At 70.0% G+C, this 53,534-nt stretch carries 63 protein-coding genes and 1 pseudogene (2 of these 64 running past the window's edge); 29 read left to right on the top strand and 35 right to left on the bottom strand.

Going from position 1 to position 53,534, the window contains the following annotated elements; all coding sequences use genetic code 11:
• Window positions 1-37, bottom strand: the 5' portion of a protein-coding gene (locus tag RF647_RS06915) for a cation:proton antiporter (protein WP_368811128.1). It extends 1,190 nt beyond the left edge of the window; only the first 37 of its 1,227 coding nucleotides appear in the window; its start codon is at window positions 35-37; its stop codon lies off the left edge, out of view.
• Here RF647_RS06915 and RF647_RS06910 point away from each other — a divergent pair.
• Window positions 12-137 (top strand): hypothetical protein, encoded by a 126-nt coding sequence (locus tag RF647_RS06910; RefSeq protein WP_368811131.1) that lies wholly within the window; start codon window positions 12-14, stop codon window positions 135-137. The genes RF647_RS06915 and RF647_RS06910 overlap by 26 nt on opposite strands.
• Before the next feature lie 318 nt (window positions 138-455).
• On the opposite strand, the gene RF647_RS06905 is transcribed toward RF647_RS06910, so the two are convergent.
• On the bottom strand, window positions 456-689 hold the full coding sequence (locus tag RF647_RS06905; RefSeq protein WP_368811093.1) for a hypothetical protein: 234 nt from the start codon (window positions 687-689) through the stop codon (window positions 456-458).
• A 304-nt stretch (window positions 690-993) separates the two neighbouring features.
• On the opposite strand from RF647_RS06905, the gene ppk2 reads away from it, so the two are divergent.
• From ppk2 to RF647_RS06890, 3 genes are all read left to right on the top strand, one after another.
• On the top strand, window positions 994-1,905 hold the full coding sequence (gene ppk2, locus RF647_RS06900; RefSeq protein WP_368811092.1) for a polyphosphate kinase 2: 912 nt from the start codon (window positions 994-996) through the stop codon (window positions 1,903-1,905).
• Window positions 1,906-2,058: 153 nt separating this feature from the next.
• Entirely contained in the window at window positions 2,059-2,634 is a 576-nt protein-coding gene (locus tag RF647_RS06895; protein ID WP_368811091.1) for a hypothetical protein, read from the top strand.
• Between the two features lie 161 nt (window positions 2,635-2,795).
• Complete coding sequence (locus tag RF647_RS06890; RefSeq protein WP_368811090.1) at window positions 2,796-3,716, top strand: glycosyltransferase family 2 protein; 921 nt, start codon at window positions 2,796-2,798, stop codon at window positions 3,714-3,716.
• 22 nt (window positions 3,717-3,738) lie between these two features.
• On the opposite strand, the gene RF647_RS06885 is transcribed toward RF647_RS06890, so the two are convergent.
• Both RF647_RS06885 and RF647_RS06880 read right to left on the bottom strand, forming a co-directional pair.
• Window positions 3,739-4,899 carry a fatty acid desaturase gene (locus RF647_RS06885; RefSeq protein WP_368811089.1) on the bottom strand — a complete coding sequence of 387 codons (1,161 nt, stop codon included), beginning with the start codon at window positions 4,897-4,899 and terminating at the stop codon, window positions 3,739-3,741.
• 21 nt (window positions 4,900-4,920) lie between these two features.
• Complete coding sequence (locus RF647_RS06880) at window positions 4,921-5,973, bottom strand: ferredoxin reductase (RefSeq protein ID WP_368811088.1); 1,053 nt, start codon at window positions 5,971-5,973, stop codon at window positions 4,921-4,923.
• A 162-nt stretch (window positions 5,974-6,135) separates the two neighbouring features.
• On the opposite strand from RF647_RS06880, the gene RF647_RS06875 reads away from it, so the two are divergent.
• Window positions 6,136-6,414, top strand: coding sequence for a hypothetical protein (locus RF647_RS06875; protein ID WP_368811087.1), 279 nt, complete (start codon window positions 6,136-6,138; stop codon window positions 6,412-6,414).
• A gap of 300 nt (window positions 6,415-6,714) precedes the next feature.
• Here RF647_RS06875 and RF647_RS06870 read toward each other — a convergent pair whose 3' ends face one another.
• On the bottom strand, window positions 6,715-7,206 hold the full coding sequence (locus RF647_RS06870; RefSeq protein WP_368811086.1) for an excalibur calcium-binding domain-containing protein: 492 nt from the start codon (window positions 7,204-7,206) through the stop codon (window positions 6,715-6,717).
• A gap of 389 nt (window positions 7,207-7,595) precedes the next feature.
• A complete protein-coding gene (locus tag RF647_RS06865; protein WP_368811085.1) occupies window positions 7,596-7,997 on the bottom strand; it encodes a hypothetical protein in 402 nt (133 codons plus the stop codon).
• Between the two features lie 576 nt (window positions 7,998-8,573).
• On the opposite strand from RF647_RS06865, the gene RF647_RS06860 reads away from it, so the two are divergent.
• A complete protein-coding gene (locus tag RF647_RS06860) occupies window positions 8,574-8,924 on the top strand; it encodes a hypothetical protein (RefSeq protein ID WP_368811084.1) in 351 nt (116 codons plus the stop codon).
• 66 nt (window positions 8,925-8,990) lie between these two features.
• Here the strand turns inward: RF647_RS06860 and RF647_RS06855 are convergent, their stop codons facing one another.
• Together RF647_RS06855 and RF647_RS06850 are read right to left on the bottom strand one after the other, a co-directional pair.
• Window positions 8,991-9,956, bottom strand: coding sequence for a hypothetical protein (locus tag RF647_RS06855; protein ID WP_368811083.1), 966 nt, complete (start codon window positions 9,954-9,956; stop codon window positions 8,991-8,993).
• Between the two features lie 539 nt (window positions 9,957-10,495).
• The gene (locus RF647_RS06850; RefSeq protein WP_368811082.1) at window positions 10,496-11,071 is read right to left on the bottom strand and encodes a hypothetical protein; all 576 of its coding nucleotides are present in this window, start codon (window positions 11,069-11,071) and stop codon (window positions 10,496-10,498) included.
• 341 nt (window positions 11,072-11,412) lie between these two features.
• On the opposite strand from RF647_RS06850, the gene RF647_RS06845 reads away from it, so the two are divergent.
• Entirely contained in the window at window positions 11,413-11,970 is a 558-nt protein-coding gene (locus tag RF647_RS06845; RefSeq protein WP_368811081.1) for a hypothetical protein, read from the top strand.
• Between the two features lie 55 nt (window positions 11,971-12,025).
• Here RF647_RS06845 and RF647_RS06840 read toward each other — a convergent pair whose 3' ends face one another.
• From RF647_RS06840 to RF647_RS06825, 4 genes are all read right to left on the bottom strand, one after another.
• Window positions 12,026-12,634, bottom strand: a complete 609-nt coding sequence (locus RF647_RS06840) for a hypothetical protein (RefSeq protein ID WP_368811080.1) — start codon at window positions 12,632-12,634, stop codon at window positions 12,026-12,028.
• 397 nt (window positions 12,635-13,031) lie between these two features.
• Window positions 13,032-13,343, bottom strand: a complete 312-nt coding sequence (locus RF647_RS06835; RefSeq protein ID WP_368811079.1) for a putative quinol monooxygenase — start codon at window positions 13,341-13,343, stop codon at window positions 13,032-13,034.
• Between the two features lie 165 nt (window positions 13,344-13,508).
• Complete coding sequence (locus RF647_RS06830; RefSeq protein ID WP_368811078.1) at window positions 13,509-14,027, bottom strand: hypothetical protein; 519 nt, start codon at window positions 14,025-14,027, stop codon at window positions 13,509-13,511.
• Window positions 14,028-14,201: 174 nt separating this feature from the next.
• Window positions 14,202-15,011: a hypothetical protein gene (locus RF647_RS06825; RefSeq protein WP_368811077.1), complete on the bottom strand. Its 810-nt coding sequence runs from the start codon at window positions 15,009-15,011 to the stop codon at window positions 14,202-14,204.
• A 389-nt stretch (window positions 15,012-15,400) separates the two neighbouring features.
• On the opposite strand from RF647_RS06825, the gene RF647_RS06820 reads away from it, so the two are divergent.
• On the top strand, window positions 15,401-16,252 hold the full coding sequence (locus RF647_RS06820; protein ID WP_368811076.1) for a methyltransferase domain-containing protein: 852 nt from the start codon (window positions 15,401-15,403) through the stop codon (window positions 16,250-16,252).
• On the top strand, window positions 16,249-17,487 hold the full coding sequence (locus tag RF647_RS06815) for a PLP-dependent aminotransferase family protein (protein ID WP_368811075.1): 1,239 nt from the start codon (window positions 16,249-16,251) through the stop codon (window positions 17,485-17,487). The genes RF647_RS06820 and RF647_RS06815 overlap by 4 nt, the downstream gene beginning before the upstream one ends.
• A 58-nt stretch (window positions 17,488-17,545) precedes the next feature.
• Here RF647_RS06815 and RF647_RS06810 read toward each other — a convergent pair whose 3' ends face one another.
• The 3 genes from RF647_RS06810 to RF647_RS06800 form a co-directional block, all read right to left on the bottom strand.
• Window positions 17,546-18,247 (bottom strand): class I SAM-dependent methyltransferase, encoded by a 702-nt coding sequence (locus tag RF647_RS06810; RefSeq protein ID WP_368811074.1) that lies wholly within the window; start codon window positions 18,245-18,247, stop codon window positions 17,546-17,548.
• A 513-nt stretch (window positions 18,248-18,760) separates the two neighbouring features.
• Entirely contained in the window at window positions 18,761-19,594 is an 834-nt protein-coding gene (locus RF647_RS06805) for a hypothetical protein (RefSeq protein WP_368811073.1), read from the bottom strand.
• Window positions 19,595-19,650: 56 nt separating this feature from the next.
• Window positions 19,651-20,481, bottom strand: a complete 831-nt coding sequence (locus RF647_RS06800; protein WP_368811072.1) for a hypothetical protein — start codon at window positions 20,479-20,481, stop codon at window positions 19,651-19,653.
• Between the two features lie 648 nt (window positions 20,482-21,129).
• Here RF647_RS06800 and RF647_RS06795 point away from each other — a divergent pair.
• Both RF647_RS06795 and RF647_RS06790 read left to right on the top strand, forming a co-directional pair.
• A complete protein-coding gene (locus RF647_RS06795; protein ID WP_368811071.1) occupies window positions 21,130-22,008 on the top strand; it encodes a BTAD domain-containing putative transcriptional regulator in 879 nt (292 codons plus the stop codon).
• Window positions 22,008-22,190: a twin-arginine translocase TatA/TatE family subunit gene (locus RF647_RS06790; RefSeq protein WP_368811069.1), complete on the top strand. Its 183-nt coding sequence runs from the start codon at window positions 22,008-22,010 to the stop codon at window positions 22,188-22,190. The genes RF647_RS06795 and RF647_RS06790 overlap by 1 nt, the downstream gene beginning before the upstream one ends.
• A 316-nt stretch (window positions 22,191-22,506) precedes the next feature.
• On the opposite strand, the gene RF647_RS06785 is transcribed toward RF647_RS06790, so the two are convergent.
• Entirely contained in the window at window positions 22,507-22,842 is a 336-nt protein-coding gene (locus RF647_RS06785; RefSeq protein ID WP_368811068.1) for a hypothetical protein, read from the bottom strand.
• 578 nt (window positions 22,843-23,420) lie between these two features.
• On the opposite strand from RF647_RS06785, the gene RF647_RS06780 reads away from it, so the two are divergent.
• Complete coding sequence (locus tag RF647_RS06780; RefSeq protein WP_368811066.1) at window positions 23,421-23,798, top strand: TIR domain-containing protein; 378 nt, start codon at window positions 23,421-23,423, stop codon at window positions 23,796-23,798.
• Window positions 23,799-24,280: 482 nt separating this feature from the next.
• On the opposite strand, the gene RF647_RS06775 is transcribed toward RF647_RS06780, so the two are convergent.
• Window positions 24,281-25,285: a hypothetical protein gene (locus RF647_RS06775; protein ID WP_368811065.1), complete on the bottom strand. Its 1,005-nt coding sequence runs from the start codon at window positions 25,283-25,285 to the stop codon at window positions 24,281-24,283.
• 401 nt (window positions 25,286-25,686) lie between these two features.
• Here RF647_RS06775 and RF647_RS06770 point away from each other — a divergent pair, with 401 nt between their 5' ends.
• Window positions 25,687-25,998 (top strand): hypothetical protein, encoded by a 312-nt coding sequence (locus RF647_RS06770; protein ID WP_368811064.1) that lies wholly within the window; start codon window positions 25,687-25,689, stop codon window positions 25,996-25,998.
• Window positions 25,999-26,314: 316 nt separating this feature from the next.
• Here the strand turns inward: RF647_RS06770 and RF647_RS06765 are convergent, their stop codons facing one another.
• From RF647_RS06765 to RF647_RS06755, 3 genes are all read right to left on the bottom strand, one after another.
• Window positions 26,315-26,545, bottom strand: a complete 231-nt coding sequence (locus RF647_RS06765; RefSeq protein WP_368811063.1) for a hypothetical protein — start codon at window positions 26,543-26,545, stop codon at window positions 26,315-26,317.
• Window positions 26,546-26,859: 314 nt separating this feature from the next.
• The gene (locus tag RF647_RS06760) at window positions 26,860-27,126 is read right to left on the bottom strand and encodes a hypothetical protein (RefSeq protein WP_368811062.1); all 267 of its coding nucleotides are present in this window, start codon (window positions 27,124-27,126) and stop codon (window positions 26,860-26,862) included.
• An 83-nt stretch (window positions 27,127-27,209) separates the two neighbouring features.
• Window positions 27,210-27,560 carry a hypothetical protein gene (locus tag RF647_RS06755; RefSeq protein ID WP_368811061.1) on the bottom strand — a complete coding sequence of 117 codons (351 nt, stop codon included), beginning with the start codon at window positions 27,558-27,560 and terminating at the stop codon, window positions 27,210-27,212.
• A 986-nt stretch (window positions 27,561-28,546) separates the two neighbouring features.
• Here RF647_RS06755 and RF647_RS06750 point away from each other — a divergent pair.
• Window positions 28,547-29,593 (top strand): serine hydrolase domain-containing protein, encoded by a 1,047-nt coding sequence (locus RF647_RS06750; RefSeq protein ID WP_368811060.1) that lies wholly within the window; start codon window positions 28,547-28,549, stop codon window positions 29,591-29,593.
• Between the two features lie 103 nt (window positions 29,594-29,696).
• On the opposite strand, the gene RF647_RS06745 is transcribed toward RF647_RS06750, so the two are convergent.
• The 4 genes from RF647_RS06745 to RF647_RS06730 all read right to left on the bottom strand — a co-directional run bounded on the left by RF647_RS06745 (window position 29,697) and on the right by RF647_RS06730 (window position 31,717).
• Window positions 29,697-30,101, bottom strand: coding sequence for a hypothetical protein (locus tag RF647_RS06745; RefSeq protein ID WP_368811059.1), 405 nt, complete (start codon window positions 30,099-30,101; stop codon window positions 29,697-29,699).
• Window positions 30,102-30,205: 104 nt separating this feature from the next.
• Window positions 30,206-30,979 (bottom strand): hypothetical protein, encoded by a 774-nt coding sequence (locus tag RF647_RS06740; RefSeq protein ID WP_368811058.1) that lies wholly within the window; start codon window positions 30,977-30,979, stop codon window positions 30,206-30,208.
• A 17-nt stretch (window positions 30,980-30,996) separates the two neighbouring features.
• Entirely contained in the window at window positions 30,997-31,149 is a 153-nt protein-coding gene (locus RF647_RS06735) for a hypothetical protein (protein WP_368811057.1), read from the bottom strand.
• A 100-nt stretch (window positions 31,150-31,249) separates the two neighbouring features.
• Window positions 31,250-31,717 carry a hypothetical protein gene (locus RF647_RS06730; protein ID WP_368811056.1) on the bottom strand — a complete coding sequence of 156 codons (468 nt, stop codon included), beginning with the start codon at window positions 31,715-31,717 and terminating at the stop codon, window positions 31,250-31,252.
• 90 nt (window positions 31,718-31,807) lie between these two features.
• Here RF647_RS06730 and RF647_RS06725 point away from each other — a divergent pair, with 90 nt between their 5' ends.
• Window positions 31,808-32,332, top strand: a complete 525-nt coding sequence (locus RF647_RS06725; protein WP_368811055.1) for a flavodoxin domain-containing protein — start codon at window positions 31,808-31,810, stop codon at window positions 32,330-32,332.
• Between the two features lie 195 nt (window positions 32,333-32,527).
• A complete protein-coding gene (locus tag RF647_RS06720; protein WP_368811054.1) occupies window positions 32,528-32,917 on the top strand; it encodes a hypothetical protein in 390 nt (129 codons plus the stop codon).
• Between the two features lie 114 nt (window positions 32,918-33,031).
• Here the strand turns inward: RF647_RS06720 and RF647_RS06715 are convergent.
• Window positions 33,032-33,844, bottom strand: a pseudogene (locus RF647_RS06715) (calcium/sodium antiporter); the annotation flags it as partial.
• A 201-nt stretch (window positions 33,845-34,045) separates the two neighbouring features.
• Here RF647_RS06715 and RF647_RS06710 point away from each other — a divergent pair.
• On the top strand, window positions 34,046-34,609 hold the full coding sequence (locus tag RF647_RS06710) for a DinB family protein (RefSeq protein ID WP_368811053.1): 564 nt from the start codon (window positions 34,046-34,048) through the stop codon (window positions 34,607-34,609).
• Window positions 34,610-34,668: 59 nt separating this feature from the next.
• Window positions 34,669-35,241 carry a DUF664 domain-containing protein gene (locus RF647_RS06705; protein ID WP_368811052.1) on the top strand — a complete coding sequence of 191 codons (573 nt, stop codon included), beginning with the start codon at window positions 34,669-34,671 and terminating at the stop codon, window positions 35,239-35,241.
• A 14-nt stretch (window positions 35,242-35,255) separates the two neighbouring features.
• Here the strand turns inward: RF647_RS06705 and RF647_RS06700 are convergent, their stop codons facing one another.
• On the bottom strand, window positions 35,256-35,465 hold the full coding sequence (locus tag RF647_RS06700) for a hypothetical protein (protein ID WP_368811051.1): 210 nt from the start codon (window positions 35,463-35,465) through the stop codon (window positions 35,256-35,258).
• A 94-nt stretch (window positions 35,466-35,559) separates the two neighbouring features.
• On the bottom strand, window positions 35,560-36,291 hold the full coding sequence (locus RF647_RS06695; protein ID WP_368811050.1) for a DUF72 domain-containing protein: 732 nt from the start codon (window positions 36,289-36,291) through the stop codon (window positions 35,560-35,562).
• A gap of 176 nt (window positions 36,292-36,467) precedes the next feature.
• Between RF647_RS06695 and RF647_RS06690 the strand changes: the two genes are divergently transcribed.
• Complete coding sequence (locus RF647_RS06690) at window positions 36,468-37,058, top strand: thymidine kinase (protein ID WP_368811049.1); 591 nt, start codon at window positions 36,468-36,470, stop codon at window positions 37,056-37,058.
• A 34-nt stretch (window positions 37,059-37,092) separates the two neighbouring features.
• Here the strand turns inward: RF647_RS06690 and RF647_RS06685 are convergent, their stop codons facing one another.
• The 3 genes from RF647_RS06685 to RF647_RS06675 form a co-directional block, all read right to left on the bottom strand.
• The gene (locus RF647_RS06685) at window positions 37,093-37,590 is read right to left on the bottom strand and encodes a hypothetical protein (RefSeq protein ID WP_368811047.1); all 498 of its coding nucleotides are present in this window, start codon (window positions 37,588-37,590) and stop codon (window positions 37,093-37,095) included.
• 405 nt (window positions 37,591-37,995) lie between these two features.
• A complete protein-coding gene (locus RF647_RS06680; protein ID WP_368811046.1) occupies window positions 37,996-39,690 on the bottom strand; it encodes an MDR family MFS transporter in 1,695 nt (564 codons plus the stop codon).
• On the bottom strand, window positions 39,687-40,388 hold the full coding sequence (locus tag RF647_RS06675) for a TetR/AcrR family transcriptional regulator (protein WP_368811045.1): 702 nt from the start codon (window positions 40,386-40,388) through the stop codon (window positions 39,687-39,689). Before RF647_RS06675 ends, RF647_RS06680 begins: the two co-directional genes overlap by 4 nt.
• A gap of 172 nt (window positions 40,389-40,560) precedes the next feature.
• Between RF647_RS06675 and RF647_RS06670 the strand changes: the two genes are divergently transcribed.
• Entirely contained in the window at window positions 40,561-41,172 is a 612-nt protein-coding gene (locus tag RF647_RS06670; protein WP_368811044.1) for a hypothetical protein, read from the top strand.
• Here RF647_RS06670 and RF647_RS06665 read toward each other — a convergent pair.
• The gene (locus RF647_RS06665) at window positions 41,147-42,040 is read right to left on the bottom strand and encodes an SDR family NAD(P)-dependent oxidoreductase (protein WP_368811043.1); all 894 of its coding nucleotides are present in this window, start codon (window positions 42,038-42,040) and stop codon (window positions 41,147-41,149) included. The two genes, RF647_RS06670 and RF647_RS06665, sit on opposite strands and share 26 nt — an antisense overlap.
• A gap of 146 nt (window positions 42,041-42,186) precedes the next feature.
• Here RF647_RS06665 and RF647_RS06660 point away from each other — a divergent pair, with 146 nt between their 5' ends.
• Window positions 42,187-42,885: a type 1 glutamine amidotransferase domain-containing protein gene (locus RF647_RS06660; RefSeq protein ID WP_368811042.1), complete on the top strand. Its 699-nt coding sequence runs from the start codon at window positions 42,187-42,189 to the stop codon at window positions 42,883-42,885.
• 43 nt (window positions 42,886-42,928) lie between these two features.
• Here the strand turns inward: RF647_RS06660 and RF647_RS06655 are convergent, their stop codons facing one another.
• Entirely contained in the window at window positions 42,929-43,132 is a 204-nt protein-coding gene (locus RF647_RS06655; protein ID WP_035923924.1) for a hypothetical protein, read from the bottom strand.
• Between the two features lie 189 nt (window positions 43,133-43,321).
• Here RF647_RS06655 and RF647_RS06650 point away from each other — a divergent pair, with 189 nt between their 5' ends.
• On the top strand, window positions 43,322-44,065 hold the full coding sequence (locus RF647_RS06650) for an MBL fold metallo-hydrolase (protein WP_368811041.1): 744 nt from the start codon (window positions 43,322-43,324) through the stop codon (window positions 44,063-44,065).
• A 159-nt stretch (window positions 44,066-44,224) separates the two neighbouring features.
• Complete coding sequence (locus tag RF647_RS06645; RefSeq protein WP_368811040.1) at window positions 44,225-45,232, top strand: NAD(P)-dependent alcohol dehydrogenase; 1,008 nt, start codon at window positions 44,225-44,227, stop codon at window positions 45,230-45,232.
• Between the two features lie 42 nt (window positions 45,233-45,274).
• Here RF647_RS06645 and RF647_RS06640 read toward each other — a convergent pair whose 3' ends face one another.
• Window positions 45,275-46,408: a CAP domain-containing protein gene (locus RF647_RS06640; RefSeq protein WP_368811039.1), complete on the bottom strand. Its 1,134-nt coding sequence runs from the start codon at window positions 46,406-46,408 to the stop codon at window positions 45,275-45,277.
• Window positions 46,409-46,771: 363 nt separating this feature from the next.
• On the opposite strand from RF647_RS06640, the gene RF647_RS06635 reads away from it, so the two are divergent.
• The 3 genes from RF647_RS06635 (at window position 46,772) to RF647_RS06625 (ending at window position 49,918) form a co-directional block, all read left to right on the top strand.
• On the top strand, window positions 46,772-47,206 hold the full coding sequence (locus RF647_RS06635; protein ID WP_368811038.1) for a hypothetical protein: 435 nt from the start codon (window positions 46,772-46,774) through the stop codon (window positions 47,204-47,206).
• 38 nt (window positions 47,207-47,244) lie between these two features.
• The gene (locus RF647_RS06630) at window positions 47,245-48,582 is read left to right on the top strand and encodes a M20/M25/M40 family metallo-hydrolase (RefSeq protein WP_368811037.1); all 1,338 of its coding nucleotides are present in this window, start codon (window positions 47,245-47,247) and stop codon (window positions 48,580-48,582) included.
• Between the two features lie 79 nt (window positions 48,583-48,661).
• Window positions 48,662-49,918 carry an acyl-CoA dehydrogenase family protein gene (locus RF647_RS06625; RefSeq protein WP_368811036.1) on the top strand — a complete coding sequence of 419 codons (1,257 nt, stop codon included), beginning with the start codon at window positions 48,662-48,664 and terminating at the stop codon, window positions 49,916-49,918.
• A 28-nt stretch (window positions 49,919-49,946) separates the two neighbouring features.
• Here RF647_RS06625 and RF647_RS06620 read toward each other — a convergent pair whose 3' ends face one another.
• Complete coding sequence (locus tag RF647_RS06620; protein WP_035923920.1) at window positions 49,947-50,180, bottom strand: DUF5703 family protein; 234 nt, start codon at window positions 50,178-50,180, stop codon at window positions 49,947-49,949.
• A gap of 40 nt (window positions 50,181-50,220) precedes the next feature.
• Here RF647_RS06620 and RF647_RS06615 point away from each other — a divergent pair, with 40 nt between their 5' ends.
• The 3 genes from RF647_RS06615 to mshC all read left to right on the top strand — a co-directional run bounded on the left by RF647_RS06615 (window position 50,221) and on the right by mshC (window position 52,906).
• Complete coding sequence (locus RF647_RS06615) at window positions 50,221-50,583, top strand: primosomal protein (protein WP_154676751.1); 363 nt, start codon at window positions 50,221-50,223, stop codon at window positions 50,581-50,583.
• Between the two features lie 111 nt (window positions 50,584-50,694).
• On the top strand, window positions 50,695-51,525 hold the full coding sequence (locus RF647_RS06610; RefSeq protein WP_368811035.1) for an undecaprenyl-diphosphate phosphatase: 831 nt from the start codon (window positions 50,695-50,697) through the stop codon (window positions 51,523-51,525).
• A gap of 97 nt (window positions 51,526-51,622) precedes the next feature.
• Window positions 51,623-52,906, top strand: coding sequence for a cysteine--1-D-myo-inosityl 2-amino-2-deoxy-alpha-D-glucopyranoside ligase (gene mshC / locus RF647_RS06605; RefSeq protein ID WP_368811034.1), 1,284 nt, complete (start codon window positions 51,623-51,625; stop codon window positions 52,904-52,906).
• A gap of 113 nt (window positions 52,907-53,019) precedes the next feature.
• Here the strand turns inward: mshC and RF647_RS06600 are convergent, their stop codons facing one another.
• Window positions 53,020-53,534, bottom strand: the 3' portion of a protein-coding gene (locus RF647_RS06600) for a PAC2 family protein (protein WP_368811033.1). The gene runs 394 nt beyond the window's last position; 515 of the gene's 909 nt are visible here — the last part of the coding sequence; the start codon falls outside the window, past its right edge; the stop codon is at window positions 53,020-53,022.

The raw sequence follows: 53,534 nt of genomic DNA, 5'->3' as shown, positions 1-53,534 counted from the left end.
CCAGGAACACCATGGGCATCGACACCGGTGCTCGCATCAGCAGCCGCGGCAGCAGTGCGGCGGCGAACACGGCCAAACCCGCGGCCGCAAAAATCAGACTCGGTGCTTCGAACACCTCAACCTCGTTCCCGCAGTGACTCGGCACTGCGCCTGGGGCGACTCCTGCGACGGCAACCGTGCTCGCCGGGCGCTGAGAACTCATCTTTCGCACGCGTACCCCAGAAGGACACCATCCAGACGAACGGCATCCTGACGGGAAACACCGTGAATCCGCTGCGGACCTGCGCCTTCTCGCGGTGAGCGCTTCGGGAGCACGGGAACCTATTAAGCAAGCTGATGATTCGACCAGTCAACTATCGGCCCCTGTCGACGTTCTCCCCGCGGGGGTGCGCACGGCCCGCCGGCAGCGAGCATTCACCGAGGATCCCGCTCGGAGCCCCCGATGGTCCGAGGGCTTACTGCGGCACTACTGCACCGCCGCGAGGCAGGTGGTGTCGTAGGTCGGCGTCCTGGGCATGCACCAGCCGGCGATATCCACCGAGGATCTCGTGGATCCACGCGACCTCCAGCGCCGGAGCGACTTGCTCCACTGTGCCCACCCAGTGCAGGTATCCCTCGTGCCAGACCTCGATCTGATCACCAGGGCGCAGCGCGGGCAGGTCCTGGATCCGGCCTTCGGTATCAGCCACGGCTGCGCTCCTCAATATCCACATCATCCATCAGGGTGCTTACCAGTATGGTGGTCTGACACGGTCACGGTGCACAGCAATGATGACCAGCCGGTGCCCGGGTTCAGGCCGCCCATTGATGGCCCTTGGCGTTGTTGCCGCCAGTCGCGGCAGGGCCGGAGGCGGCCACACGGGCCGCATCACGTCAGGGGGAGTGAATGACACTCCCATGGAAGGGCCGTGGGCGTGCCCGTCGTTGCCGGCGCTGATCGCGACACCGGTCTGCAGCGCCTAGGGGCCGTTCGGCCCGGGAGGAGATCGACCAATGACCAACGCCATGGAACCGGCGCGAGAGAACCTGCGGGAGTTCATCGACAAGCTCATCGGCCAGGGGTACACGGTGCCGCACGGTAACGAGGAGGACCCGGAGCTGATCGATCCGGGGGGCTCGGCGGTGCAGACCTGGCGGGAGGACTATCCCCATGACGAGCTGATGAGCCGGGAGGAGTACGAGCTGGAGAAGTACCAGCTGCAGATCGAGCTGCTGAAGTTCCAGTACTGGGCCCAGGACCACGACTTGAAGCACGTGATCGTGTTCGAGGGCCGCGACGCGGCCGGCAAGGGCGGGACGATCAAGCGCTTCACCGAGCACCTGAACCCCCGGGCGGCCCGGGTCGTGGCCCTGACGAAGCCCTCGGACCGGGAGGCCGGGCAGTGGTACTTCCAGCGCTACATCCGCCACTTGCCCACGAACGGGGAGATCGTGATGTTCGACCGCTCCTGGTACAACCGGGCCAACGTGGAGCGGGTGATGGGGTTCTGCACGGAGGCCAAGTACGAGCAGTTCATGACCCAGGCCCCGGTGTTCGAGAGGATGCTCGTGGACTCCGGCATCCACCTCACCAAGTTCTGGTTCTCCGTCACCCAACACGAGCAGCGCACCCGCTTCGCGATCCGTCAGATCGATCCGGTGCGACGCTGGAAGCTCTCGCCCATGGATCTGGCGTCCCTGGACCGGTGGGCGGACTACACGCAAGCGAAGGAGGAAATGTTCCTGCGCACGGACACCGACCACGCCCCGTGGATCACGGTGAAGTCCAACGACAAGAAAAGGGCGAGGCTCAACGCGATGCGGGTGTTCTTGACCCAGTTCGACTACGAGGACAAGGACGTCTCCGTGGTTTATCCTCCCGACGAGCTGCTCATCCGCCGGGGTCGTGATGCCGTGGGCGACTGACCCACCGGCCTGCCCGAGAGATCCCGGGGGCCCTCAGAGGGGACCCTAAGATTATCCCGCGTGGCAGCACGGTTGCCGATCAGAGGTGGTTTCGCCGTCCCGCCGTGCCACTGGGGCGGGCACTGATGCCGGGACGGTGGGGCCGGCCCACTGGTGACGGGTGTCGGTTCAGCAGCGCCGAGGAGTGCGCTGGACCTTGCCGCGGGTCTTCTTCTCCTGTCGGCGTTGCATGACGCGGCTGATGTTGACGGGGGCAAGGGCGAAAAGGATCTTCTTCATGAAATACCTCACTGGTGGCAGAAGTGGGACCGTGCCGCCGGCTATCTGCTCTCCACGATCACGGTGGTCATCATCCCGGTGCCCATCGCGGGGCTGCTCGCAGGGCTGTTGTTCCCGATGGTGAAGCGGTTACGGACCCAGCATGTGCCGGCCGGTGTGGCGACGGGGCTGGTGGTGTCTGGGATGCTCGACGCCAGGTTCCCCGCATGCGACAGTGAGCGCATGGACATCTCCAAGATCGGGCGGTACGTCGGTCAGCAGGTTCGCATCCGCAGCGGTGGAACCAATCAGACGGGCACTGTTGACCATGTCCAGTCCGTCACCTACACCGTCGGAGCCGGTGGTGGAGCCCGGGCTGGGAAGATCACTGATGGCTACGTGGTCGTGCTCGACGGCACACGGCTGGAGTTCAGCCCCGGCGATGAGTTCGAGATCCTCGACGGCACCTGAGGGCAGGCCCGAACCCGCCGGGATGCTCCGACGGGGCTACGGGTTCTGGCTGGATGGGCTGTCCCTTGAGGTTCGTTGGGGATCTTCTCGGATGCGCCCGGCAGCGTGGAGCCGGCACCCTGCGTCACGCGTTCTCCATCGTGGAGGGGGTAGTCCCTATCATGGGTGGCATGCCTGCCTGTCAACGCCCTGATAGGCCTGGGGTCTCGGTGGTGATTCCGGCGTTCAACGAAGAAGCCGTGATCGAGCGGTGCCTGCTGGCGGTGTTGGATCAGACGGTGGCGGCGGAGCAGATCATCGTGGTGGACAACGGGTCCACCGACGGCACCGGGGCGGTGGTGACCCGGGTGCAGCGGCAGCACCCGGAGAGCCCCATCATCGTGGTGCAGCAGAACCTGGAGCAGGGGCTGGTGCCCACGCGCAATTTCGGCCTGAACAGTGCCACCGCAGATGTGCTGGGTCGGATCGATGCGGACTCGGTGTTGGCACCGCAATGGGTGGAGCAGGTCCAGCAGGCCTTTCTGGATCCGGGTGTCGCTGCGGCGACCGGCCCGGTGGCCTATGACGACATGCCGTTGCGCCGTCTGGGATTGAGGCTCGATGACGCGGGGCGGCGACTGGCGCTGCGGCTGGCTCCTGACCGGTATCCGATGTTGTACGGGTCGAACATGGCGATCCGCCGCTGCGCCTGGGAGGAGATCCGTTCCACGGTCTGCCGGGACGAAGCCGATGAGATGCACGAAGACCTCGATCTGACTCTGCACCTGGGCGAGCACGGGTTGCGGATCGCCTACGTCCCGGCCATGGTCGCCGGTGTCTCCGCCCGCCGCCTGGATGATGTCCCCGAAGACTTTCGCTACTACGTGAATCGCTTCGACCGCACCTGCCGTGCCCACCAGGTCGACAGCCCAGCGTTGAAGGCGCCTGCGGTCATGCTTCGGTCCCTGTACCGGCCGCTGAAACTGCTCCGAGCCATGCACCCGAGCTCCGGCCCAGGGCCTCACACTGGTTCCGCAAGTCTCGCCGTGGACCGTCACAAGGTGACCACAGGCGCCCACCGGCATCCGGGGTACAGCACATGATCAAACACCTACGGCGGTCGTTCTAGGGCAGGGCCAGGCGGAACACCTTCGCCCACGCCGAGCCGACCTGCTGGTGCAGCGGGCCGGTGGTGTAGGGCAGGCCGTAGCGCTCGCAGATCTCGCGGACCTTCACGGCGACCTCGGCGTAGCGGTTCGAGGGCAGGTCCGGGAACAGGTGGTGCTCGATCTGGAAGGACAGGTTGCCGGTCATGAGGTGCATCAGCCTCGACCCGGAGATGTTGGCCGAGCCGATCATCTGCCGCACGTACCAGTCGCCGCGGGTCTCGCCCTCGATCTGGGCCTCGGTGAAGGTGTCCGCCCCGGCGGGGAAGTGGCCGCAGAAGATCACGGCGTGCGCCCAGACGTTGCGCACCGCGTTGGCGGTGGCCGTGGCAGCCAGAGCCTGCTTCCCCGAGCCGCTCAGGACCGCGGCGGCCACCGGGGTGGCCACGTAGTCCTTGGCGATCTGCTTGGCGAACTTCGCCCCCAGAGCCCTCAGCGACTGGTGGAGTTCGGCCTTGGACTTGGTGCCCGCCCGCACCCGGTCGAGTTCGAGGTCGTAGAGGGCGATGCCCCATTCGAAGACCGGGGCCAGCAGGGCGTTGTAGAGCGGATTGCCCAGGTTCTTGAGGCGCCACGGCTGGTCGGCGTCCATGCGCAGGATGGTGTACCCGACGTCGCGGTCCTTGCCGATGACGTTGGTCCAGGTGTGGTGCAGGTCGTTGTGGGTGTGCTGCCACGCCTCGGCAGGGGTGACGAAGTCCCACTCCCAGGTGGTGGAGTGGATGTCGGGATCGCGCATCCAGTCCCACTGCCCGTGCAGCACGTTGTGGCCGATCTCCATGTTCTCCAGGATCTTGGCGACGGTCAGCATGCCGGTGCCGGCGAACCAGGCGGGCTTGTGCTTGGCGGACAACAACGTGGCGCGCCCGGCCAGTTCCAACGATCGCTGGGTTCGGATGACGCGGCGGATGTAGGCGGCGTCTTTGGTCCCGCGGTCCTCGATGACGGTGGCGCGGATCGCATCAAGCTCACGGCCCACCTCCTGAATCCGTTCGTCGGTCAGATGGGCGGCGGCCGAGGGACGTACATCCGGCGCGTCATCGGGAGCCGGTGACGGCTCCTGGGTAGGGGTGCGTTGGGCTGTGGGTGTGGTCTGGTTGGAGGAAGCGGTGGAGGCCATGGGTCGTCCTTTCGGCAGGGATCAGATGTCGAGGTTGACGGGTCCGGCGGCGCCGGAGATGCAGGTCTGCACGAGCTCCCCGGGCTCGCCGTGGACTTCCCCGGTGCGCAGGTCCCGGATCTGTCCGGCACGCAGTGGCACGAGGCAGGAGCGGCAGATGCCCATCCGGCAGCCGTAGGGCATCACCACCCCGGCTTCCTCCCCGGCCTCGAGCAGGGTCGTCGCGCCGTCGGCCTCGACCTCCTGGTCGGAGCGCTCGAAGGTCACCCGGCCGCCCTTCCCGCCGGAGCCGGCCAGCAGGGCAGGCGCGAAGCGCTCTACGCGCAACTGGCCCTCCTCCCGCGCCCAGAGCGCCTCGGCGGCGTCGAGGAACTCGGCGGGCCCGCACGCGTAGGCGGCGCGGTTCCGCCAGTCGGGGCAGACGGCGTCGAGGTCGGCGGTCGTGGTGAAATCCAGGCGCCGACCGCGCTCACCGGTGAACCAGTGCACGAGGCGGAAACCGGGGAACTGGTCCGCCAGCTCGGCCAGCTCCTCGGCGAACAGAGCGTCCTCGGGGGTGCGTGCGGAGTGGACGAGCACCACATCCGCGTCCGGCCGGCGCGGTACCAGGGTGCGGATCATCGACATGACCGGGGTGAGCCCGCTGCCGGCGGTGAGCATCAGCAGCGGGCGCGGGTGCTCGGGCAACACGAAGTCGCCCTCCGGCGGGACCAGGAACAGCACGTCCCCGACCTTCGTGCCGCGCACCAGGGCCGTGGAGACAGCACCCATAGCAGTCACGGTGATGGCTGGGTCCTGCCCGGTGCCAGTGCTCAGGGAGTAGGAGCGCCAGTGCCGCACCCCGTCGATCTCCACGCCGATTCGCGCCCACTGACCGGCCTCGTGCGGGTTCCACCCCTTGCCGGGGCGGAAGCGGATCGTGACCGAGCCCGCGGTCTCGGGTTCCACCGCGGTGACGACGGCGCGCAACTGCCGGGCGCTGGCCAGCGGGTCGATGAGCCGCAGGAAATCCTCGGGGGAGCGCGGGGTGGTGAAGGCCGACGCCAAGCGGGACAGCACACGTAATCTGACCATGACACCAATATCCCGCAGGACCCCTGCCCGGTCTCGTGCCCTTAACCCCAATTCCAGCCGCAGAACTGTGGCGACATGATGAAAATGGGAGGCCGTGCCGGACCCAGATCTCGGCCGGTTCTGTACCGGAATCTTCCGTTGACCATTCTCGGGGTCGGGCAAGTGCGCAACGATTTCACAGACGTCCGCGGGCCCCTGGCTCTGGCCCCGGCCCAGGAGGTCACCGAGCAGACCAAAACACTGTTCGCTGCCGCCGGGGCCGAGGGCGACCCGCTCGGGGAGCAGTTCATGTTGCGGTTCCTGAAAGTACAGATCGAGGAGGTCGCCTCGATGACCACGCTGGTGAACATCGCGCGCCGGGCGGAGAACCTCTTCGACATCGAGAACTACATGGCCCGCGATCAGGTCGGCGACGGCGGCCACCACGGCGGCCACGGCTAGGACTTGGGGATGCCGGAAGTAGCCGGCGCGGCTGTCTGACACACCAGGACGACCTCGCCGTGACCGGAGCATCGACGAGCGACAGGCAGACCCGCTGACGCCCTACTTCACATAAGGCGGATTGGCAGACACCCAGCTCTGGAATTTCTGGCCTCTGCTGGTATGCCCCTCAGATCGACCCGACTCCGCCGTCGTGGTGGTGCAATAGGTGGGATTGAGGTGTCGGACGGCGCTTGCGGTAGGTACGCCAACGGCCCCAACGACCCTGTATGAGGGCTACCGGGGCCGTGGGCGTGCTACTCAGGCGGTTCGGGCGCGCCGTCGCAACAGGAATGCACCGCCGGCGAGGGCCGCAGTCAGGGTCAGGCCACCGGTCACCGCGGCGGCGCCGTTGCCGTCGCCGGTTTCCACGGCCACGCCGGTGTCGGCGCCGCCGACGGGGACCTGCTCGATCTGCCGTGCCTCCTCCAGACCAGTGCCATCGGGGCCAGCGATGATACCGGTGTTCGGGGGCAGGGTATCCCGGGCCAGCTCACGCTGCTCCACGATCTCGGCGACCTTCGCAGCGTCGTAGGCGTAGGCCCCGCTCTCACACGCCACGCCGTCGGCGTCGGTGTCCAGGGCGGGGTTGTAGGCCGGGCTGCCCTGGGGGATGTTGTACACCTCCGCGGCGAAGGCTGCGTCACAGACGGGGAAGACGGGCCCGTAGACGTCGGCCGAGGCCGGGGCAGTGGTCAGGGCCGAGAGCCCGACGGCGGTGATCAGGGCGGCACTTGCTGCGCTTTTTCGCATCTGCTTCTCGCTTTCGGTGGGGTAGTTGCCTTTGCAACGTATCCAGCGAACATCCTTGAGGCCACCCCGTCAGCGACACAAACTTGATCTACCCCAGTTCTGTTGACTTCGGGAGTTCAACGGATCAAGACGACACCTGGTCGTTGCGCGGCGGCCGCCCTGTTCCCGTCCGTGGCACCGGGGACCACGCCATGGACCCCGTCCCCGGAGCAGAGCCTCCGGCCGCGCCTCGGTGCCCGTCGCCTTTCCGCAGGGCTCTGCTGATGCTCCGTTGCGCCGCCGGGACTGCGGATTTGCACATGGGGTTCTCTTAACGACTCATCCCAATGCAGGGTGTAGTCGAGGCCGTGAGCATGTCCGGCCGGTGTAGCGATGTGAGAGCAGCCCGCTCACCCAAGGCGACCGAGCGCCCATCGTGACGGTGCCATACTCCGCAGGTTCCTGGCCTGTCTGACGACGCCACCACAACCCACCAGCAAGACCAGCACGTAGACCAGCAGCAGGCCCCAAGACGCGACCGTGTTCCCATGAGCCAGCACAGCCATCAGGCAGGCGGCTGCCACCGCGATGCCACCTGTCCACCGGGCACGGGCGGTCAGGAGCAGGACGCCGGCCAGCGCGGCGAGCAGGGATGCGATTCGCACGTCGTGTGCACCTTCGACGCGCAGGAGCTCTTCCTCATCGGTGCCCCAACTCACCAATGGAACCGCATGCACCAGGCCGAGATATAGGGCTACCGACGTGGCGAGACCGATCAGCCCCGCAAGGACAGCGAGCAGAAAGCGGTTCACAGGGACCTGGTCGGGCGGCTGGGGGCGGTGCGGGTCATGGGCTCATTGTCCTCAGTCGGACCCTGAACCGACAGCGCAGTTGTGGTTGGTCTCCGCAGGGCCAGCACCACAGCAATGTCCTCTTGTCGCATGAGCCGCCGGGAGCTGCCTTCGGGGGGACGACGCGCACCGGACACGCCTCACGAGCATGATGGGGCGTTCCGCCAGCGGAAATGGGGACATGATGAAAGTCGATCTTCTTCTTACTGGTCGGTACGGTTGGGGTATCACGCACGGTGCTCAGTCGGGGGGCTGAGTCACCCAGCGTGGACCGTGTCGGAGTGCTCAGCCGGGGGGCTGATCCGCTGCCGACCGGTCGGATGGCCGCCGTCCTGGCGGCAGAAGAACTGGGGCCTAGGGTCCCGTCGTCGGGGGGCGACTCTTCTGCTGCCAGAGCGGCGGCCCCACACGGCACCCCTGACAATTCCTCCGGCGCTGTGGCAGCACAACGACCGCGCGCCGGCAGCTGTCCTGGTTAAGGCGGTCCGCATGAACGATGGGCACTGTGCCGGGGCGCACGCCAGGTGGGCGAGTCCTGTGAGAGATCCGCTGTCCCGGGCGGCGGCCTTCGCAGCACTGCGCCCGGCCCTGGACGCCCTGATCGACCAAGCCGGCGCCGATACCCGGCTGAGCCCGCAAGCCCGTCGCGTGCTGCGTGCGGTGGCCCGCACCCGTCCCGAACACACCCTGGCTTTGGCTGACCTCGCTGCCCGCGCCAGCACGGCCAAGGCTCGGGTTCCTGTCGCGTTGACCGAGCTGGACGCCCATGGCTATCTCGTCCAGCTGGCACGCATCGCCCCGCACCTGAGTGCAGCACTGCCGCCACCAGTCACCTCCACCCGTGCAGGGACCCCCACGGTCGAACCCGCCGACAGGGAAACTGCCTAGACTTCCTCGCCCACATTCCGGCTTCCGCGCACGAACTGCACCAGGCGGAGCCGGTTGCAGGGAGGGTTACTCACTGCCTTCTTCGAGCTCGGCGGGCCAGGTGTATGCGTGACCGGGGACAGCGACGACGATGGTGTGCCGTACTCGGTGTTCGGCGAGCAGGTCGTGCAGCTCGGCCGCGGTGGTCAGGGTGAACTCGGGCAGAGGGCCGTCGGAGAGCTGGCCGAACTCATCCCGGGTCTCTGCCCACAAGCTCAAGCGGCCGTCCTCGCCTCCGTATCCGATCTCCAGCGTGCGGATTCCTCCAGCACTACCCAACCGTGCGCCGGCGACGATGTCTGCAGCCGTGACCGGGCCCATGCCCGTCGGGGCCTCGGCCAGCACGGCCAGCACAGTGGTGTCGCCCTGCCGGCCGATGAGCTGAACGTCCTCGGGCATCGCCTGGCGGGCGTCCAAGAACTCCTGGACCGAGGTCTCCGAGGTCAGATCCACCTCGCGGTAGCCGATCAAGGTGGCGCTGCTGTTGCCCACGGGTGAGGACGTCTCCAGGCGGTCCGTGGCTTCCCGGGCCGCGTTCGTCCCCTGGTGGGCCAGCGGCAGGACCGACAGGGCTCCTTCTGCCGTCTCGAGGCGGTTGGGCCCGGAAGTGACCAAGACCTTCCAGGTGGCCGGGTCAACTGGAAACGTGACCTCCTCGGGGTCCACGCGGTGGCCCTCATGCACTGGCCAGTCGTGCTCGGCGATGATCCGGTGGGCCTGCGGCAGCAGCTTCAGTAGTCGGGCCTGGTCCGTGCCGTCGTCCAGGCGCAGTTCCAGGGTCCCAGAGCGAGGCGGCCAGGCCCCGTGCAGGGATCGGTTGACCCAGTACGGTGTCTCCACCGTCAGCACCGCCCGGTCGACGCCGACGAGCCGCCCCAGATGCCGCTCCACGCTCTGAAGGTTCCGCCACCAGGCATCGAAGGGGGTGCGCACACTCATCTGCGCGTACAGGAACGTGGCGCCGGCCACGGCGAAAAGGAGGAACACCGCCACCAGGACGAGAACGGTGCGCCTCAGGGCACGGTGGCGCGCGGAGGCGTCGAAGAGGGGTGGCACCTGCTCACCATAGGGCGCTCTCGCGCGGTCTGGCCGTCATAAGCGCCGTGGTCGGAACCATTGAAGCGCCGGTTGACGACGGGGTATGCGGAGTTGCAGCAGGGGTTCCCGTTTGTGCTGGGAGTCCGCCCGGCGAGTCGAGTGGCAAGGGGTCCTGGAGGCCGATGTTAGGCTTCGCGAACTCAACGGAAGTGATGTCATTCACACCAAAGTCCGAGTCGCAGCGATCGTCGTTCTCCTTCTCGCACTAGGCCTGTTCGCCATCACTGAATGGCTGCCCGCCCTCCTCTTTCTCCCCGCGGCAGGAGGTGCACTCCTGCCGAACGAGACCGGGATGCTCACACATGGGCGGCCCCGTAACGACAGGGACCGCCCACGCTCCTGATCGTCGCGGGTCCATGGGCATCGGCACGTGCAGTTGGGGTTGTCTCTGCGTGCACTCGATTCGGATGCGTGTCTGGAGCTCGCGGGGGAGGCTAGGTCTGAGCAAGGCGGGAGCGGATAGCTTCGATCTCCCGGTCCGCCGCATCGGCACCGATGTTGCGCCCGACCCACTGGAAAAAGCGTTCGGATTCGTCGACCAGACTGCTGAGGAAGGGTAGGGGCCCGACCATCACCCGGGTCTCAGCGACGGTGAAGAAGACCCGGCGCTCGACCGTCTCCAAAGCAATGGGCACCGGCTCGTCCGGGAAATACACCCCGGCATGGCTTTCCTGCTGGAACTCCTCGATCAGCTGCAGCAGGGCGAACGACAGGCTGACCACGTCCCACGCTCCAGCAGCTGGCATCAGCTCCTGTTCCTGGTAGCGCAGCCGTACGGCCCCTTCGATCCATCCGCTGTCTGCCAGGCGCCGGCGTCGGTGCCATACGCGGGTGGCTTCGGCTTCGTGGGCGAAGATGTCCAGGAGATGACTCTCCGGATCGAGGGCGATCTCTTCCGGGCCGATCAATCCCTCGGTGACGCGGATCAGCGTGGTGCTGGTGACTCGAGCGGTGCGCTGATGGGCCGCCCATGCCAAATCCCCCGACGTGGACAGCGGTGGCTGCACCATTGCCTCCTCAGCGGCTCCGGGGGAGGGGCGGCTCCTCCTCTTGCTCATGTCCGGACACTACCGGGAGCCCGCAGGGCCGACCGAGACGGCACCGCAGCACCGGTAGGCGTGTCCGGACCGCCCGCGCCCAAGAAGATATACTCTGCCCTATGCCTCAATTGCAGTAGGGGTTGCCATGCGAAGTGGTCAGCTCCATCCGGGCCTTGGCGCCCGGCCAGCCGAGTGGGGTGTCACGGGGCGTCGGTAGGCGGACCGCCAGTCCCGGTACACAACACCGCAGTAGAGCCGGTCCCCTGATGTAGGCCAAGCCCTTGGTGGGTATCTGGCATTAGCTTTATGAAATGGATAAGCATGGTCGCACTACAGCTGGAGATGCCGCCCGGATCGCCAACATCTCGATCCCCACGGCTGGCCAGGCCATCACTCGTACACTTCCTGCATGCGCGGTAGCAGTCATCGGCTTTCCGCTCTTTGCGTCGTTCCTTCCTTTGGACGCCGCTGAGCAACGTGTGCCATGGGAGCTACTGGTTCTCTTTGCCGTTCTCGGTTTGATAGGGATCGTCCATCACCTCACCAAAGCGCCACGCCCACGACCTGACAAGAAGATCCTCAGGGCACAGTGGAAGCGGGCGTTTTCTTCAGCTGTCACGTCCAGGTCCTTGCCGTCACATCCTGACGTGCGAATTGCTGCCGGTGTAGCGGCCTGCAACGTAATCGAGGGGTTCATGGTCATGGTCGCCGCTCTGCTGGGCATGCTCGTCTGTGAGTTCGTCCGGCCTGAGCTTTCTTGGCTGGTGACCTCCAGCGGCCTTTTAGGCGGAGCGATCATCTGCACCCTACGCCTGCGGCGTAGTTGGACCTTTTTGCACGTGCTCCACGCTGATGCCCAGGATTCTTAATGGCGTTGCAGTCGGGGTTCCGTCTGTCCTTCGGCTTGTTGTCGCGCATCCCTGTTCAGTGGGCCTTGCGCGGGGTTTCGTCTCGACGTCGGATGAGCTGGCGTCTCATCATCGTGGCGAAGATAAGGAAGATCATCCCGAGGGGGATCAGGAAGCCCGCGCCCATCAGGTTGCCGGCCACAGCCAGTGCGATGGCGCCGGCGATGGCCAGGAGGCCGATGGCCATCAGACCGGCGGTGCCACGCTTCCAGGTCCGGTGTTGGGCTTCGCTGAACGCCACGACGTGGTCTTCCTCGCTGCCTTCGACCACGAAGAGCTGCAGGAGAAAGGTGATCACCAACAGCGACGGAACCGCAGTTATCGCCTGCGGTTGCGGGAAACGGAGGGCCCACACCATCAGGGCCGCGAGGAGTGACACCATCAGGGCCACGAATCCGTACCGCCACTGTCGGCGGGTGAGCACCAGGGTTTTGCCGTAGCTGCGGGGTCCGCGCAGCAACCACGCCCCGGATCCGACCGCGAACCAGGCCACCCAGCGGTCCTCGCCCGTGGTGCCGAGCAGGTAGGGCCAGTTCGCTACGACGGAGACCAGGCCCATCCCGATGGCCAGCAGCCCACACAGCAGCTGTACCTGCTTCGTGCGCCGGGCCGCGGTGCGGTCCATGTGGCTTCTCCTGCCGTTCTAGGCCAGGGCGCACACCACTCGTCATGATCTCCGCCCCGTGAGCTCCACGCCACAGATTCGTGTGCATCCGGGAACGGCGAGATGGCCAGTCGGGCTGTCACTACTTCAGGGTCTTGACCCTTGGGCGTGCCGACTTGCCCTAGCGAGGAACGAGGCGGCGCACCACTTCTCATGTCAGCCCTCTGATGGTGCTCCTAGGGTTCCCTGGAAGCGGCGTCCGGTGCGGTGGAAGTACACGGCGTCGACGACGACGACGACGAGGGCTGCGCCGAGGAATCCTTTCAAGACGTCGGCCAGGGCATGGCCGTGGCCGACAGCCGGCTCAGTGACCCGTCCTGCGGGCGGTCACCCTGTGAGCCTGCGCCCATGAGTGCTCTCAGAGTGCGCCTTGATCATGGGTGCCGGCGGGCAGCGGTGCCATGGTGGTGACAACGACGGGCTTCGCGGTCAGTCCGTCGATGAGGTGATTCAGGCGTGCGACCGCGGGCCCTTCGGCGTGCGCTGCGAGGTCGCTGTCAGAGGCCCACTTCTCGATCATCACGATCGACCCGTCCGCGGCGTCGTGAATCGCGTAGAGCAAGCATCCCGGTTCCTCGTGCACAGCGGGAATGGCTTGCTGCAAGGCTTCGATAAGCCGTTCTCGGGAGCCGGCGGCGGGGGTGAACACGGCGGCGACGACAACAGTCATGAAGCGGTCCTTCCAGACGGTGATGTGGAGATAGCCGAGCGGGGTAGATCGACAAAGGTAGCTGACTGGAACGGGATATGCCTGATCATCACGCACACACTGCTACCCATTGGCATTGCGGTGCACGTTCCCATCCCGGGGCAGGGGGAGAAGTTCCGGGTGGGCTCAGTGGCGGCTGCGGCCCCGGCGGCCTGAGCGGCGGCTTCGGGGGGAGGGTTGGTGCCTGCGCCCGGTGTGGCGGGGATGATCAGCCGGTTCGGGGTCGAGTAGGTGCTCGGCGCCGGCTAGCAGTGTGGCGGCGGCCAGCAGCACTCCGCCGTCGTTGCCCAGCAGGAAGTCCGAGTCCAGCACGAGGGTGGAGCGCTGGGCCTCCAGGTCTTTGGTGACTCCGACGGTGAACCCGGTGGCGGCCGCGGTCGCCGGGACGGTCTCGACGCGCTCCACTGCGGTGACCTCCACCTCGGGCAGCTGCTGGCGGGTGAGCCGGTACTCCTCCAGGACCTGCCGGCCCAGGGTGAGCAGCGCGGAGATCAGCGTGTGCGGGTTGACCGGTGCCTCCTGCGGTACGGCGACCGCCAGGCGTGTGCGAGTACCGGTGGCGGTCATGCGGATCTGGGCGGCGACGGCGAAGGAGTCGACGACCGGGAGGTTCTCGATGGCAGGACAGGGCGCGGTAGCGTTCAAGGGGGCTCCAAGGGGAGAGTGGTGGGGACGAGGCCAGGCGTTCACACGCCCCGCCGCGGCACCCAGACACGGGCCCGGCCGGTGTAGTGATGACAGGCGTCGGGGCGCTGCGCTGAAAGGTGTCAGGTAAGAGATTCATACCTTGAGGGTCATGGCGGAGGGTTTGCCGGACCCTCACATGATCTCTGAGACCGCTTCAGCCCTCTTCCGCTTTACATATGGCCGGTTAGCGGCTGGCTCTGGGCGTGGGGGGTGTCGCCTGCGATGGCCCCGTCCTCGGTGGGTGCGTGAGGGTCGTGTGGGCAAGGAGCGGGCGGGATAGTCCAGGAGGTGCTCGGCGCCGGCCAGCAAGGTAGCGGCGATGAGCAGGACCCTATTGTCGGTGCCCAGCGTCTGGTGTGCGTCCAGGGTGATGTCCGATTGGCGGGCGGTCAGATCATTGGTGATGTGCACGGTGAATCCGGTCGCTGGGATGGTGGCGGGTTGTTTGTCGGCTCGCTCCACCGCGCTGATTTCCACCGTTAGCAAGGGTTGATCGGTCAGGTGGTGCTCGTCGAGGATCTGGTGTCCGGCGGTGAGCAGAGCGGCAACTACCGGGTCGGTGGTGACTTCGGTGTCGGCGGGGATGATGACGGTCAGGCGGCCGGTCGTGCCGGTGGCAGCGCTGTCGATCCGGTCGGTGATCGCGAAGGAAGCCAGGACAGGAAGCTCCTCCGGGGACTCGGTGGTGGTGCTGTCGATGAGTGCTGCGTGCGGAGATGGCTGAGGACAGGGAAAGTGACTCGTCTCCTTGGTCGAGGGGGCAAGGAGACTGCCAGGAGAGGAAGTCACCAGCCGGTCTGCGGCAGGAAACTGGTGAGAATCGTCGGCCTGCTTGCGGGGGAGGCGAAGTCCCCAGACCGCGATCGCTACAATCACAGCGTTCAAGGTCACGATCAACCAGTCACCGCGCCAAGAGCCGTGGGCCATGACGGCCAAGGCCACGACCAGCAGGATGGCAAAGGGAAGCCATGGCAGGGCCTGGTCCGGGGGATTTCCCCGTGCTGGGACCTTTGGGGGAGGGTGTGGGAGCACCGGGACTTTCACCTTTTCCACCTTGTCGCTGTTGGCGGTTCCCGGCAATTGTGCTCTGCACCACGATCACACACGCCCCATGCGCCGATTCGCTGATATTACATGTCTTTCGTCGGTGGCCGGAGGCGATTGACGGGGTGGCAGAGTGCGTGCGCACCGAGGTGTCAGGGGGTGTTGTCGCGGAGGTGGTGTGAGGGTGGTCAGGGGGTCGTCTCAGGGAATGAACCACCCTTGGTGGGCCTCCCACGTTTCCCTACTGTCTTGCTATAAGAGATGACCATCTTAGAATGTGAGACATCATGCCGCGGTACGGTCTCGGTTATGCCCCCAGTGTGCTGCTCTCCCATGCGCAGAGAACGGCGGAGAACTCCGCGGCTTATCTACTGCCTCACCTGCGACCGGACATGGTCGTGCTGGATGCCGGGTGCGGGCCCGGGTCGATCACTTTGGATCTGGCGGGGTATGTGCCGGAGGGGCGCGTGGTGGGCGTGGACGTGGGGGAGGAGGCGCTGGTCGTCGCCCGGGGCGAGGCGGCACGGCGAGGCGACACGCGCACCGAGTTCCAGCTCGCGGACATCACCGGTCTGCCCTTCCCGGACGGGGCCTTCGATGTGGTGCACGCCCATCAGGTCCTCCAGCACGTGGCCGATCCCGTCGCCGCATTGCAGGAGATGACCAGGGTGTGCCGCCCGGATGGGTGGATCGCCTGCCGGGACGCCGACTACGAGGCCATGACCTGGTATCCCACCTCCCCAGGGATGACCCGGTGGTTGGAGACCTATCGTGCGATGGCCCGGCTCAATGGGGGTGAGCCTGATGCCGGTCGGCGGCTAAAGTCCTGGTGTCTGCAGGCCGGCCTGACCAAGGTGCAGGCCGACGCCTCGACCTGGTGTTACACCACCCCAGAAAGCACCCAGTGGTGGTCTCGTTCCTGGGCTCAGCGCGCCCGCACGCCGGCTTTCGCCGACCGCGCACGGGAGCTCGGGTTGGCCACGTCCCAGGAGGTGGAGCTCATGGTCGAGGACTGGCTTCGATGGGGCGCCGCAGAGAATGCCTGGTTCGTGCTGGTCCACGGCGAGGTGCTCGCCCGCCCGTCCCGGTCCCAGCAGCGTGATCTTCCCCAGGAAGGCTCTGAAAGGTGCGGCACATGACCCAAGAACCGTGGATGTTTCCCGTGGCCCAGCGCCTGGACGGTGTGCAGTCTTCCCCGGTGCGCGACATCCTGGCCATCATCTCCCGCGGGGAGGTGATCTCCTTCGCCGGTGGCATCCCCGATGCGGACCTTTTCGCCCTGGAGGACCTGCAGGCCTCCTTCGCCCACGTGCTGGCCCAGCAGGGGCGCCGGGCTCTGCAATACGCCTCCACCGAGGGCGAACCGGAACTGCGGGAGCAGGCCGCGGCCCGGGTTTCCCGGAACGTGCCGAGCACTCCGGAGCAGATCCAGGTGACCTCCGGTTCCCAGGAAGGCCTGTACCTGGTGGGCCAAGCGCTGCTGGATGCCGGTGACGTGGTGCTGGTGGAACACCCCACCTATCTGGCCGCCGTGCAAGCCTTCACCCTGGCCGGGGCGCGGATCATCGGAGTCCCCACCGACGAGCACGGGGTGGTCCCCCAGCAGCTGGAGCAACTGATCGACGAGCACCGCCCGAAGTTCGTCTACCTCATCCCCACCTTCCAGAACCCCACCGGGACGACCATGCCGGCCACCCGCCGCCACCAGGTCGCCGAGATCCTGGTCCGCACCGGCACCATCCTGGTCGAGGACGACCCCTACGGGCAGCTGCGCTTCACCGGCGAACCGCTGGCCCCGATCACCGCCCACCCCGGGATGGCCCGGCAGAGTCTGCTGCTGAACTCGCTGTCGAAGATCGTGGCCCCCGGGATACGGGTGGGCTGGATCCGGGCCGAGGGTCCGATCCTGCGCACCATCGCGATCGCCAAACAGGCCGTGGGACTGCAGTCGGCAGTGGTCGATCAGCTGGCCGCGGCCCACTACTTGGCCACCTGTGATGTCGACAAGCACATCCGTCAGGTCGCCGCCGTGTACCAGCAACGCCGGGATGCCATGCACGCAGGCCTGCTACAGATCCTGCCACCGGGAGCGTCCATCACCTCCCCGGACGGCGGGATGTTCCTGTGGGCGCGCCTGGGCCATGGCATCGACACCGCCGGGTTGCTTCCCTGGGCTGTGGAGGAAGGAGTGGCCTTCGTCCCCGGCGCCCCCTTCTACCCCCACGACCCGGACCGCTCCACCCTGCGCCTGTCCTATGTCACCAACTCCCCGGAGGTCATCACCGAGGGACTGGCACGGCTGCACCGGGCGATCCAGTCCTACCTGCAGGAGCACCGGTTTTCGGAAGAGCCGACAGAGGACAATCTGCGCTGAACGGACCAAAATCCCCCTCTTTTGACCTGTCGCACAGAGAAGGTGGTCCTGCTTGAACTCAGGACGTCGTTCGTTGCAGGACGTATTGCGCGTCGAAGGTCTGCGGCGAGTACGTGAGCTCGAGAATCGTGAACCCTGCTTTCAGGATCATCGGCTCCAAGAGCCAGCGGAACGTCGAGTGCTCATCGCGGACGTGCTCTTCGAGCTCAGCCCGACTCCACTCACCGTCGACGTCGGTTCCTCCCAGGGCGCACCATGCCTCGATGCGCTGGTCCACTTCCGATGGGTCGAAGTCGTAGACGACGTCCCACAGTCGGAGAATGCCTCCCGGTCGCAGCAGGTGACCCATGCGGACCAGGGCGACCGCTTTCCAGAAATCTGGAAGGTGATGCAACGAGTACCGGGTGTACACGAAATCAGCGGGCTCACCGTCAGGGACAAAGCTGAGGAACCCGGCCTGGACCAGGTCAACATTTCTCAGTTGCGCGCGAGCAATTTTCCGGCGTAAGTGCTCGAGCATCGGTTCTGACACATCCACCGCGATGACACGCGCGCCCGCACGTGAGGCAGCTGCCGTGAACTGTCCGGTTCCTGCCCCGAACTCCACGATCCGTGACCCGACCGTGAGCCCGTGCTGCCGCAGCAGCGAGACCTCGTCCTCTGCCCGGGCATCCATCTTGGCGTCATACCGGGCGACATGCTCGACATCCAGGTTCTCCCGGCCGGCGAGACGGACTTCATCTGGGTACCAATCAGCCATACGTGACTACCCCCTTTGTCTGCACTATCCTCCACCACCGGCCCCTTACTGGGACCAGCTCTACACCTTGAAATCGGAGAGCAAACTCACAGCGGAGCAAGCAATGATGAGTCGGACGTAGCCAACGGTCGCAATAGGAGCTCGGCGCCGTCTCCTTCACACATGGCGGACTATCGGCTATTCACCACGAAAGCGGCGTTGCACCGGGGGTTCCTTAGCGACCAGATGCTGGCGGAATCGGGTGCCATCATGTTGTTCCCGTTAGATCGTTCGATCGGAGCAGGCTGGGAGCAGCGCAGGCCCGGCCGATGAGCGGCCGCACCCATCGGCACCGGGCGCCGCAGTCGACTCAGGCGCGCCGGGCCGAGCGGCAGGCGTGCTCGCCCTCATCGCGCTTCCGTTCCTGCTGGTGACCGGTCTGGCCGTCGGCTCGGTGATCGGGACGTGGTGGCACAACAAGCCGAAGAACCGAGGCCGGGGGTGCGTTGCCGGACGGGAGCTGCAGCGTCCGGCTCAGCGTGGGAGGTGGCGCTGCAGCCACAGCGTGCACCACATGCGCAGCTGCAGCTCGTCCCAGGACCGAAGGTTCACCACCAGGGCGGCGGGCCCGTAACGGTGGACCTCCTCGACGCCGTCGCGGTCGCCGAGGGCGACGACGAGCTCGTCCACCAGCTGCGGATGCTCGGTGGCGATGTCGGCGCGCAGGCCGACGTCGATGCAGTCCACCTCGGAGGCGACCGTCACCAGGGGTTCGTCGGTGGTGGCAGCCTCTGGGCCTTCGCCGCGCAGCGCGGCGATGGTGCGATGGGTGTGGGCGAGCATCTCGGTGCCGTCCATCGGGTCGCGGCCGTTGGCGGACTGGTAGACGCTGTAGAGCGGTAGACCCGGGAGGAAGACCTCGTGGTCGGCGCCGGCGAGCACCGGGCGGTGGTGCATCGGGTAGTCGCTGATCCGGTGATGACCGGTCTGCCACCGGGCCTGCGGCACCGCGGTGCGCAGCACCTGGCCGAGGTAGGTCACGAACCCGTCGACGAGTGCGATCGTGGCCGCCGGCGGGTGCGGGTCCACGAGCATTCCGCGGCGCGCCCAGGTGGGCCAAGAGGGTCGGGTCGGGTCCTTGCCCAGGTGCCGCGGGTCGATGCCGAGCTGTTCGGCCTGGGTGGTGATCCACTCCCATACCGGGGCGATCGACTCGGGTGTGCCATCGAGCAGCGCGTCGGGTTCGATGCCGTGGTCGGTCAGTGTTGCGCGCAGTCGCTGCAGCGCCGGCTCGCGTTCGGCCAAGTACTCGCCGAGCGCGTCCGCGGCCTGCTCGGCATCCATCCACTCGTACAGCAGCTCCCCCATGGGAAACGACTCTACTGCCGGCGCCCACTGGCCTCGCAAGGGCGTCGGCGGTGGGCTCAACCCAGCTCGGGAATCCCGGCTGTGAGCCAGTCGGTGACCCACTGCTCCAGCTGCTCGGCGTCCCAGTCCGGGGCGGTCACTAGCAGCATCTCGCGGTCCTCCCGGTGGGCCGAGACGATGCCCGGCTGGGTAGTGAGGTCTTTGACCATCCGGTCCACCTTCCGGAAGTGCTCGTGGGCGATCTCCTCGTGCAGCCCGATGTCGAAGACCCCGTCCTCCTCCTCTTCGACTTCCACGAGTGGTTCCTCCTCCGCCACGGGGACCGGCTCCGACTCCCCTCGCAGCCTGGTGATGACGGCGGTCCCGTACTTGGTGAACTCGTCCTCGCGCAGCGGGTCCAGGCCGCTCCGCAGCCGGTTGGCGGTGACGGTGACCAGGCTCGGGAGATAGATGTCCGCGTCGGTGACCGGGCTCTTGAGCACCGGGTGGCTCTGCAGCCAGTAGCGCTTGACCCGGTGCTGGCAGACCTGCCACTGCGCCTGTGGGGCGCCGGCGGCTGTGACGTCGCCGAGGTAGGAGACAAACCCGTCCAGCAGGGCCACGACCTCGGCCGGTGTACTCCGGCGCAGGTCCGCGGTGTACCGGGCCCACGACGGCCACCAGGGCGGGGCCGGCGCGTCCCGGGAGATGGGTGCGGGGTCGTCCTCCATCGCCGTGATCCGGCTGGCGACCCACCGCCACACCGGGGTAAGCGAGGCGGGGGTGCCGTCGAGCAGCGTGTCCGGATCGATGCCGTCGGCAGCCAGCTCCTCGCGCAGCAGAGTCAGCGCGTCCGCGCGTTCTACGAGGTACTCCTCCAGAGCCTTAACGGCCTGGCGCTTAGTCATCGTGAAATAGTGAGTCATCGCCACGAGGCGCACTCTACGGGGCCTGGGAGTCACCGTAGCCGGGGCAGTCCCCGGCGACGCAGGACCTGATGGGCCGTCGAGGAGTGGGCTTGCTGACGGTAGGGCTGAGCCCATGCTTTGCCGCGAAGCAGTCGGGGTTCCCTTACCAGCGTCCTCCCTGCGTCCTGTAACCATCACGAACAGAAGACTTCGGAAATCTGTGCAGCCGACGTCGGAAAATAACACCGTGATCGCAATGTTGCTCCGGAGGCCCATTCGGTCGGGCTGTGAGGGCTCGCGGAGGAGCAAGGAGCGAAGACATGGGAGACAAGGACGGCTCAGCCCCTTTCGTTTTGCATATGACCGGTTGGTGGCTGACGGTGCTGCGGTGATGGTTCCCCACAAGTGCGGGTAGATCACCGGACCCCGTGCGTTCACTATGGGAAACCTGATGTATCTGCGCGGATCAGATGGTGAGTAGTGCGCGCATCCACCGGTCGGAAAGCACTGGTGTAGGCCAACGGTTGTCGGTGCAGGTCTTGGGGTCGTTGCAGGTGCGCCGGGGGAGCACATGCTGACGGCCGAGGAGCTGGGCGGCCCGCGGCAGCGCCACATCCTGAAGATCCTGCTGCTGGCCCCGGGGTACCGGTGTCCAAGTACCGGCTGGTGGAGTTGGTGTGGGGGGAGGCGGCCCCGGCCGGTGCGATGGGGACATTGGAGAGCTATGTCAGTGTCCTGCGCCGCCATCTCCAGCCCGGCCAGGCCGCCACGGGGCCGTTGAAGACCACCAACGGGGGCTATGTCATGGACGCCTCCCTGGTGGAGGTGGACCTGCGCCACTTCGATTCCCTGCTGGGCGCAGCCCGGTGCGCACCCCCACACGAGGCCTACCGTCTGCTGGTCGATGCCCTGGGCATCGCCTCGGCACCGTTGCTGGAGAACGAACTGGGCTACGAGTGGGCCCAGTCCCAGCAAGATGTGCACGCCACCCGAGTGGGGCAGGCGCGCCTGCTGGCCGCCGAAGCCGCCCTGGAGCTGGGACGAGCGGAGGAGGCCGGGGCCCACGCCCGGGCCGTGCTGGGGCAGGAGGCGTTGGAGGAGCGGGCCTGGACAGAGCTGGTGCTCGGGCTGGAGGCCGCCGGCCGTGCGGTGGAGGGACTGCAGGCCTACGACCGGTGCCGCCGGCTGCTGGGCCGGGAGTTGGGCTGCGCCCCGGGGTCGGCACTGCGCAGCGCGCACCGGCGGATGCTGGAAGCCACCGCTGGTCACGATGACGATCTGGCCCGAGCCGTGTCGGCTTTGCTGGTGCTGCACGGGCACTTCCACCAGCCGCCCCCGGCGACCGGTCGGGTGCCCGGGGCCCCGGATCCGCGAGCCTGTCGGAAGGCGTCCCGTGCTGCAGGCCTTCCTGGGGCGCACCGTCAGCCTCGCCTCCTGAGGACCCGGGACCCGCGCAACCACCTTTGTCCGGTGGGCGCGCCGTGTCGAGCACACAGCTTCCACCCACCTGAAGAATGGACTCCCTGATGGCTCGCTTGTTCGACAACCCGATGGTGCTGGTGATCATCCTGCTGGCGATCGTGCTGCTGTTCGGCACCCCGAGGCTGCCGGGTCTGGCTCGTAGTCTCGGCCAGTCGTTGCGGATCTTCCGATCCGAGGTCCACCAGATGAACCAGGACGATCAGCCCGGGTCGTCGGCGTCGCGGTAGGCAGACAGAACGGGCTTGAGGACATCGACGCTGACGGCTCCTCGAATCCCCGTCCGGCTCGGCCGGTGGAGGTGTTGAGGCAACGATCGCGGGGGCCGGGATGGAGGGGTGCCTGTTCATCGACGCCGACGCCCGGGCCACCCGGAGGGCCAATGAGCACCCGACCGAGGTGATCACCGCCCGGAGCGAGCTCCCCCGCGGCGGCAGGAGTCGAAGTCCCACTGGTGGCCGGTGCCTTCGGTTCCCGGCCCGTTGCGGGGTCGTGGGGAAGTTTCGGGGGCCACCCTTGGCGCCCGGGCACCTGGTGCAGGGGAGTTTAGACGAGGGCGGTCTCGTCCCGGCCGGTGGCGGGGATCGACAGCTCGGGGCGCTGTGGGGCGGCCAGGAGCTGCTCGCCGGGACCGATGAGCACATCGGTCAGGACCGGTTCCGCCAGCCGGGGCAGCACCTCCGCCACCAGCAGGACCAGGGCGGCACCGTAGGCACCGGCGGCCGTGGTGGCCTCCACGCCCAGCAGCACCGTCACCCCTGGTGCCCCATGACTGCAAGACACTTTCTGGCACGGGCCGGCCCCCGCCAGCAGGGTCGCCACGGTGGGGGCGTCCACGCGACGGGCCGTGCCGATCGTGATCTGCACCGTCCAAGTACTCATGCCGACCCCCGTGACCCCCACCCACCGGCACTGTCCCCGTCGCCGCGGACTCTGATGGATATGCCAAGCCTGAGCCGACAGGGCGGTTCAAGCCGATCCACGTGGTGCTGCGACACCGCCGTGCTTTTCATGCTGTCGACCGGCCAGGCGTGACACAACGTTTTTGCTGGTCCCCGCGTTAATCGACACTTTGTTGCGGTCGATCAGCGCCCTGCCGATGCCGGGCCCATCCCCGGGTCTGGGCCGGCCTCTGACCCCACCAGGCCATGCCCTGTTCCGCGGGCAGTGTTGAGACCCAGTGGCCCAGGGACTCCACGTGGTCGTTCCCCCACGGTCCCGGTACCAGCCGGCGGGTTCGTCGAGGGCGCCGTAGAGAGCGGTGACAATGTCGGCGGCTGGTGGCTAATTCCTGTGGACGGCCCCGAGGCCCTGGCAGGGTTGCGGTGCGCGGTCGTCATTCACGAGTGGTCCGTTCATGAAGCCATGTTGCCCGCTCTTATTTCGTTGGGTCGAGACAGCCCGTACCGTGGCTCCCACTAATACCGAGGCTTGTTTTATTTTGTGGGGAGTTGGCGGCAATGGCGCCGAGAACTGTATTTCTGGCGTTCGCGGAACAGGACGAGATGTACCGGGACCTGTTCACCACGCAGTGGGCGCGGTCCGGGGACCAGGCCCTTTTCCTGGATTCACCGGCGGGCGCGGCGTGTCCGGAGGAGTGGAAGAAGGACGTGCGGGAGCGGATCCGTGGTTGCGACGGGGTGATCGCGTTGATCGGCGGGGCCACCCCGGACTCGGCCGTGGCGCGGTGGCAGATCCGCTGCGCGGTCGCCGAGGGCAAACCGTTGATGGGCCTGTGGGTGGAGGACAAGCACCGGGTGAAGCCGGCCGAGATGGGTCCGGCGCGCTGTGAGTCCTGGACTTGGGAGAACATCGGAGACTTCCTCGACCGTCTCTGATCCAACACTTACCGGACACCCCCGGTGCACGCTGCCGAGAATAGAATTCGACCGGGACTAATACACGATCAATCGCCCAGTAATCCGGACTGTCCGTGGAGCGGGCATATCCGAGCTCCGCAGATGCGGGTGCGCAGTGACGGGTCGATTCGCCGACACTGGATGCAAGAGCGGTTCAGTCGTTCCAATTTACATATGGCCAGCTATCGGTCACTAAACCACGGGAGTTGACGCACCAGCACGGCATGAATGGCCTAGGTGATTCGACGTAGAACTTGCAGGGGAGGTGCGAGGGCTTGCGGGTGCTAACCCTTGGGAGAGTGGTGGACACATCCACTCCGATGCGCGCCTCCCCTTGATGCGGCGGGAGACCCGGCCCCGTCTTTCCTCGGGCTGGTGTAGGCGTCCCAATCCGCGGCCGGCCGAGGCTGCTGTCGCGTACGTGTCTTCAGTGGCCTCGGGGAGGAGATCGCGGTCTGCTTCTAACCGTTCGGTCCTGGGCGTGGGGCGTCGGGCAGGATCAACCAGGCTTTGTCCACCTCGGAGAATCGTGGTGGGTGGACCGATAGTTCTGCGGCCACGGTGTTGCCCTTCAGGACTGCCCAGGTGGCTGTTTCATATCCGCGGCCCGCTAGGTCCTCGATGAGGGGGGCCATCCGGGTGCCGGATTGGGGGGTGAGTCTCCCGACTGTCACCCCGTTCACGTCGACCAGGCACGGCGGTGCGCTACGCGATTGCTCGGGATCTCCCATGTGCAAGGTGGCGTAGATCCCGCAGTGCGCCCCGTGACGGATGTAGGGGTGGAGTGCTTGGTGAGCGCCGTAGCCGAGCTTGACGGTCAGGGGACCGCCCGAGGGCAGGAGCGCGACGTTGCCGCGGGGAGCGGGATTCTGCGCGAACCAGGTGAGGTCGTGCCGGCCGTCATGGGTGACCCATTGGGGCTGGGTGTAGGTCACCACGGGCACCCGCTCTCTACAGGGCTGCTGCATCGTCCCGTTTTCGTGCCACCTGACGGACTCCTGGTACGTCCACCCCACGAAGGCAGGCAGCTCAAGACGCCAGCCTTGCGGATCGATTTTCGCCAGGGTGTTGTAGGCCTTCTCGCGATCAGCGCGGTGCATCTTCCCAATGATGTGCCCCCGCCACGACAGCCAAGGCTCACCGGCGATCAGGTGCACGCTCAGGGTACCGGTCTTCTCCTCTTCCCAGTGGTTCCGGGATAGCTGGGGCCCGTTGTCCAGGACGAACTGGGTGCCGGTTGCGGTCAGCGCGGCTTCCTGGCGTCCCCAGAAGCGATCCGCCCAGGTCGGGATGCTGGGCAGGTCCATTCCCGGGGCCTGAGGAGCACCGACCTTGCCCTTTTGCGGCTGGGCGGAAGTGTGCTCCTGAGGTGATGGCGTTTCCTGAGGGCGTGCCGCTGTTCTGCGCCGAGAAGGCTTCAAGGGGTCGAGAGTTCGCTGGCCGAAAAGGTGGTCCAGAAAGCCCATGTCCACGTCTCCTGTCCGGTACGGCCCGCGCTGTGGTTAATGACGCACCCCACCGGGGTCAGTCTCCCGCACTTCACCCCTGGCGGGTATGACTGACTTTTCACGGTCATGCTCGACCTCAAGGTGGGTCAGTTGTCCGCGCATCACCCGCAAGGCGTTCCGACTACGGGCTGGCCGGACCTACTTGACCGAGCTCCACGCCGACGCCCGGGCCCGCTGACGAACGTCGCATTAGGGGTTCACCGCGCCGCGCACGGCACCGGTTGGCCCCTACTGTTCACCCGCGCACCACTTCCTGGTTCGGGGCGACCTCTCTATTGTGAACGGTGGACGACCGATGGGGCGCGTCACGCCCCGGGAGGTCCCTTCCGGGAAGTCTGCTTTCCAGGAGGTCACCACCCATGAGCGTCTTGAGTACTTTTACCCAGACCGATCCCGCCCCCGCGACAGGAACGTGTTCGGCTCAGACCCCTGTCCGGTTGCGCCGCTACCGGATGCTCGCCGATCGGCCCGGACTGAAGCTGCGCGCCGGGGAGCTGGTGCTGTGCATCGACTACGAGTACGCCCCGCACCAGGCGCTCGTGCCGGTGCGCTGCGAGGCCGATGACTACGCCCCCGGCGCGTTGCTGGCGCGGGCGGATGTGGAGTTCCTGGAGCATTCCCACGAGGTGTTCGGTGCGATGTCCTGGGGCAAGCCCGGAGGCCGATCCTGAGGTCTGCTCTCTCGGTGCGGCGCTTCACGTAACGCGCCGCAGACGGAGAGGAACAGAAGTGTCCCCACTCTGTCGTCCGTGGCCCCGTTCCCACTGCACTTCCCGCTCTCGAACGGGCCGTCCAGGGTGGATCCGCTCGGGTTCTCCTGCGGGCGTCGTACGCCATGAGGCCGTCCCCGAACCTCCCACCGTGGCGTCACAGGCCAGCTGGGCGCCCTGAGCTTTACATATGGCCGGTTGAGCCAACGCGGGCTGCCGGAGGAAAAGACGATTCAGGCAGACCGCATTGGGCGGGGCGTCCCCTCGTCGGTGCGGCTCAGTTCGTCTCGGTCGGCCGGTGGACGTCGTCCAGGTCGCTCTGGGCGCCGGTCAGGTCCTGGCCCGTGTCACCGGTGTCGCCGGCGCTGGGCACCCGCTGTCCAGCATTGGACGCACCCAGTGTGTCCTGGGCGGTCTCCATGTCCCGCGCGGGGGTGTCCGGTACACCGATGTCGTTTGCCTGGTGAGGGTCGTCGGGAATGCTGTCACCGGTGGGGAGCGTGTTCATGCGCCAAGCTAACCAGCGGCGGGTACCCCTGGCAAGGAATTCGGATATCGCGGAACGAGCGGAAATCACCTTAGCCTCGCTCCGGTACGGCAAGAGGGGTCTCCCTTGCGCAGCATCGGGCCCTTGTGCGTCCATGCCTGTCCTCCGGAGGGGGCGCGATTCCGGTCGAGTGTCGGCTTGGGCCTGGAGGAGTGCACCGTGACCCGGCGCAGTGACCTGGTAGAACACGCTCGACGAGGATCCACATCATCACCACGGTCTGTGTGGGCCTAACCCGGAGCGCCAGCCCGGAACTATGGCTGATGCGCGGATGATCACCCCCAGGCGTCCAGCAACGACACCACCACTGCGGTCGCGGCGATGGAGGCGGCCAGGGTCCCTGCGGCCACGCGGTAGCGTCCGTGGACCACCAGCCGCGCCAAGTAGGCGGGCAGCAACAGCCCAGCCGCCGCGCCGACCACCAGCGAGGCGGTGTACGCCCCGGGCAGCTTCTCGTCGGGTGATGAGCCGAAGCCGGTCAGCTCCAAGTACAGCGCCAGCAGGCATCCAACGGTGACGAAGATCCCAGCCAGGGCCAGCACGGCACAACCCGTCACCAACAACAGGAGGTGGTGTCGGGGAACAGGCGTGTCGCCAGCACTGTAGTCCGGCCCCGGCGGGGAAATCACACGCCCAGCAACCCAACCACTGACAGTACGCCCAGGAGCAGGACGGTGAGGATCACCGCTGCGACAACGAGCCGCTGCCGCCAGGTGTTCAACACAAGGGCCGACACGAGAGCCGGGACGCCGATCCCTGCGGCGGCACCGGCCAGCAACAGGACCGTGTGGGTCACCGGCACGTGCGGTCGTTCGGCGAAAAAGCTCAGGTTCGCCAGGAACAGTGCCAATAGGCAACCCAGCGTGCCGAGCGCCCCGATGACACCGAGCACGATGCATGCCGCGACCCGTAGTGCAGGGTGGCGTCGGGAACCGGGGGTCGTGTGGTGGGTGCTCACCTGGCCGATCGTATCCATTCACATCTTTTTGTGGAGATGGGCAGGTGCAACCAGGGCTACCTTCTCCATTTACTTGAGAGGTCAATAAAATGGGGTGGAATCGTGTGTGAGAGGACTGTCGCACCCACGGTGCGAGAGGTCCCATTGCTACGTTCGGGGCTGAATGGTCGGCATGCGCGAGAATATCGAGACATTGGTGGACGTGAGCCCACCGGGGCCCGGCGAGCAGTCGGATCAAACACCGGAACTGTCCGCGGACCGCCAGGACACGATCCGAGACCTGGTCCGTCAAACCCGGGCCAGCGGGGCGGCGGTGACGGGCCCGGACGGACTGGGTGAAGCGGCCGGCCACGATGGTCGTCGAGGTGGCTGGAGGACGAGGAGATAAACGAGCATCACGGCTACAAGCCCGGCGACCCGCAAGGGCGCAACTGCGGCAACTCTCGCAACGGCAAGCGGGCCAAGACAGTGATCACCGACAACCGCCGGCCTCACGCAGATGGGACTGGTGCGCGACCGGGGGACATCTGACCCGGCTTGCCTGTGAGACGAGCACAGCCGAGGTCCGAGGGTGCAGCCGTGCAGGCGCTGGTCATCCCATGCACAACGGATGCAGAGGTCACTAGTCTCCATGACTTTACATATGGCCGGCTACCGATCACTTCTCGGAAGTTCGGCGTTGCAGCGGGGGTTCTTTTGCCCGCCGCGCTGGTTCCTGTTGCGGACGCAGGTGTCTGTAGTGGATCACGGCGGGATCGGCCGTCGTCTGGTACTGAGGGGCCCGACGCAGCGTCTTGGCGGACTCCGTCTTCGTCGTCTGCATGGCTTGGACGGTTTCGGTTTTGACACCGCAGCGACAGAATTTCAAGGTGGCGTCAGACCGTTGCGACGTCCGTGGAGTCGCGCATCTGGGGGATGCCATGCACAGCCATCCGTCCGAGAACCACCCCGGTGATTCCGTTGCCCAGCCAGGGGGTACTCCTGAGTGGTTGGCGGAGGCGGTGATGACCATGATGCGCACCGGGCGCCTCCCGGGACTGTCCCTGGTCGTGGTCGACTCACAACGGTCGTTGTACGCCGGTGGGTTCGGAAGGGCTGACCTGGCCACGGGGGCGCCCGCGACTCCGGCCACGGTGTATCTGTGGTTCTCCATGACCAAGATCGTGACCGCCACGGCCGTCATGACCCTGGTCGAGGACGGTCGCCTCGAGCTGGACGCCCCGGTGGCCGACTATGTGGATTGTCTGCGCGCCCCGCGTGCCTCCCAGCCCACGGTAGGGCAGCTGCTGACCCACACCGCGGGGTTGTCCAATCCTCTGCCGCTGCGATGGGTGCACCCGGCCGAGCAGGAGCCGCCGGCGGTCGAGGACCTGCTGCGGTCCATGATGAGCCGACCTCGTACCTACCGCCACGCCCCGGGGCACAGGGCCCGATACACCAACATCGGCTATCTTGCGCTGGGTCAGATCATCGAAGCGGTGAGCGGTATGCCGGTGACGTCCTATCTGCGGCAAGCCGTGCTGGATCCAGTGGGCATGACCAGCACCGGGTTCACCTACCGCCCGGAGGCACCAGCCGCAACCGGTTATGTGCGCGCCCCGCGCGCCGCCGATCCGCTGCTGCGCCGTCTGCTCCCACCCGGGGTGGCCGGGACCCGTCACGGCGCGTGCCTGGGCCTGCGGCCCTTCTCCGTCGACGGAGCCGCCTACGGCGGTCTGGTCGGCGACGTGGCGGATGCCGGACGGTTTCTGCGGCTGCACCTGGGTGATGGCCAGATCGAGGGGCATCGCATCCTGTCCGCTGAGACGGCCCGATCCATGCGAGTGATCGAGCACCCGGGGAAGCCTTTCGGCCACGGCATCGGCTGGTTCCGCCGTCCCACCCAGGAAGCGGGGCAGTGGGTCGAGCACTCCGGGGCCGGCGCCGGATTCTGGAACGTCATGCGTCTCTACCCAGAACGCTGCTTGGGCATCGTGGTCGTGACCGACAGCACCACGAGCTACGACTTCGAGCCTCTCTTCGCCCTCCTCACGACCGCCTCCTGGTCGTAGCAGGCCTGGGGTATGTCCGTGAGGGGGCCGTGGGCGCCCGTAGTGCGGCGGCGCCGGGCTCCCACCATCCGTGCGGGCGGACGGCGAGCGGCACCGTGACCGCTCAGGGGTTCGTGGTGATGTCCCCGCCGAGCTCGTCCTGGAGCTGCTGCAGCGGGGCCGCATCCCTCGAGATGACGACCCAGTTGTCCGCGTGCAGGAAGGAGGCGCCCTGCTCGCTGCTGAGGGTGTTCAGCAGCCCCTCCATGCGCTCCTCGGAGTCCGTGACGGCCATGGCCATGCGTCCGTTGGCGCAGTCCAGGTAGGTGGTCTCCGGATCGGCCGGGGCGCGCAGCTGGTCCGTGCCCGGGCAGTCGATGCCGGCCCCGACGACGTCGTCGCGCAGCGCCGTCGCGTCCTCGTAGGTGGCCCCGCCGGCCACCATCGCCTGGATGTCGTCGGCGGTCGGCGCGCAGCCGGTCAGGGCGAGGGCGGAGAGGGCGAGCAGAGCGGGAACGGGTCGGCGCATGGGACGTCCTGTCGTCGAGGGGATCGGGTGGCGTGCTGGGGCCGGCGTGCGGACGGGGGCAGGCCCGGGTCCGGTGCGCGGTGCGCCGTCCGTCGGCGCCGCGCTCACGGGGCGGCCCCCTGCTCCGGACGGTGGTGCTCGTCGAGGACAAGGGTGAGGACCCGGCCCGGGGTGTGCCGGTACCCGGGGTCGATGCGCTCGAGCACGGCGACGATCGCCTCGACGTCGTAGACCACGGACGGATCACCGCCGTGGTGGCTCCAGCGGCGCTCGGCCACCCACGCCCACACGTGCACGGGCCGGCACCGCCGGCAGGTCCCGTGCTCCGCGGTGAGACAGTCAGGCCCCACCGGCTGGTTGAGCCCGGCGATCTCGGCAGGGGTTCGCCGGTGGCGCTCCACCACGGCCCAGAACCTCTCGTCGGGGATCCGGGAGAGGTCCGAGCTCAGACCGGCCAGGGCTTCTCGCGCCCGGACCACGTCGTAGTAGAAGTCCGGCCTCGACCAGGGCGGAACGCGGTGCCGGGCGCGCAGCGCCTCGACCACAGCCGCCTCCTGCGCCTCGGCGATCTCGGCCGCCGTCCGCGGCGACGGGTCCGCGGCCGAGCGCCAGAGGCCGTCGAACAGGGCCGCGCCCTCGGTGCAGGCCTGACGGACCAGCAGTGTCCCGACGTCCGGGGAGCGCCGCTGGGACCAGAGCGCCCCGGAGAGCCGCTCGTAGACCTGTCCGTCGTCCAAGGTGAAGCTCCTCCGGTCGGCGGCCACGACCACACGGCGGGTGGTGGGCTCCCCGGTGGCTCCGGTGCGGGCGGGGATGACCACCGCGCGCGCACCGGGGTACACGGCACCGCCCTGGTTCAGCCTCCGCCGCTCGTCCACCGTCCGGTGACCCCGGCTCAGCGGACCGGCCGGCGCGGCCGGCTGCGGGACCCGGGGGCTCGACGAGCCCAAGACCCGGCCTCACCGCGGCCCCGGGCGGGGGGGACGGTCGAGGCGCCGAACGGCACGAGGACCGGCTCGGTCTGCCGGGCGACGGGCTCAGCGGCCATGGTGGTGCTCCTCGTGGAGTCGGGGTCGACGGGCGACGCGGGCGTCCGGTGCCTGCTGGGGGAACCGTAACAGCCGCCGCGCCCGGGGCGGCGGAGGTCGTCAGGCAACGGGCCGGCGGTCCTCCCCGGCGAGGGCGCTCACGCGGTCCCCGGCGGCGTCCATACCCAGCGAGGCGAGCACCGCGAGCGCGGCCATCCACCGGCGCGGATGGGTCGCCCCGCGGGCGACCAGCCACCGCTCGAGCATCGCATCGATCCGCAGCGAGGCGGCCTGGACCCCGCACGTCGCCGCGCCGAGACCCAGCAGCAGCGCCGCCCGCGCCGCCACCGGCAGCCGCTGCGCCGCGACAGGGCTCCCGTCGGCCAGGGGCCCGAGCTCGGTGCCGGCGTCGACGGAATCCTCCCCGCCGGTGTTCCGGGAGAGCACCCACGCTCCTGCGCCGGCGACCAGGACTCCCGGCACCACGACGTACGCGGCGCGCACCCGGGGCGACCAACCGGACGGGGAGACCAGCGTCAGCGCTCCGGCGGCCGCGGAGCTGGTCAGGGACAGCACGAGATTGTTCATGGTTCTACGCTACGTCCCGCGTCCCCGGTCGTCACCCGGTCCGGCCGGTCGTCGGCCTACGCTGGAGGCAGGACCGAGAGGGAGTCGAAGATGCGGATTCTCGTCGCACATGCCAGCGCACACGGGTCGACGGCGGAGATCGCCCGGCGGATCGCCGACGTGCTCCGGGACGAGGGCTCGCCGGTCGACGTCGGGCCCATGGAACAGCAGGACGGTCTCGGCGACTACGACGCCGTCGTGCTGGGCAGTGCCATCCACGACCAGGACTGGCTGCCGGTGGCCAGCGCGTTCGTCCACCGCCACCAGGCCGTGCTGCGGACCCGACCGGTGTGGCTGTTCAGCGCGGGGATGTCCGCGGCCCTGCCGCGGATCCTTCGCGAACCGGTCCGCCGCGCCCAGAACAGGCGGCTGGCCGCGTCCCTGCGGGAGGTGGTGCACCCGCGCGGGCACCTGCTGCTGTCCGGGGTGGCGCAGGCCGAGCAGCTGCCCGGCTGGGCCGGACTCATCCTCCGGGGGGCCGGGGAGCGCTTCGGCGACCACCGGGACTGGCCCCGGATCGAGGTCTGGACCCGCGACATCGCCGGTGCGCTGAGGACGACCACCCGCGGCGGGTGATCCGCGGCCGTGCTCGCGGCCTCCACCCTGGTGGAGAAGGAGGTGCCCCCGAGGCGGTGTTCCGATCGTCCCCGTCGCAGGGCGGGTGGGTCCCGGTGCCCGGGGCCCCAGCTCTCGTCGAGGGGAGCGGTCGCCTCGACCGCAGCCCCGGGCGTCAGCGGCCCGGTCACGGGCACCCGTTCCCAGGAGGTCGTCGTGCCGGCAGCCGCAGCCGCGGGTCTCCCGATCGCGGTGGGACTGCTCGCCGCCTCCCTGCCCGTCGCCGTGATCGTGCTGATGCTCGTCACCAGAGGGACCCGGGGCGCGGTCACCGCGTTCCTGTCCGGCTGGTTCGCCGGGACCGCCGTCGTGGCCGCTCTCACCGTGCTGGTCCTCGACACGACCCTGCCCCGGCCCACCCGCGGTGGCCAGGGGGCGCCCGCCGGCCCGCCGAGCCCGCGGCGCTGGCGGCGCTGGCCCAGCTCGTGGGCGCTCACCGCCACGAGGGTCATCACGACCAGGGGCAGGACGAACGAGACCATCACAGAACTGAAGCCCTCCAGGGCGTCGTGCTCGGTGGCCGCCAGTAGCACGTATCCGGTGTAGGCGAGGTACAGGACCAGGAACAGACCGCCCTCCCAGCGGGCCACGGCGAACCCGGTAAGCGATGGGCAGCAGCGCCACCACGGCGGCCAGCATCACCGGGATGTCCAGGGCCACGGCCGCCGCCGGAACCGGCAGGCCGCCGTCGACGAGGATCGCCGGCACCCCGAGCACCAGTCCGAGGTTCAGGAGGCAGCTGCCCACGACGTTGCCGATGGCGAGATCCCGCTGTCCCCGGCGGACCGCGATGACGGACGCGGCCAGTTCGGGCAGGGACGTCCCGAGGGCGAGCACCGTGAGCCCGACGACGAGGCCGCTGACGCCCAGGGCCGTGGCGACGTTGGCCGCCCCCTCGACGAGGACCGTGGCCCCGGCCACGAGGAGCCCCACCCCTACCACGACGAGGACGAGCGAGACACCGGCCGAGGCATTCCCGGACGGTGGCCCGTCGACACCGGGTGCGGCGGGCGGCCGGGCCGGCGGAGGGTCCGGTGCCCCGGCGGGGCAGGCGGCGTCCCGGCGGCCGATCAGCTCCGTCAGGACCCCGTGGACGACGACCGCTGCGAACAGCACCGTGCCGTCCGTGCCGCTGATCCGGCCGTCCAGGGACACGAGCAGCAGCACCGTCGACACGACCACCAGCAGGGGCAGGTCGAAGCGCAGCAGCTGCTGTGTGACGGCCGGCGGTGCCACGAGGGCGGTCAGCCCCAGCACGAGCAGGACGTTGGCGATGTTGCTGGCCACGAGGTTGCCCAGCGCCAGCCTCGGCTCCCCGGCCAGGACGGAGCTGACGGTCACCGTCAGCTCCGGGTCCGACGTGGCCGGCGAGACGACCGTCAGCCCGATGACCAGGACGGAGAGTCCCGTGCGCCGGGCCAGGGCGGTGGCCCCGGGCACCAGCAGCTCCCCGCCCGCGACCAGCGGCACCATGCCGAGCACGATGCGCCCCACGTCCAGGACCGTCATGGGCGCCAGTCCAGAGCTGCCGCCCGGGAGGCCAGAGGCAGTGCGCGGCATCCGTCACGGCACGGGTGCTGCGCGGACGCGGACAGGATCTGTCCGCCACGGGGAGGACACTGGACCTGACACCGGACGCTCCGCCGGAGGCGCCCCGACCAGGAGGGAACCGCCATGACCGATCTCGACGTCGCCGCCTGTGCCGCCGACCAGATCGACCGGCACTGGGCCCACCAGCTGCGGCCCCGCCTCGCCGACCTGACCGACGAGGAGTACTTCTTCGACCCCACCGGCGGGTCCGGGTGGACGATCCATCCCCGGGCCGAGGAACGCACCCCGATGCAGACGGGCCGCGGGGAGCTCGTGCTGGACTTCGCCTTCCCCGAACCGGTGCCCGCGCCGTTCACGACCATCGCCTGGCGGCTGGCGCACGTCGTCGTCGGGGTTCTCGCCGCCCGCAGCCACGGGCACTTCGCCGGCCCCGAGGCGTCCTACCAGAGCTGGGCGTACGCCGGGACCGCGGAGGAGGCGCTGGCCCAGCTCGACCGCGAGTTCGCCCGCTGGACGGCCGGGGTGCACTCGCTGACGGACGCGGACCTGGCGCGCCCGTGCGGCCCGGTGGAGGGCCCGTACGCGGACCTGCCGATGCTCGCCCTGGTGCTGCATATCAACCGCGAGCTGATCCACCACGGCGCGGAGCTCGCCCTGCTGCGCGACCTGTACGCCCACACCCGCTGAGCCCCGCGCCCGCCCGCCTCGTCCCCGATCCGCGCCGCACGACACCTCAGGAGCCCACCGTGCCCTTCCTCACTCCCACCGTCACCGACGAGCGCGACGCCCTGGCGGCCTTCGCGAGCCAGCAGATCCGCCAGGTCGCCACCACTCTCCAGGGCCTCGACGCCGAGCAGCTGCGGGCGACTCCCTCGGCGAGCGCCATGAGCCTGGGCGCGCTGGCCCGGCACGTCCTGTTCATCGGCGGGCACGGTCCGTTCGCCGTGCTCACGGATCCCGGCCGGACCTCCGGGGAGTCGCTGGACGACGCCGGCTGGGCCGCCGGGGCGATCCTGCCTGAGGCCGTGCGCCCGGAGGACACCGCCGAGTCCCTGGGCGCGGCCCTGTACGCGCTGGCCGACCGCGTCGAGGCAGGCCTGCGCACCGCGGACCCGGAGGCCCGCATCCCCGTCCCGGACGCCCCGTGGTTTCCGCGGGACCTGGGGACGTGGCCCGCCCGGTGGGTGGCGCTGCACATGGTCGAGGAGAACGCCCGGCACGCCGGGCACGCCGACATCCTGCGCGAGTCCCTCGACGGGCGGACCGCCTACGAGCTCAACGCCCTGGCGGACGGGGAGCCGTGGAGCCCGCAGGACTGACCGACGGGATGCGGCTACTCGTCGTCCGATGGGCGCCGGCTCCCCGCCTCCGGGTCCTCCGGCGGCGGGATGTCGTCCTCGGCCTCCTCGGGGGGAGCGCCGGCGCGCCGGTTGCTCTCGTCGGTGGTGGCGGTCAGCCAGGTCTCGTCGCGGACGCCCAGTCCCTCCTGGCTCGTCTCCGCCCAGGCCTCGTTGCGGTCCGCGGGCTCGGGGTAGCGGTCCATCTCCGGCTCCTGTCCTGCTCGACGGTGATGGCCCGATCCTATGCCCGGGTCCGGCATCCCGCGCACGGCGTCCTGCGCCCGGCCGGGGGTCTCCTCAGCCGCCCTCGAGGAGCCGGCGCAGCGTCAGGGCGTTGCGCACGGCGTGGCCGTCGCCGTCGTTGTTGAAGTACGCGTAGACCTCGCGGCCGCCGTGGTGCCACTCCCGGATCCGGTCCGCCCACCAGGCCAGGTCCTCGTCCGAGTAGGAGCCGGCGTAGAGGTGGTGGTGGTCGGGGCCGTGGAAGCGGACGTAGACGAAGGGGGCGGTGGCCTCGAGGACGCAGGGCAGTCCGGCCCCGCTCATCACGCAGTACGCCGCGCCGTGGCGCCGGAGCAGCTCGAAGACCTCCGGGTGCACCCAGCTGTCGTGGCGGAACTCCACGGCGACGGGCAGCCAGTCGGGCAGCCCGGCCAGGAACCAGTCGAGGCGAGCGTCGTCGCGGGCCTGCGCCGGCGAGAGCTGGACGAGCAGCACGCCGCGCCGGTCTCGCAGCTCGTGCCAGGACTCGGCGATCCGCCGGCTCCAGGTCTCGGGCGCGTAGAGCTTCTTCGCGTGCGTCAGTCCGCGGGGGGCCTTCACCGTCATCCGGAAGCCCTCCGGCAGGCGCCGGTTCCAGCCGGCGAAGGTGCTGCTGCGCGGCCAGCGGTAGAAGCTGGCGTTGAGCTCCACGGTGGAGAAGGCCCGGGTGTAGATCTCCAGGCGCTTCGCCGGGGCCGTGCCGGGGGGATAGAGGACGTGCTCCCAGTGGTCGTAGCTCCACCCGGAGGTGCCGATGTGCCAGCCCATGGGCTCCAGGGTAGCGGTGGAGGGCCCCGGGTCCGGCCGTCGCGCCGGGCGCCGGCCGTCCGCGTGGCGGACGTAGGGTGTTCACCGGCACGCACGGCGCCCCCGCCGAGCACCCCGCACGATCCCAGGAGAACGCGCATGACCACCCTCGCCCCCCGGCCCGTCGGGACCCGCTGATGGCGAAGCTCTACTTCCGGCACGGGGCGATGAACTCCGGCAAGTCCACCGTGCTGATCCAGGCCGCGCACAACTACGAGGAGCGCGACCAGACGGTCCTCGTCGCCAAGCCCGCGATCGACTCGAAGGGCGCGGACACCGTGGTCTCACGCCTGGGGGAGTCCCGGCGGGTCGACCTGCTGCTGGCCCCGGAGGACGGGGCGCGCGAGCGCTTCCGGGCCGCCGTGCGGGAACGCGGACCGGTGCACTGCCTGCTGGTGGACGAGGCGCAGTTCCTCGCCCCGGCCCAGGTCGAGGACCTGCTGCGCATCGCGGTGCTCGACGGCGTCCCGGTGCTGGCCTACGGGCTGCGCACCGACTTCCGCACCGTGGCGTTCCCGGGCGCGGCGCGCCTGCTGGCCGTGGCCCACACGGTCGAGGAGCTGCGCACGATCTGCCGCTGCGGGTCCAAGGCGATGTTCAACGCCCGCACGGTGGACGGGGAGCCGGTCTTCGAGGGCGACCAGGTGGCCATCGACGGTGCGGCCGTGTCCTACGAGTCGATGTGCGCCGGCTGCTACCTGCGGCACTCGGACGGGCGCCTGGGCTGAGCCGGGGACCCGGTGGGCCGGCCCGGGGACGGCGTCAGAGGGCGACGTCCCGGTCGTCCTCGCGGCCGTGCCGGTCGACGACCGCCCAGAACAGGTCCTCGGGGATCGCCTCGAGGTCGGGGTGCAGGGCGGCGAGCTCGTCGATGATGGCGGCCACGTCGTAGTGGGTGTGTACGTCGCCGCGCCGGGCGAGCCGGTTCGAGGCGATCAGGCCCTCGACGTAGGCGGTGTGGTCGGAGTCGGTGAACGTGCTCAGGACCGCGTCGGCCCACAGCTGCTCGAAGGCCGGGTGGCCCTCGGTGACGAGCCGGACCGGCGCGTGCGCGCCGTCGGGCTCGGCGGGGTCGACCTCCGGGGCGTCCCGCACCGGTCCGGTGGTCTTGGCGAACTGGGTGCCGTCGTCGACCGTGACGGTCCGGTCGGTCTCGTCGACGACGGTGTGCCGCTCGGTGCGCAGGACGGGGCCGCCGCGGACCACCACGGCGCGGGTGCCGACGCCGGTGGCTCCGCCGAGGTGGTGGTGCTGGCTCACGGAGACCTCCTGGGGTCTGCGCTGCGGGGGCGGCCGATCCGCCGGGTGCCTGATGCGCAGAACTTAGCAGGCGGCGCCGACCGCCGGAAGCCTCAGGGAACGCGGACGGCGCCGCCGGAGGGGCTCCGGCGGCGCCGAGGGCGCGGGGTGGACCGGGGCTCAGCCGCCGAGCAGCACCGCGCGGACCAGGTCGAAGAACATGCCGAGGATGGCCGTGAAGTTGGGGTTGAAGAACGCGTCGAACTCGCCGACCAGTCTGATCATGACAGTTCCTTCCGAGGGGGGGTGGGTGGGGCCCGGGCCGGGCGTGGATCCGGCCCGGGCCCGAGCCTACCGGGAGCGTTCACTGAAGCACATGGCCTTTCGGCCAGTTCCCGCCCCGGGCCGGCCGGACGCCGGGGCCCGTCAGGGGGCGGGGGTGCCGGGGGAGGATCCGCGGCGCGCGTCGTGGTGCGCCGCTGTCTCCTGCGCCGCGGCCTCCATTGCTGCGGCCTCCTTCGCTGCGGCCTCGTGCGCGGCGGCCTCCGCGCCGCCGATGGCCTCGCCGCGGGCCACCATGCCGGCGGTGTCGGAGAGGGGGATCTGCTTGAGGAACACCGCGAGGACGAAGGCCAGCAGCATGAAGGGGATGAGGTACCAGAACACCGGGGCGAGGGAGTCGGCGTACGCGGTGACGATGCCCTCGCGGACGGGCTCGGGCAGCTGCGCCAGGGTCTGCGGGTCCAGGGTGGCGGTCGCCTCCCCGGCCTGGGCGGCGGAGGCGCCGGCGCCGGTGAAGACGGCCGTGAGCTGCTCCGAGAGGTTGTTGGTGAAGATCGCCCCGAAGATCGCCACGCCGAGGGCCGCGCCGACCTCCCGGAAGTAGTTGTTGGTGCTGGTGGCGGTGCCCACCATGGACGGGTCCACGGCGTTCTGCACCACGAGGACGATGACCTGCATGATCAGGCCCAGGCCCGCGCCGAGCACGAGGAGGTGGACGCAGATCAGCCAGATGGGCGTCTCGGCCGCCAGCGTGGTCATGGCGAGCATGGCCGACGCCGTGACGAGCGTGCCCGCCAGCGGGTAGCCCTTGTACCGGCCGGTGCGGGAGATCCTGATGCCGGACCAGATCGAGGTGCCCATCAGCCCGACCATCATGGGGACCATGAGCAGCCCGGACTCCGCCGCCGAGGTGCCGGAGGACATCTGCAGGAACGTGGGCACGAACGCGATGGCGGCGAACATCCCCAGCCCCAGGGTGAGGCCGATCGCGGTGGCGTTGACGAACACCGGGTTGCGGAACAGGCCGAGGGGGATGATCGGGTCCTCGGCCCGGGTCTCGTTCCAGACGAACAGCGCCGTGGCCACGAGCATGCCGCCCGCCCAGGTCCAGGTGGCGGCCGCGCCCCAGCCGTGCTCGGCGTTGCCGCCGAACTCGGTGAAGAAGATGAGACAGGTCGTCGCCACGGACAGCAGCAGGACGCCGGCCACGTCGATCCTGCGGGTCGCGCGCTTGTGCGGGAGGGTCAGGGTGAACCAGGCGATGGCGAAGGCGGCGATGCCGATGGGGATGTTGATGTAGAAGGCCCACTGCCAGGTGAGGTGGTCCACGAAGTAGCCGCCGAGCAGCGGCCCCGCCACGGCGGAGAGCCCGAAGATGCCGCCGAGCGGGCCCATGTACTTGCCGCGCTCGGAGGCCGGGACGATGTCCGCGATGATCGCCTGGGAGAGGATCATCAGCCCTCCGCCGCCGAGCCCCTGCAGCGCGCGGAAGGTCACGAACGGCCAGAACCCGGTGGCCAGGGCGCAGCCCACCGACGCGAGGGTGAACAGGGCGATGGCGACCAGGAAGAGGTTGCGCCGGCCCAGGACGTCGCCGAACTTGCCGTAGACCGGCATCACGATGGTGGTGGCCAGCAGGTAGGCCGTGGTGATCCAGGCCTGGTGCTCCACGCCGCCCAGCTCGCCGACGATGGTCGGCATGGCGGTGGAGACGATCGTCTGGTCGAGGCTGGCGAGCATCATCCCGGCGATGAGGGCGGAGAAGATGATCCAGATCCGCTTCTGGGTCAGGACCAGCAGCGGGGCGTCCTGCGCGACCGCGGGCGGGGTGGTGGTCATGGGCTTCCTTCGGTGTCCGGGGACGGGTCAGAGGTGTCGGGGGGAGTGGCTGAGGGGGTGGCCGCGGCGGCGTCCGGCGTCGTCGGCGGGGCGGTGGCGCCGGGGGAGAGCAGGGCCCCGGCGAGGCGGACGTTGCGGGCCAGCAGCTCCGCGAACTCCTCCAGGGGCGGTGACTCGTCCGGGTCGGCGCCGGCCGGCCGGGTCTCGAGGAACTCGTGGACGGTGTGCCCGGCGAGGTGTGAGACGACGGCGGCGGCCACGCCGGGGAACGGGTCCCGGTCCCCGCAGCCCTGCCGGCGCGCGATGAGCTCCGTCAGCTCGGCCAGCCGCCGTTCCATGGTCTCGGTGAGCCGCTGGAGCAGCACGGGCTCGCGGCGCAGGACGTCGAGTAGCAGGGTCCGGTCGTGGGGACCCTCCAGAAGGGCGAAGGAGCGCACGACCAGCTCCTGCAGGGCGGTCAGCAGCGGCGCCTCGTCCGGCGCGGAGCCCCCGGCCACGAACTCCTCGCCGAAGGCCTCGAGCGGGTCCCGGGCCGGGGTGCCCAGCACGGCATCGTCCTTGGAGGCGAAGTAGTTGAAGAAGCTCCGCCGGGAGATCCCGACCTCCGCGCAGAGCTCGTCCACGGTGAACCCGGACAGCCCGCGCTCGGCGGTCAGTCGGCGCGCGCCGGCGATGAGGGAGCGGCGGGTCCGGCGCATGCGCTGCTCCCGGGCGCCCGCCGTCACCGGAGGCGCCCGAGGCGCCCGAGGCCGAATTGATGTTGCACTCAAGACATCATAGTGCAATTTTGTGGTGGGCGATGCCCCGTGCGCCGTCGTGCCCCCGTCCGTACGCTGGACCACGTCGGCGCACGACCGGAGGAGACCCGTCATGGCCCAGGAACCGGACCCCCGCCCGCGGCTGATCGGGCTGCACGGGCGCAAGCAGTCGGGCAAGGACACGTGCGGCGACCGCCTCGTGGTCGCGCACGGCTACGCACGAGTGGCCTTCGCGGACCCGCTGCGGCTGTTCCTCACCGAGCTGGACCCCCTCGTGGGCGTCCGGGACGGCCGGCTCGTGCGGCTCGCCACGGTGCTGGCGGAGGCCGGCGGGGACTGGGGTCTGCTCAAGGACGAGGCGCGGGACCCGGTGCACCGGGAGATCCGGACGCTGCTGCAGAAGGTCGGCAACGAGGCCGGCAAGGCCGTCTTCGGGGAGACGGTGTGGGCGGACCGCGGGCTGGAGACCGCCCGGCGGCTGGGCGGGCCGGTCGTGTTCACGGACGTGCGCTTCGACGTCGAGGCCGAGGCCATCACGGCCGCCGGGGGCAGGGTGGTGCACGTGGTGCGCCCCGGGGCTCCCGCCCCGGAGGATCCGCACCCCTCGGAGGCCGGCATCGACCCGCGCTGGATCACCGCCGTCCTCGTCAACGACGGGACGGTCGAGCAGCTCTGGGCGAAGGTCGACGCACTGGTGCTCAGCCGGCCGGGTGCCCTGGGCTGAGCCCCACGAGCTCGGCGCTGCGCCGCCACAGGGCGTCCGCGAGCGCGTCGTCGGCCGCGCGGGACGGGGCGCGGGCGGGCCGCCTCTTCTCGAAGTAGCCCCCGGAGCGCCAGTCCTCGTCGGCGACGCCCTCCGCCAGCCACACCAGGGTCTCCGCGCCCCGTTCCGGGGTGATCATGAGCCGGCGCCCCAGACGGGTGCGGTACAGGAACCGCAGGGGGGTGGTGGTGCCCGAGGCGAAGTTCGTCGCGACGCCCCCGGGGTGGAACGCCGCGGCGGCGAGGCCGTGGGGCCCGTGCCGGCGGTCGAGACCGCGGGTGAAGAGGATGTTGGCGAGCTTCGTGTCCCCGTAGGCCCCCTGCGGGGACCAGCGCCGGTCGTCGACGAGGACCTCCGGCGAGAGCCTGCCGATGCGGGCCGCGACGCTGGACGTGCTGAGCACCGCCGCGCCGTCCGCCACGAGCCGGTCGAGCAGCAGGTGGGTGAGCAGGAAGGGCGCCAGATGGTTGACCTGCCACGTCATCTCGTGCCCGTCGGGCGTCAGCTCGCGGCGGTCGAAGATCCCGCCGGCGTTGTTGACCAGCACGTCGATCCGCGGGACGGACTCCTGCAGCTCCCGGGCGAGCCGGCGCACGTCGTCGAGCCGCGCGAAGTCCGCGGTGAAGTGCCGGAGCCCGAGGGGCCCGGCCACCGCCGCGGTCTTCTCGCCCGATCGCCCGACGACGACGACGTCGTGCCCCCGTCCCGCCAGCTCGCGGACGGCGGCGGCCCCGATGCCGTCGCTCGCGCCGGTGATCACCACCGTGCGCCGCCCCCTGCGCCGGTGGGCGTGCTGCTCGTGGTGGTGGTCCTCGTCGTGCTGGTCCATGGTGACCTCCTCGGTCGAGCCGGAATCCCGGTCAGCATAGCGACGCCTCCTGGGCCGCCGGACGGAATAAGCGCGCGGGCGGACTCGTTGCGGCACGCACGACGGAAAACACCCGGACAGGCACCACAGCTGAGGAGCTGACCATCATGGCCCGTGTTCTGATGATCGTCTCGGCGGCCGACTCCCTCACCATGCGGGACGGCACCGAGCACCCCACCGGCTTCTGGGCGGAGGAGCTCGTCGTCGCCCACCGAGCGCTGCGCCGGGCCGGGCACACCGTCGACATCGCCACCCCCGGCGGGCGCCGGCCCACCGTGGACCGGGTCAGCCTCTCCCCGGACGTCACCGGGGGCCATGAACGGGCCGACGAGTTCCGCATTTACCTGGAGGAGATCGACGCCGAACTCGCCGCCCCCCGCGTCCTGGCCGAGCTCGACGAGCACGACTACGACGCCCTGGTCCTGCCCGGCGGCCACGGTCCCATGGCGGACCTCGTCCACGACCCCTCGCTCGGCCGGATCCTGGCCTCCTCGGACCGGGCCGGCCGGCTCATCGCCCCGTTCTGCCACGGCCCCGCCGCCCTGCTCAGCGCCCAGGACGACGGGACGTTCCTGTTCGCGGGCCGCAGGCTGACCGCCTTCACCAACGAGGAGGAGCTCGGCGGCGGCACCGGGGAGAACACCCCCTGGTTCCTGGAGACCGTGCTCCGGGAGAAGGGGGCCGTCGTGGAGACCGGCCCCGCGTGGTCCAGCCACGTCATCCGCGACGCCAACCTAATCACCGGCCAGAACCCCCAGTCGAGCCAGGCCGTCGCCGACGTCCTCGTGGAGGCGCTCGCCGAGTGATCCCCGGCCGCAGACGCACCGGCGGCGGTGGGAGCCGCTGGGCTCAGGCGCTGACGGGCGTCCTCCCGGCCAGGGCGAGGCCGCGGGCGGCGACCACGGCGTCCCGGAACTCCGGGAACGTGCGGCGGACGGCGTGCCCGCCGTCGGCGGGCACGAAGGTCATGGCCCACCGGTTCCGGCGGAGCCGGTGGAAGGGCACGGCGACGATCTCCACGGAGGGCAGGGCATCGGGGCGCTGAGCGTTCACAGCGGGACCTCTCGGGGGGGGGTTCAGGTCGGGGGAGGGCAAGACCTGCTCCGGGCGGACCGGGGGATCCGCGGACCGGGGCCCTGCGTGGGGCCCATGGTACCGGGCGCGCCGCCCGGCGGGGCGGATGCCTGGTCGGTGTCGGTGCCCGACAGGTACGATCAGCACACTGATCGAGTGAGGAGACCCATGTTCACCCCCGAAGTGGCCGACGGCGTCCACCGCATCACCCATGCCCACGTCAACTGCTACCTGGTCGAGGACGAGGACGGCGTCACGCTCGTGGACGCCGGCCTACCGAGCATGTGGCCCATGCTGCTGGCGGGACTCGAGGAGCGCGGGCGGCGCCCCGACGAGGTCAGGGCGCTGGTGCTCACCCACGCGCACTTCGACCACGTGGGCTTCGCCCGGCGGGCACAGGAGGAGTGGCGGCTGCCCGTGCACGGGCACCCTGCGGACGCGCGGCTGGCCGCCCACCCGTACCGGTACCGGCCCGAGCGCAACCGGTTCCTCTACCCCTTCACCCACCCGCGGTCCCTGCCGCTGCTCGGCCGCATGGCGGCGGCAGGGGCCCTCGCGGTCCGGGGCGTGCGGGAGCTGCGCCCGCTCGAGGCCGGGGCCGTCCTGCCGGTCCCGGGCCGGCCGATGGTGGTCCACACCCCCGGCCACACGGACGGGCACTGCGTCCTGGACCTGCCCGGCCGGGAGACCGTGCTCAGCGGTGACGCGCTCGTGACGCTGGACCCCTACACCGGCCGGCGCGGCCCGCAGATCGTCGCCGGGGCCGCTACCCACGACTCCGCCGTGGCCCTCGCCTCCCTCGACGCGGTGGCCGCCACCGGGGCGCGCACCGTGCTGCCCGGTCACGGGGAGCGGTGGACGCAGGGCGCCGAGGCCGCGGCCCGGCACGCCCGCGCGGTGGGCGCCCACTGAGCGACCCCGGCAGGGTCCGCGGACCGGACCGGGCCGGGAGCGGCCGTGGCTGTCGCGACCCCGCCCCACCGGGGATCAGAAGCGTGCTGATGACACCCCCGGGGGCGGCGGCTATCGTGGGCGGCGACCGACGACCCCGCAGCCCCTGGAGGACCACCCGTGAAGCAACTGACCGTCTCCGCCCCCGGCGGCCTGGACCGGCTCGAGTTCGAGGACGCACCCGACCCGGGCGCGCCGGGCCCCGGCGAGGTCCGTGTCCGCGTGCACGCCAGCTCCCTGAACTACCACGACTACCTCGTGGTCTCCGGCGGGACGCGGACCGAGGACCGGAGGATCCCGCTGGCGGACGGCGCGGGCGTCGTCGAGGCCGTGGGGGAGGGCGTCGACGACCTCGCGGAGGGCGACGCCGTGGTCTCCTGCTTCTTCCCGCTCTGGCAGGACGGACCCCCCGTGGACGGGAACTTCCGGCGCGTCCCGGGGGACGGGCTCGACGGTTACGCCCGGGAGGCGGTGGTGCGTCCCGCCACGTGGTTCACGCGCGCCCCGGCCGGGTGGTCCCACGCCGAGGCCGCGACCATCACCACGGCCGGCGTCACCGCCTGGCGGGCGCTCGTGGTGGACGGCGGGCTCCGGGCGGGGGACGTGGTCCTGGCCCTGGGCACCGGCGGCGTCTCGGTCTACGCCACGCAGCTCGCCAAGGCCGTGGGCGCCACCGTGGTGGTCACGTCCTCCTCCGACGAGAAGCTCGAGCGCGTCCGGCGGCTCGGCGCGGACCACGTCATCAACTACCGCGAGACCCCCGAGTGGGGACGCGCCGTCCAGGAGCTCACGGACGGGCGCGGCGCCGACCACGTGATCGAGGTCGGCGGCCCGGGCACCCTGGCGCAGTCGATCCGCGCCGTGCGGGTCGGCGGCCACATCTCCCTGATCGGCGTGCTCACCGGGGCGGCGGGCGACGTCCCCACGGCGCTGCTCATGGCGCGCCAGGCGCGCCTCCAGGGACTGTTGGTGGGCAGCCGCCGGGACCAGGCCGACTTCGTGCGCGCGCTCGAGGCGACCGGCCTGCGACCGATGATCGACCGCCGCCACCCCCTCGCCGAGGCCGCCGACGCGTTCCGGGAGATGGAGTCGGCCCGACACTTCGGCAAGATCGTGCTCGAGCACTGAGCCCGGCCGGTGCCCCGGGGAGCGCGCCCCGGGGCGTCCGGGTCACCAGCCGGTGACCCACACCTGACCGGTGGCCGGGGACCAGTTCACCCTGTACCCGTTCGAGAAGCGCTGGTAGACGGTGGTCCCGGTGCGGATCTCGTCGGTGACCGGGTAGCCGTAGCCCCGCTCGAAGCCGGCGGCCTTCCAGGCGCGGCCGATGGCGCCGGTCTCGTGCACCGCACGCGCGCCGTGGGCCCGGGTCCACAGCACCTTGGTGAGCGCCCCGTCCCGGGAGAAGACCTGGTAGGAGGACCCGTCGGCCAGCCGGCGCTCCTCCGTGGTCGGGAAGCCGTAGCCGTTCTCCCGCCCCCCGGCCACGAACTTCTGGCCGATGACCGTGGCGTTCTCGACCCGGTGGGCGCCCGTGGCCGGGCTCCAGTACAGGGTGGACTTGCGCCCGTGCAGGGAGAACTCCTGATACACGCCTCCGGCACGCAGCCCGCCGCGCTCCGCCGTCACGGGCTGACCGACGACCGGGGCGCCGCCCAGGGCGTGGTACTTCGCGCCGATGGCGCCGGCCACGCCGTACCCTGCCGGGGGCTGGACGGGCGTCGTCTCGTAGGTGTAGGCCGGGGCCCCGTTCACGCGCGTCGAGGCGTCCGCAGGCGCGCCGCCGTTGGCGTACCCGTAGAGGTTGACGGTGGAGAGCACCTGCCAGGGCTGCCCGGAGTTCTCGAGCCGGCCGTCCGCGTAGGTGAGGCCGATGCCGATCACCTCGTGGCGCGGGTCCTTGATCGCCTTGTCGTGGGCGGCCGAGGACTTCCACCACGCCACCAGGGCGCGCACGTCCCGGTGGTGCTCCAGGGCGATGACCTCGTTGGCGCTGGTCCAGGGCCCGGTGCGCGGGTCGGTGAGGAAGGTGGTGCTGTGCGAGAACTTCTCCTCGACGATCTGCCGGTCGGACTCCTTCTGCACCACCTGGGACAGCGTGGCGGAGTACTTGAGCGGCTTCGCGCCGAGGGACTCGCGGTAGCGGTTGATCTCGTCGAGGATCAGCTGGGCGTCGGCCTGACGCGTGGCGGCGTCCACCGCGACGATGTCCTGCGCGGCGGCGTGGGCCGCCGGACCGGCCAGCAGGGAGGTGCCGGCGAGCGTGGTGACGCCGATACCGGCGGAGAGGGCCAAAGAGGCCATGCGGCCGTGACGGCGCGCGGGAGCGCAGCGATGTTTCGCCATGGGTGCTTCTGCTTCCTGGTCTGTCTGCACGCACGGAGGAATTGGGGGGTTCCGTGCGGCGGGGGGCTATCGTCGTCCGGCCGGACGACGAGACAGATTGGGCTGGGGAAGGCGCCCAGGGAAAGGCTAGGGAATCCCCATTGCAATAGGAAATGTGTGAAATTGTTTCGTCTATCACAGAACAATAACGACGACATCACGGAATGTACCGGGCGGCCGGAATTCCCGTGGTTATAGTGAGCGGTTCTCGTCCCGTCCGCGCGGCGAACGCACCGGTGCCGGTGACGATAGGCTGGGAGCGCACGCCCGGAGAGGAGCCCGATGACCGTCCACGCCACCCGCGCCACCGGCGTCCGGGCTCCGCTGCGGCTGTGCCTCGCGGTCGCCGCCGCCGTCGGCCTGACCGGGTGCGGCCCCGACCTCGGGACACCCGAGGGCACCACCCGGGCCTTCGTCGACGCGATGGCCGAGCGCGACTGGGACGGCGCCTGCGAGCTGCTGTCCCACGGCTACGTGCACCGGGCCACGGAGGGCAACTCGCAGTACTGCGGCGTCCACCTCGAGCGCCGGCACCCGGACACCTCCCGCTACGAGACGCTCGCCGTCCAGGGCGAGGCCGTCGAGACCTCCGAGGGGTACCGGCTGGTGGTCGCCCCCGAGGACGCCCCCGGGGAGACGGAGGAGGTCCTCGTGGTCGAGGAGTCCGGACGCCTCGTGCTGCTGAGCTACCCCGGCCGCGACACCGCCGTCCGCTGAACCCCACCCGCCCACCAGGAACCCCAGGAAGGACCGCCATGACCGATCCTCAGACCGTTCCCGCCGCGGCGGCCGCGGCGTCGTCGCCCGAGGGCGAGACCGTCGAGATCTGCCGCAACCTCATCCGCATCGACACCTCCAACTACGGCAGCGGCGACGCCAAGGGGGAGCGGCGGGCCGCCGAGTACGTGGCCGGGCTGATCGAGGAGGTCGGTCTCGCCACGACCGTCCTGGAGTCGGCGCCCGGCCGGGCCAACGTCTTCGCCCGGATCGAGGGCACCGATCCTTCGGCCGACGCCCTGCTGGTGCACGGCCACCTCGACGTGGTGCCCGCGATCGCCGCGGACTGGTCCGTGGACCCGTTCGGGGGCGAGATCCGGGACGGCATGATCTGGGGCCGCGGGGCCGTGGACATGAAGGACATGGACGCCATGATGATCTCGGTGCTGCGCCACATGGTGCGCACCGGGGACCGGCCGCGGCGGGACATCGTCTTCGGCTTCTTCGCCGACGAGGAGGCCGGCATGGTGTACGGCTCCCACTGGATCGCGGAGCACCACCGCGGTCTCTTCGACGGCGTCACCGACGCCATCAGCGAGGTCGGCGGGTACTCGGCCACCATCGGCGGCCGGCGGGCCTACCTGCTGCAGACGGCGGAGAAGGGCCTCATGTGGCTGCGCCTCAACGCGCAGGGCACGGCCGGGCACGGCTCCCAGATCAACGACGACAACCCGGTCACCCGGCTCTCGAGGGCGCTGGCCAACATCGGCGAGCACCAGTGGCCCGTGGAGCTCACCAAGACCACCCGGGCGTTCCTGGACTCGGTCACCGAGCTGACGGGCGTGGAGTTCGACCCCCAGAACCCCCAGCGGCTGCTCGCCGAGCTCGGCTCCGTGGCACGGTTCGTGGGCGCGACCCTGCAGACCACCGCGAACCCGACGATGCTCGAGGCGGGCTACAAGGTCAACGTCATCCCCGGCTCCGCCCAGGCGGGGCTGGACGTGCGCTACCTGCCGGGCCAGCGCGAGATCGTGCTGGCGAAGCTCGCGGAGCTCGCCGGGGACGGGGTGTCCTTCGAGTTCGAGTCGGACGACATCGCCCTCGAGGTGCCGTTCTCCGGCACCGTGGTCGACGCCATGGTCGACGCGCTCCACGCCGAGGACCCCGAGGCGGTCGTGCTGCCGTACATGCTCTCCGGCGGGACGGACAACAAGTCCCTGGACCCGCTCGGCATCACCGGCTACGGGTTCGTGCCGCTGCGCCTGCCCGGCGAGCTCGACTTCCCGTCCATGTTCCACGGCGTGGACGAGCGCGTGCCCACGGACTCCCTGGAGTTCGGCTCCCGCGTGCTGCACCGGCTGCTGACCCGGTACTGACCGGCCACCGGCCCCTCCCGCCCCGGTCCGCCCGACCGCCGGACCACCCACGACCCCGACGACCGCCGACAGGAGCGAGATGCACCCCGCCAACGGACCGCAGCCCGCGACCGCACGACCCGCACCCGCATCTGCCGGAGCCGAGGCGCCCGAGGACCGGGCGGCCGGGGCCCTGGTGCCCGAGACCCTGCTCCCGGACGACCTGCTGGCGACGTTCCGCGAGCGCGCCGCCGGCTACGACCGGGAGAACCGGTTCTTCGACGAGGACTTCGCGGACCTGGTGCGGATCGGCTATCCGCTGATGCTGGTGCCGCGGGACCGGGGCGGCCTCGGGTTCACGCTGCAGCAGGCGGTCGCCGCGCAGCGGCGGCTCGCGGCGGCCGCCCCCGCCACGGCGCTGGGCATCAACATGCACCACGTCCTGGTGGGCGTGGCGCACACCCTGCGCCTGCGCGGGGACGCCCGGGCCGAGCGGATCTTCGAGCTGGCCGCGGTCGGGGAGATCTTCGCCTTCGGCATCTCCGAGGCCGGCAACGACTCCGTGCTCTTCGACTCCGACACCACCGCCGTGGCCGTGGCCGACGGCTACCGGATCACGGGCACGAAGATCTTCACCTCGCTGTCCCCCGTGTGGACCCGGCTGATCGTCCACGCCCGCGACGACGCCGAGGAGGGCACGCCGCTGGTGTTCGGCCTCCTGGACCGGGCGGCGGAGGGCATCGAGGTCCTCGACGACTGGGACACCATGGGCATGCGGGCCTCCCAGTCCCGGACCACGGTGCTGCGCTCGGTGCCGATGCCCGCGGAGCAGGTGCTCACCCGCACCCCGGTGGGCCCGAACCCGGACCCGGTGGTGTGGGGCGTCTTCGGCTGCTTCGAGCTGCTGCTGGCCGCCGTCTACACCGGGATCGCGGACCGTGCGGTGGAGCTGGCCGTGGAGATCGCCGGCACCCGGCGGTCCCGCGGCGGGGGAGCGCCCCGTGCCGAGCGCCCCGACGTCCGCCGGCGGATCGCCGAGGCCGCGCTGCTGCGGGACGGGGTGGAGCTGCAGCTGCTCCGGCTGGCCGCGGACGTGGACGCCCTCGGCACCGCCGGCGCCCCGGACCACGGTCCCCGCTGGTTCCTGCTGTTCTCCGGGGTCAAGCACCGGGCCACCGAGGCGGCCCGCCGGGTCGTCGACCTCGCGATGCGCAGCTCGGGCGGGGCCCAGTACTCCCGGGGCGGGGAACTGGAGCGGCTGTACCGGGACGTGCTCGCCGGGATCTACCACCCATCCGACGACGAGTCCGTGCACGCGGCCGTGGCCAAGGCGCTGCTGGGCCCGATCGGGGGCTGAGCCCCGCCGGCGGGGGCGGGTCCCGGGCTCAGACGGTGCGCTCCACGCGCATCACCCGGCGGCGCAGCCAGTACTTGCGGGTCCCGCCGTAGAGCAGCACGGAACGGGTCAGTTCCCACTTGCCGTACTCGGCGTGCTCGCTGAGCCGGGCCCGCGCGTCGCCGAGCGGTTCGTGCGGCGCCACGGTCAGCAGGAGGTACTCGTAGCGCTGGTCGGCGTCCCTCGTGAGGGTGGCCGAGCTGGTCCGGACTTGTTCTCTCATCGGTCCCCATTCTGCACGGAATAGCGCTAACGTCTACTCCATGAGCAATGACCCTCGTGCCGCGTTGCAGGCCCTCGTGAGCGCCTTCGAAGAACACCTCGTCGCCGCGTCCAACCGGCGCAGCGACGACGACCCGGCCGTCGACGGCGCCTACATCGCCATCGCCGACGCCTTCGACGCCTACGAGGAGGCGCTCTACGACGCCTACGACGAGGTCACCCCGCTGACCGTCTTCGCGGAGGAGGACGACTCGGACGACGACTCCGACGACGACGAGGACGAGGACGACTCGGAGGACGACGAGGAGCTCCTGGAGGACAACGAGATGCTCGACGAGGACCTCGTCGACGAAGAGGACTACGAGGACCTCGACGACGCCGACGGGGCGCGCTCGGCCCGCTGAGCCCCGCCCCCCGCACCGCACCCGCAGGAACGGCCCGCACGGCGGGCCGTTCCTGCCGCGTCCGGGCCTGTCCCGCCGTCCCCGGCGCGGAGCGTGCCGTAGGGTGGCCGGGTGAATTGGATCGAAACCATCATTCTCGGCCTCGTCCAGGGCCTGACCGAGTTCCTCCCGGTGTCCTCCTCGGCGCACCTGCGCATCGTCGGCGAGCTGCTGCCCAACAGCGCCGACCCCGGCGCCGCGTTCACGGCCATCACGCAGCTGGGCACCGAGACCGCCGTGATCATCTACTTCTGGCGGGACATCGTCCGGATCCTCAAGCAGTGGACCCTGTCCCTCGTGGGCCGCGTGGAGCGCTCGGACCCCGACGCCCGGATGGGGTGGCTGATCATCCTGGGCTCCCTGCCCATCGGCGTGCTCGGGCTGCTGCTGGAGGACTACATCGACTCGGAGTTCCGCTCCCTGTGGATCACGGCCACGATGCTGGTGGTCTTCGGCGTGATCCTGGCGGTGGCGGACCGGGTGGGCCGGCAGGCCCGGCACCTGGACGACCTCACCGTCAAGCACGGCGTGCTCTTCGGGCTGGCGCAGGCGCTGGCCCTGATCCCGGGGGTCTCGCGGTCCGGCGGCACCATCACGGCGGGACTGCTGATGGGCTACACGCGCGAGGCCGCGGCCCGCTACGCGTTCCTGCTGGCCATCCCCGCGGTGTTCGCCTCGGGGCTGTACAAGCTGGCGCAGTCCGTGGGACAGCCGCAGGCGGGGCCCTACGGCATGACCGAGACGCTCGTGGCCACGGGCATCGCGTTCGTGGTGGCGTACGTGATCATCGGCTGGTTCATGCACTACATCTCCAACCGCAGCTACACGATCTTCGTCTGGTACCGCATCGCCCTGGGCCTGGTCATCTTCGTGCTCCTGGGCCTCGGGGTGATCAGCGCCTGAGCCCTGCGTCACCTCCGGATCGGGGGCGGCGGCCGGTCCGGTAGGTTGGGTGAGGCCCCGCGGCCGTCGTCCGATCCCCGAACCACCCGAGGTGAGCATGAAAGCCTGGTCCGCCAGACCCGTCCCCGACCTCCCCGGCGAGGCGGCCCTGCCCGTCGTGCAGGACACCCGGCTGCGGCGGCGGGTGGCGCTGCCCCGGCAGGAGCGGGCGAGCCTCTACGTGTGCGGGATCACCCCGTACGACGCCACCCACATGGGACACGCCGCCACGTACGTGGCCTTCGACCTGCTGCACCGCGCCTGGCTGGACGCGGGGACCCCGGTGGACTACGTGCAGAACGTCACCGACGTGGACGACCCCCTGCTCGAGCGGGCCGCGGCCACCGGCGTGGACTGGCGCGACCTGGCCGCCGAGCAGACCGAGCTGTTCCGCACCGACATGAGCGCGCTCAACGTCCTCCCGCCCCAGCACTACGTGGGCGCGACCGAGGCTGTCGGCTGGATCGTACCGGCCGTCGAGCGCCTCGTGGCCCGCGACCTCGCCTACCGGGTGGCGGGCCGGGACGGCGAGCCGGACGGGGACGTCTACTTCGACGTGGAGGCCGCGGGCGCGCTGCCCACCGACGACGACGACGCGTGGGTGCTCGGCGACGTCTCCCACCTGACCCCGAAGCAGATGCTGCCACTCTTCGCCGAGCGCGGCGGGGACCCCGAGCGCCCGGGCAAGCGGCACCGGCTGGATCCGCTGCTGTGGCGCGCGGAGCGCCCCGGAGAGCCCGCCTGGGACGGCGCGTCGCTGGGCCCGGGGCGGCCCGGCTGGCACATCGAGTGCTCGCTCATCGCCCTGGAGCACCTGCCCGCCCCGTTCACCGTCCAGGGCGGCGGCTCGGACCTCGTCTTCCCGCACCACGAGATGGGCGCCGGCCACTGCTGGGCGCTGACCGGCAAGCCCATGGCCCGGCACTTCCTGCACACCGGGATGGTCGGCCTCGACGGGGAGAAGATGTCCAAGTCCAAGGGCAACCTGGTGCTCGTCTCCGCGCTGCGGGCCCAGGGGGTCGATCCCGCCGTGATCCGCACCGCGATCCTCGCCCACCGCTACACCGACGACTGGTTCTGGACCGACCTCGTGCTGGCCGGCGCCGTCGCCCGCGTGGACGCGTGGCGCCGCGCCCTGGCCGTGGCCCCGGAGGGCAGCGCGGCCCCGCTGCTGCAGGCCGTGCGCACCGCCCTGTCCGACGACCTGGACGCCCCCACGGCGCTGGCCGCGCTGGATGCGTGGGCCGCTGACGCCCTGACCACCGGCACCCCGGGGCCCTGCGGGGCGGACGCCCGGCTGGTCCGGGACCTGGTGGACGCCCGGCTCGGCATCGAGCTCTGAGCCCGCCGGCGGGCACGGTCCCGCCGGACGGCGGAGGGGCGGCACCCGGTCGCGGGTGCCGCCCCTCCGTCGGCCCTGCGCCGCCGGCCCCCGTCACCGGGCGCCGGCGGCGCTCACTTCTCGTCGCGGCGGCGGCGCAGGTAGCGCTCGAACTCCTTGGCGATCGCGTCCCCGGTGGCCTCGGGCAGGTCCGTGGTGTCCTTGGCCTCCTCGAGCTGCTGGACGTAGGCGGCGATCTCCGGGTCGTCGGAGGCCAGCTCGTTGACCCCGCGCTCCCACGCCTCGGCGTCCTCGGCGATGGCGTCCAGCGGCAGCGTGATGCTGAGCAGCTCCTCGAGCTCCCGCAGCAGGGCCAGCTCGGCCTTCGGGGAGGGGGACTGCGCCACGTAGTGGGGCACCGCCGCCCACAGGCTGACCGTGGGGAACCCGCCCAGGGAGGCCATGTGGGAGAGCAGCCCCACGATCCCGGTGGGTCCCTCGTACTGGGAGGAGTCGACGCCCAGCTCGTCCTGGAGCTCGGCGGTGTCCGAGGTCTTGGTCACCGGGATAGGCCGGGTGTGCGGCACGTCCGCGAGCAGCGCCCCGACCATCACCACGAAGTCGACGTCGAGCAGGGTCGCCTGCTCGA

Source organism: Kocuria sp. CPCC 205263, from assembly GCF_040981075.1.
Taxonomy (GTDB): domain Bacteria; phylum Actinomycetota; class Actinomycetes; order Actinomycetales; family Micrococcaceae; genus Kocuria; species Kocuria rosea.
This window is presented reverse-complemented; position numbering and strand designations above follow the sequence as displayed.

Excerpts from the sequence above, each read along its gene's own strand:
- RF647_RS06910 (WP_368811131.1), top strand. The coding sequence starts at position 12 with ATGGGCATCGACACCGGTGCTCGCATCAGCAGCCGCGGCAGCAGTGCG.
- ppk2 (WP_368811092.1), top strand. The coding sequence starts at position 994 with ATGACCAACGCCATGGAACCGGCGCGAGAGAACCTGCGGGAGTTCATC.
- RF647_RS06890 (WP_368811090.1), top strand. The coding sequence starts at position 2,796 with ATGGGTGGCATGCCTGCCTGTCAACGCCCTGATAGGCCTGGGGTCTCG.
- RF647_RS06885 (WP_368811089.1), bottom strand. The coding sequence starts at position 4,899 with ATGGCCTCCACCGCTTCCTCCAACCAGACCACACCCACAGCCCAACGC.
- RF647_RS06880 (WP_368811088.1), bottom strand. The coding sequence starts at position 5,973 with ATGGTCAGATTACGTGTGCTGTCCCGCTTGGCGTCGGCCTTCACCACC.
- RF647_RS06870 (WP_368811086.1), bottom strand. The coding sequence starts at position 7,206 with ATGCGAAAAAGCGCAGCAAGTGCCGCCCTGATCACCGCCGTCGGGCTC.
- RF647_RS06850 (WP_368811082.1), bottom strand. The coding sequence starts at position 11,071 with ATGGTGCAGCCACCGCTGTCCACGTCGGGGGATTTGGCATGGGCGGCC.
- RF647_RS06845 (WP_368811081.1), top strand. The coding sequence starts at position 11,413 with ATGGATAAGCATGGTCGCACTACAGCTGGAGATGCCGCCCGGATCGCC.
- RF647_RS06840 (WP_368811080.1), bottom strand. The coding sequence starts at position 12,634 with ATGGACCGCACCGCGGCCCGGCGCACGAAGCAGGTACAGCTGCTGTGT.
- RF647_RS06835 (WP_368811079.1), bottom strand. The coding sequence starts at position 13,343 with ATGACTGTTGTCGTCGCCGCCGTGTTCACCCCCGCCGCCGGCTCCCGA.
- RF647_RS06820 (WP_368811076.1), top strand. The coding sequence starts at position 15,401 with ATGCCGCGGTACGGTCTCGGTTATGCCCCCAGTGTGCTGCTCTCCCAT.
- RF647_RS06815 (WP_368811075.1), top strand. The coding sequence starts at position 16,249 with ATGACCCAAGAACCGTGGATGTTTCCCGTGGCCCAGCGCCTGGACGGT.
- RF647_RS06810 (WP_368811074.1), bottom strand. The coding sequence starts at position 18,247 with ATGGCTGATTGGTACCCAGATGAAGTCCGTCTCGCCGGCCGGGAGAAC.
- RF647_RS06805 (WP_368811073.1), bottom strand. The coding sequence starts at position 19,594 with ATGGGGGAGCTGCTGTACGAGTGGATGGATGCCGAGCAGGCCGCGGAC.
- RF647_RS06800 (WP_368811072.1), bottom strand. The coding sequence starts at position 20,481 with ATGACTAAGCGCCAGGCCGTTAAGGCTCTGGAGGAGTACCTCGTAGAA.
- RF647_RS06790 (WP_368811069.1), top strand. The coding sequence starts at position 22,008 with ATGGCTCGCTTGTTCGACAACCCGATGGTGCTGGTGATCATCCTGCTG.
- RF647_RS06785 (WP_368811068.1), bottom strand. The coding sequence starts at position 22,842 with ATGAGTACTTGGACGGTGCAGATCACGATCGGCACGGCCCGTCGCGTG.
- RF647_RS06780 (WP_368811066.1), top strand. The coding sequence starts at position 23,421 with ATGGCGCCGAGAACTGTATTTCTGGCGTTCGCGGAACAGGACGAGATG.
- RF647_RS06775 (WP_368811065.1), bottom strand. The coding sequence starts at position 25,285 with ATGGGCTTTCTGGACCACCTTTTCGGCCAGCGAACTCTCGACCCCTTG.
- RF647_RS06770 (WP_368811064.1), top strand. The coding sequence starts at position 25,687 with ATGAGCGTCTTGAGTACTTTTACCCAGACCGATCCCGCCCCCGCGACA.
- RF647_RS06765 (WP_368811063.1), bottom strand. The coding sequence starts at position 26,545 with ATGAACACGCTCCCCACCGGTGACAGCATTCCCGACGACCCTCACCAG.
- RF647_RS06755 (WP_368811061.1), bottom strand. The coding sequence starts at position 27,560 with ATGGATACGATCGGCCAGGTGAGCACCCACCACACGACCCCCGGTTCC.
- RF647_RS06750 (WP_368811060.1), top strand. The coding sequence starts at position 28,547 with ATGACCATGATGCGCACCGGGCGCCTCCCGGGACTGTCCCTGGTCGTG.
- RF647_RS06745 (WP_368811059.1), bottom strand. The coding sequence starts at position 30,101 with ATGCGCCGACCCGTTCCCGCTCTGCTCGCCCTCTCCGCCCTCGCCCTG.
- RF647_RS06735 (WP_368811057.1), bottom strand. The coding sequence starts at position 31,149 with ATGGCCGCTGAGCCCGTCGCCCGGCAGACCGAGCCGGTCCTCGTGCCG.
- RF647_RS06730 (WP_368811056.1), bottom strand. The coding sequence starts at position 31,717 with ATGAACAATCTCGTGCTGTCCCTGACCAGCTCCGCGGCCGCCGGAGCG.
- RF647_RS06725 (WP_368811055.1), top strand. The coding sequence starts at position 31,808 with ATGCGGATTCTCGTCGCACATGCCAGCGCACACGGGTCGACGGCGGAG.
- RF647_RS06710 (WP_368811053.1), top strand. The coding sequence starts at position 34,046 with ATGACCGATCTCGACGTCGCCGCCTGTGCCGCCGACCAGATCGACCGG.
- RF647_RS06700 (WP_368811051.1), bottom strand. The coding sequence starts at position 35,465 with ATGGACCGCTACCCCGAGCCCGCGGACCGCAACGAGGCCTGGGCGGAG.
- RF647_RS06695 (WP_368811050.1), bottom strand. The coding sequence starts at position 36,291 with ATGGGCTGGCACATCGGCACCTCCGGGTGGAGCTACGACCACTGGGAG.
- RF647_RS06690 (WP_368811049.1), top strand. The coding sequence starts at position 36,468 with ATGGCGAAGCTCTACTTCCGGCACGGGGCGATGAACTCCGGCAAGTCC.
- RF647_RS06680 (WP_368811046.1), bottom strand. The coding sequence starts at position 39,690 with ATGACCACCACCCCGCCCGCGGTCGCGCAGGACGCCCCGCTGCTGGTC.
- RF647_RS06675 (WP_368811045.1), bottom strand. The coding sequence starts at position 40,388 with ATGCGCCGGACCCGCCGCTCCCTCATCGCCGGCGCGCGCCGACTGACC.
- RF647_RS06670 (WP_368811044.1), top strand. The coding sequence starts at position 40,561 with ATGGCCCAGGAACCGGACCCCCGCCCGCGGCTGATCGGGCTGCACGGG.
- RF647_RS06665 (WP_368811043.1), bottom strand. The coding sequence starts at position 42,040 with ATGGACCAGCACGACGAGGACCACCACCACGAGCAGCACGCCCACCGG.
- RF647_RS06660 (WP_368811042.1), top strand. The coding sequence starts at position 42,187 with ATGGCCCGTGTTCTGATGATCGTCTCGGCGGCCGACTCCCTCACCATG.
- RF647_RS06650 (WP_368811041.1), top strand. The coding sequence starts at position 43,322 with ATGTTCACCCCCGAAGTGGCCGACGGCGTCCACCGCATCACCCATGCC.
- RF647_RS06640 (WP_368811039.1), bottom strand. The coding sequence starts at position 46,408 with ATGGCCTCTTTGGCCCTCTCCGCCGGTATCGGCGTCACCACGCTCGCC.
- RF647_RS06635 (WP_368811038.1), top strand. The coding sequence starts at position 46,772 with ATGACCGTCCACGCCACCCGCGCCACCGGCGTCCGGGCTCCGCTGCGG.
- RF647_RS06630 (WP_368811037.1), top strand. The coding sequence starts at position 47,245 with ATGACCGATCCTCAGACCGTTCCCGCCGCGGCGGCCGCGGCGTCGTCG.
- RF647_RS06625 (WP_368811036.1), top strand. The coding sequence starts at position 48,662 with ATGCACCCCGCCAACGGACCGCAGCCCGCGACCGCACGACCCGCACCC.
- RF647_RS06620 (WP_035923920.1), bottom strand. The coding sequence starts at position 50,180 with ATGAGAGAACAAGTCCGGACCAGCTCGGCCACCCTCACGAGGGACGCC.
- RF647_RS06615 (WP_154676751.1), top strand. The coding sequence starts at position 50,221 with ATGAGCAATGACCCTCGTGCCGCGTTGCAGGCCCTCGTGAGCGCCTTC.
- mshC (WP_368811034.1), top strand. The coding sequence starts at position 51,623 with ATGAAAGCCTGGTCCGCCAGACCCGTCCCCGACCTCCCCGGCGAGGCG.